This is a genomic window from Spirillospora sp. NPDC000708 (genome assembly GCF_040299565.1).
Taxonomy (GTDB): domain Bacteria; phylum Actinomycetota; class Actinomycetes; order Streptosporangiales; family Streptosporangiaceae; genus Spirillospora.
The window spans coordinates 1-57,330 of record NZ_JBEPCJ010000031.1 but is presented as its reverse complement, the minus strand read 5'-3'; the positions used below and the strand labels follow the sequence as shown (position 1 = coordinate 57,330).

General features: G+C 68.8%; 54 protein-coding genes and 3 pseudogenes. 22 read left to right on the top strand and 35 right to left on the bottom strand.

What is annotated here, in order from left to right:
• Window positions 1-557: 557 nt before the first annotated feature.
• Complete coding sequence (locus ABT299_RS22645) at window positions 558-1,031, bottom strand: MarR family winged helix-turn-helix transcriptional regulator (RefSeq protein ID WP_387032552.1); 474 nt, start codon at window positions 1,029-1,031, stop codon at window positions 558-560.
• Window positions 1,032-1,239: 208 nt separating this feature from the next.
• Between ABT299_RS22645 and ABT299_RS22640 the strand changes: the two genes are divergently transcribed.
• From ABT299_RS22640 to ABT299_RS22615, 6 genes and pseudogenes are all read left to right on the top strand, one after another.
• Window positions 1,240-2,400 (top strand): MFS transporter, encoded by a 1,161-nt coding sequence (locus ABT299_RS22640; RefSeq protein WP_500251903.1) that lies wholly within the window; start codon window positions 1,240-1,242, stop codon window positions 2,398-2,400.
• A gap of 132 nt (window positions 2,401-2,532) precedes the next feature.
• Window positions 2,533-3,429: a TIGR03571 family LLM class oxidoreductase gene (locus tag ABT299_RS22635; RefSeq protein ID WP_500251902.1), complete on the top strand. Its 897-nt coding sequence runs from the start codon at window positions 2,533-2,535 to the stop codon at window positions 3,427-3,429.
• A gap of 57 nt (window positions 3,430-3,486) precedes the next feature.
• A complete protein-coding gene (locus tag ABT299_RS22630) occupies window positions 3,487-3,882 on the top strand; it encodes a recombinase family protein (RefSeq protein WP_500251901.1) in 396 nt (131 codons plus the stop codon).
• Window positions 3,816-4,487 (top strand): sensor histidine kinase, encoded by a 672-nt coding sequence (locus ABT299_RS22625; protein WP_500251934.1) that lies wholly within the window; start codon window positions 3,816-3,818, stop codon window positions 4,485-4,487. The genes ABT299_RS22630 and ABT299_RS22625 overlap by 67 nt, the downstream gene beginning before the upstream one ends.
• Before the next feature lie 428 nt (window positions 4,488-4,915).
• A pseudogene (locus ABT299_RS22620) lies at window positions 4,916-5,443 on the top strand (transposase); the annotation flags it as partial.
• 300 nt (window positions 5,444-5,743) lie between these two features.
• Window positions 5,744-6,076, top strand: a complete 333-nt coding sequence (locus ABT299_RS22615; RefSeq protein WP_500251900.1) for an ArsR/SmtB family transcription factor — start codon at window positions 5,744-5,746, stop codon at window positions 6,074-6,076.
• A 1,135-nt stretch (window positions 6,077-7,211) separates the two neighbouring features.
• Here the strand turns inward: ABT299_RS22615 and ABT299_RS22610 are convergent.
• Window positions 7,212-7,829, bottom strand: a complete 618-nt coding sequence (locus ABT299_RS22610) for a TetR/AcrR family transcriptional regulator (RefSeq protein ID WP_387032542.1) — start codon at window positions 7,827-7,829, stop codon at window positions 7,212-7,214.
• 25 nt (window positions 7,830-7,854) lie between these two features.
• Here ABT299_RS22610 and ABT299_RS22605 point away from each other — a divergent pair, with 25 nt between their 5' ends.
• The gene (locus tag ABT299_RS22605; RefSeq protein ID WP_500251899.1) at window positions 7,855-8,718 is read left to right on the top strand and encodes an alpha/beta fold hydrolase; all 864 of its coding nucleotides are present in this window, start codon (window positions 7,855-7,857) and stop codon (window positions 8,716-8,718) included.
• Window positions 8,715-9,167 (top strand): nuclear transport factor 2 family protein, encoded by a 453-nt coding sequence (locus ABT299_RS22600; RefSeq protein WP_500251898.1) that lies wholly within the window; start codon window positions 8,715-8,717, stop codon window positions 9,165-9,167. Before ABT299_RS22605 ends, ABT299_RS22600 begins: the two co-directional genes overlap by 4 nt.
• Before the next feature lie 527 nt (window positions 9,168-9,694).
• On the opposite strand, the gene ABT299_RS22595 is transcribed toward ABT299_RS22600, so the two are convergent.
• From ABT299_RS22595 to ABT299_RS22520, 16 genes are all read right to left on the bottom strand, one after another.
• Complete coding sequence (locus ABT299_RS22595; protein ID WP_500251897.1) at window positions 9,695-10,825, bottom strand: pyridoxal phosphate-dependent aminotransferase; 1,131 nt, start codon at window positions 10,823-10,825, stop codon at window positions 9,695-9,697.
• Between the two features lie 347 nt (window positions 10,826-11,172).
• A complete protein-coding gene (locus ABT299_RS22590) occupies window positions 11,173-12,687 on the bottom strand; it encodes a CoA-acylating methylmalonate-semialdehyde dehydrogenase (RefSeq protein ID WP_500251896.1) in 1,515 nt (504 codons plus the stop codon).
• Window positions 12,688-12,774: 87 nt separating this feature from the next.
• Window positions 12,775-13,569 (bottom strand): SDR family NAD(P)-dependent oxidoreductase, encoded by a 795-nt coding sequence (locus tag ABT299_RS22585; RefSeq protein ID WP_387032536.1) that lies wholly within the window; start codon window positions 13,567-13,569, stop codon window positions 12,775-12,777.
• Complete coding sequence (locus tag ABT299_RS22580; protein ID WP_500251895.1) at window positions 13,566-14,747, bottom strand: aminotransferase class I/II-fold pyridoxal phosphate-dependent enzyme; 1,182 nt, start codon at window positions 14,745-14,747, stop codon at window positions 13,566-13,568. The genes ABT299_RS22585 and ABT299_RS22580 overlap by 4 nt, the downstream gene beginning before the upstream one ends.
• Window positions 14,744-15,301 (bottom strand): cysteine hydrolase family protein, encoded by a 558-nt coding sequence (locus ABT299_RS22575; RefSeq protein WP_500251894.1) that lies wholly within the window; start codon window positions 15,299-15,301, stop codon window positions 14,744-14,746. The genes ABT299_RS22580 and ABT299_RS22575 overlap by 4 nt, the downstream gene beginning before the upstream one ends.
• Entirely contained in the window at window positions 15,298-17,049 is a 1,752-nt protein-coding gene (locus ABT299_RS22570; protein ID WP_500251893.1) for a hydantoinase B/oxoprolinase family protein, read from the bottom strand. The genes ABT299_RS22575 and ABT299_RS22570 overlap by 4 nt, the downstream gene beginning before the upstream one ends.
• Window positions 17,046-19,124 carry a hydantoinase/oxoprolinase family protein gene (locus tag ABT299_RS22565; RefSeq protein WP_500251892.1) on the bottom strand — a complete coding sequence of 693 codons (2,079 nt, stop codon included), beginning with the start codon at window positions 19,122-19,124 and terminating at the stop codon, window positions 17,046-17,048. Before ABT299_RS22565 ends, ABT299_RS22570 begins: the two co-directional genes overlap by 4 nt.
• 143 nt (window positions 19,125-19,267) lie before the next feature.
• Window positions 19,268-20,416 carry a branched-chain amino acid ABC transporter permease gene (locus ABT299_RS22560; protein WP_387032526.1) on the bottom strand — a complete coding sequence of 383 codons (1,149 nt, stop codon included), beginning with the start codon at window positions 20,414-20,416 and terminating at the stop codon, window positions 19,268-19,270.
• Window positions 20,413-21,285: a branched-chain amino acid ABC transporter permease gene (locus ABT299_RS22555; protein WP_387032524.1), complete on the bottom strand. Its 873-nt coding sequence runs from the start codon at window positions 21,283-21,285 to the stop codon at window positions 20,413-20,415. The genes ABT299_RS22560 and ABT299_RS22555 overlap by 4 nt, the downstream gene beginning before the upstream one ends.
• A gap of 5 nt (window positions 21,286-21,290) precedes the next feature.
• Complete coding sequence (locus tag ABT299_RS22550) at window positions 21,291-22,004, bottom strand: ABC transporter ATP-binding protein (RefSeq protein WP_387032522.1); 714 nt, start codon at window positions 22,002-22,004, stop codon at window positions 21,291-21,293.
• The gene (locus tag ABT299_RS22545; protein ID WP_387032519.1) at window positions 22,001-22,729 is read right to left on the bottom strand and encodes an ABC transporter ATP-binding protein; all 729 of its coding nucleotides are present in this window, start codon (window positions 22,727-22,729) and stop codon (window positions 22,001-22,003) included. The genes ABT299_RS22550 and ABT299_RS22545 overlap by 4 nt, the downstream gene beginning before the upstream one ends.
• Window positions 22,730-22,734: 5 nt before the next feature.
• Window positions 22,735-23,937 (bottom strand): ABC transporter substrate-binding protein, encoded by a 1,203-nt coding sequence (locus tag ABT299_RS22540; protein WP_500251891.1) that lies wholly within the window; start codon window positions 23,935-23,937, stop codon window positions 22,735-22,737.
• Window positions 23,938-24,912: 975 nt separating this feature from the next.
• Window positions 24,913-25,686 (bottom strand): GntR family transcriptional regulator, encoded by a 774-nt coding sequence (locus ABT299_RS22535; protein ID WP_500251890.1) that lies wholly within the window; start codon window positions 25,684-25,686, stop codon window positions 24,913-24,915.
• 37 nt (window positions 25,687-25,723) lie between these two features.
• Window positions 25,724-26,047: a hypothetical protein gene (locus ABT299_RS22530; RefSeq protein WP_500251889.1), complete on the bottom strand. Its 324-nt coding sequence runs from the start codon at window positions 26,045-26,047 to the stop codon at window positions 25,724-25,726.
• 96 nt (window positions 26,048-26,143) lie between these two features.
• Window positions 26,144-26,611 (bottom strand): alpha/beta fold hydrolase, encoded by a 468-nt coding sequence (locus ABT299_RS22525; RefSeq protein ID WP_500251888.1) that lies wholly within the window; start codon window positions 26,609-26,611, stop codon window positions 26,144-26,146.
• Window positions 26,612-26,618: 7 nt separating this feature from the next.
• Window positions 26,619-26,759, bottom strand: coding sequence for a hypothetical protein (locus tag ABT299_RS22520; protein WP_500251887.1), 141 nt, complete (start codon window positions 26,757-26,759; stop codon window positions 26,619-26,621).
• Between the two features lie 117 nt (window positions 26,760-26,876).
• On the opposite strand from ABT299_RS22520, the gene ABT299_RS22515 reads away from it, so the two are divergent.
• Window positions 26,877-27,488 (top strand): TetR/AcrR family transcriptional regulator, encoded by a 612-nt coding sequence (locus tag ABT299_RS22515; protein WP_387032510.1) that lies wholly within the window; start codon window positions 26,877-26,879, stop codon window positions 27,486-27,488.
• Window positions 27,489-27,936: 448 nt separating this feature from the next.
• Here ABT299_RS22515 and ABT299_RS22510 read toward each other — a convergent pair whose 3' ends face one another.
• Both ABT299_RS22510 and ABT299_RS22505 read right to left on the bottom strand, forming a co-directional pair.
• Window positions 27,937-28,752: a GDSL-type esterase/lipase family protein gene (locus ABT299_RS22510; RefSeq protein WP_500251886.1), complete on the bottom strand. Its 816-nt coding sequence runs from the start codon at window positions 28,750-28,752 to the stop codon at window positions 27,937-27,939.
• Window positions 28,753-29,133: 381 nt separating this feature from the next.
• Entirely contained in the window at window positions 29,134-30,180 is a 1,047-nt protein-coding gene (locus ABT299_RS22505) for a hypothetical protein (RefSeq protein ID WP_500251885.1), read from the bottom strand.
• A 485-nt stretch (window positions 30,181-30,665) separates the two neighbouring features.
• On the opposite strand from ABT299_RS22505, the gene ABT299_RS22500 reads away from it, so the two are divergent.
• Window positions 30,666-31,277 carry a transposase gene (locus ABT299_RS22500; RefSeq protein WP_500251884.1) on the top strand — a complete coding sequence of 204 codons (612 nt, stop codon included), beginning with the start codon at window positions 30,666-30,668 and terminating at the stop codon, window positions 31,275-31,277.
• Window positions 31,278-31,782: 505 nt separating this feature from the next.
• The gene (locus tag ABT299_RS22495; protein ID WP_387032503.1) at window positions 31,783-32,529 is read left to right on the top strand and encodes a GNAT family N-acetyltransferase; all 747 of its coding nucleotides are present in this window, start codon (window positions 31,783-31,785) and stop codon (window positions 32,527-32,529) included.
• Between the two features lie 1,464 nt (window positions 32,530-33,993).
• Here the strand turns inward: ABT299_RS22495 and ABT299_RS22490 are convergent.
• The 3 genes from ABT299_RS22490 to ABT299_RS22480 form a co-directional block, all read right to left on the bottom strand.
• On the bottom strand, window positions 33,994-34,368 hold the full coding sequence (locus ABT299_RS22490; RefSeq protein ID WP_387032616.1) for an MFS transporter: 375 nt from the start codon (window positions 34,366-34,368) through the stop codon (window positions 33,994-33,996).
• A gap of 111 nt (window positions 34,369-34,479) precedes the next feature.
• Window positions 34,480-34,872 carry an MFS transporter gene (locus ABT299_RS22485; protein ID WP_500251933.1) on the bottom strand — a complete coding sequence of 131 codons (393 nt, stop codon included), beginning with the start codon at window positions 34,870-34,872 and terminating at the stop codon, window positions 34,480-34,482.
• A gap of 42 nt (window positions 34,873-34,914) precedes the next feature.
• On the bottom strand, window positions 34,915-35,295 hold the full coding sequence (locus ABT299_RS22480; protein ID WP_387032501.1) for a hypothetical protein: 381 nt from the start codon (window positions 35,293-35,295) through the stop codon (window positions 34,915-34,917).
• A 249-nt stretch (window positions 35,296-35,544) separates the two neighbouring features.
• Here ABT299_RS22480 and ABT299_RS22475 point away from each other — a divergent pair, with 249 nt between their 5' ends.
• The 8 genes and pseudogenes from ABT299_RS22475 to ABT299_RS22440 all read left to right on the top strand — a co-directional run bounded on the left by ABT299_RS22475 (window position 35,545) and on the right by ABT299_RS22440 (window position 41,341).
• The gene (locus tag ABT299_RS22475) at window positions 35,545-35,709 is read left to right on the top strand and encodes a hypothetical protein (RefSeq protein WP_387032498.1); all 165 of its coding nucleotides are present in this window, start codon (window positions 35,545-35,547) and stop codon (window positions 35,707-35,709) included.
• Between the two features lie 575 nt (window positions 35,710-36,284).
• Window positions 36,285-36,890: an SDR family oxidoreductase gene (locus tag ABT299_RS22470; RefSeq protein ID WP_500251883.1), complete on the top strand. Its 606-nt coding sequence runs from the start codon at window positions 36,285-36,287 to the stop codon at window positions 36,888-36,890.
• Between the two features lie 154 nt (window positions 36,891-37,044).
• Window positions 37,045-37,119, top strand: a complete 75-nt coding sequence (locus ABT299_RS22465; protein ID WP_500251932.1) for a hypothetical protein — start codon at window positions 37,045-37,047, stop codon at window positions 37,117-37,119.
• Between the two features lie 33 nt (window positions 37,120-37,152).
• A complete protein-coding gene (locus ABT299_RS22460) occupies window positions 37,153-37,467 on the top strand; it encodes a hypothetical protein (protein ID WP_500251882.1) in 315 nt (104 codons plus the stop codon).
• Between the two features lie 266 nt (window positions 37,468-37,733).
• Window positions 37,734-37,961, top strand: a complete 228-nt coding sequence (locus ABT299_RS22455) for a transposase (RefSeq protein WP_500251881.1) — start codon at window positions 37,734-37,736, stop codon at window positions 37,959-37,961.
• Between the two features lie 38 nt (window positions 37,962-37,999).
• On the top strand, window positions 38,000-38,893 hold the full coding sequence (locus ABT299_RS22450; protein ID WP_500251880.1) for an IS3 family transposase: 894 nt from the start codon (window positions 38,000-38,002) through the stop codon (window positions 38,891-38,893).
• 318 nt (window positions 38,894-39,211) lie between these two features.
• Window positions 39,212-39,670 (top strand): annotated as a pseudogene (locus ABT299_RS22445) (transposase); the annotation flags it as partial.
• A 393-nt stretch (window positions 39,671-40,063) separates the two neighbouring features.
• On the top strand, window positions 40,064-41,341 hold the full coding sequence (locus ABT299_RS22440) for a hypothetical protein (protein ID WP_500251879.1): 1,278 nt from the start codon (window positions 40,064-40,066) through the stop codon (window positions 41,339-41,341).
• 399 nt (window positions 41,342-41,740) lie between these two features.
• On the opposite strand, the gene ABT299_RS22435 is transcribed toward ABT299_RS22440, so the two are convergent.
• Window positions 41,741-43,897, bottom strand: coding sequence for a WD40 repeat domain-containing serine/threonine protein kinase (locus ABT299_RS22435; RefSeq protein ID WP_500251878.1), 2,157 nt, complete (start codon window positions 43,895-43,897; stop codon window positions 41,741-41,743).
• Between the two features lie 730 nt (window positions 43,898-44,627).
• On the opposite strand from ABT299_RS22435, the gene ABT299_RS22430 reads away from it, so the two are divergent.
• Window positions 44,628-45,143, top strand: a complete 516-nt coding sequence (locus ABT299_RS22430; protein ID WP_500251877.1) for a hypothetical protein — start codon at window positions 44,628-44,630, stop codon at window positions 45,141-45,143.
• A gap of 304 nt (window positions 45,144-45,447) precedes the next feature.
• On the opposite strand, the gene ABT299_RS22425 is transcribed toward ABT299_RS22430, so the two are convergent.
• The 9 genes and pseudogenes from ABT299_RS22425 to ABT299_RS22385 form a co-directional block, all read right to left on the bottom strand.
• Window positions 45,448-45,834 carry a hypothetical protein gene (locus ABT299_RS22425; protein WP_500251876.1) on the bottom strand — a complete coding sequence of 129 codons (387 nt, stop codon included), beginning with the start codon at window positions 45,832-45,834 and terminating at the stop codon, window positions 45,448-45,450.
• A gap of 103 nt (window positions 45,835-45,937) precedes the next feature.
• Complete coding sequence (locus ABT299_RS22420; protein ID WP_500251875.1) at window positions 45,938-46,081, bottom strand: hypothetical protein; 144 nt, start codon at window positions 46,079-46,081, stop codon at window positions 45,938-45,940.
• Window positions 46,082-46,704: 623 nt separating this feature from the next.
• Window positions 46,705-47,103, bottom strand: a complete 399-nt coding sequence (locus tag ABT299_RS22415) for an alpha/beta fold hydrolase (protein ID WP_500251874.1) — start codon at window positions 47,101-47,103, stop codon at window positions 46,705-46,707.
• A gap of 374 nt (window positions 47,104-47,477) precedes the next feature.
• The gene (locus ABT299_RS22410; RefSeq protein WP_500251873.1) at window positions 47,478-48,224 is read right to left on the bottom strand and encodes an integrase core domain-containing protein; all 747 of its coding nucleotides are present in this window, start codon (window positions 48,222-48,224) and stop codon (window positions 47,478-47,480) included.
• A gap of 441 nt (window positions 48,225-48,665) precedes the next feature.
• Window positions 48,666-48,908: a hypothetical protein gene (locus ABT299_RS22405; protein ID WP_500251872.1), complete on the bottom strand. Its 243-nt coding sequence runs from the start codon at window positions 48,906-48,908 to the stop codon at window positions 48,666-48,668.
• 213 nt (window positions 48,909-49,121) lie between these two features.
• Window positions 49,122-49,559 carry a hypothetical protein gene (locus ABT299_RS22400; RefSeq protein WP_500251871.1) on the bottom strand — a complete coding sequence of 146 codons (438 nt, stop codon included), beginning with the start codon at window positions 49,557-49,559 and terminating at the stop codon, window positions 49,122-49,124.
• A 460-nt stretch (window positions 49,560-50,019) separates the two neighbouring features.
• Window positions 50,020-50,187 (bottom strand): hypothetical protein, encoded by a 168-nt coding sequence (locus tag ABT299_RS22395; protein WP_500251937.1) that lies wholly within the window; start codon window positions 50,185-50,187, stop codon window positions 50,020-50,022.
• 41 nt (window positions 50,188-50,228) lie between these two features.
• Window positions 50,229-50,465: pseudogene (locus ABT299_RS22390) on the bottom strand (epoxide hydrolase N-terminal domain-containing protein); the annotation flags it as partial.
• A 989-nt stretch (window positions 50,466-51,454) separates the two neighbouring features.
• Window positions 51,455-51,904, bottom strand: coding sequence for a hypothetical protein (locus ABT299_RS22385; protein WP_500251870.1), 450 nt, complete (start codon window positions 51,902-51,904; stop codon window positions 51,455-51,457).
• A gap of 458 nt (window positions 51,905-52,362) precedes the next feature.
• On the opposite strand from ABT299_RS22385, the gene ABT299_RS22380 reads away from it, so the two are divergent.
• Window positions 52,363-53,724: a serine/threonine-protein kinase gene (locus tag ABT299_RS22380; protein WP_387032469.1), complete on the top strand. Its 1,362-nt coding sequence runs from the start codon at window positions 52,363-52,365 to the stop codon at window positions 53,722-53,724.
• A 454-nt stretch (window positions 53,725-54,178) separates the two neighbouring features.
• On the opposite strand, the gene ABT299_RS22375 is transcribed toward ABT299_RS22380, so the two are convergent.
• Window positions 54,179-54,817 (bottom strand): MBL fold metallo-hydrolase, encoded by a 639-nt coding sequence (locus tag ABT299_RS22375; RefSeq protein WP_500251869.1) that lies wholly within the window; start codon window positions 54,815-54,817, stop codon window positions 54,179-54,181.
• Window positions 54,818-55,914: 1,097 nt separating this feature from the next.
• On the opposite strand from ABT299_RS22375, the gene ABT299_RS22370 reads away from it, so the two are divergent.
• Window positions 55,915-56,535, top strand: a complete 621-nt coding sequence (locus ABT299_RS22370; RefSeq protein WP_500251868.1) for an integrase core domain-containing protein — start codon at window positions 55,915-55,917, stop codon at window positions 56,533-56,535.
• Here the strand turns inward: ABT299_RS22370 and ABT299_RS22365 are convergent.
• Window positions 56,510-56,782 (bottom strand): DUF4158 domain-containing protein, encoded by a 273-nt coding sequence (locus ABT299_RS22365; RefSeq protein ID WP_500251867.1) that lies wholly within the window; start codon window positions 56,780-56,782, stop codon window positions 56,510-56,512. The two genes, ABT299_RS22370 and ABT299_RS22365, sit on opposite strands and share 26 nt — an antisense overlap.
• Window positions 56,783-57,330: the final 548 nt, after the last annotated feature.

Sequence of the window (57,330 nt, the reverse complement as noted above, 5' to 3'; positions counted from 1 at the left end):
AACAGCACCCTGCACCCGCCGTTGGCGGTCAGATGGATCTTAGTGGACAGCCCGCCGCGCGAGCGTCCTAGTGCTTCACCTGCCGGGCCAACCTCCTCCAGCAGGAAAGCCAGCTCGCGCCACGACGGCTTGTCGTGGTTCGTTCTAACGTCGTCCCCTTTTCCGGTGGGGCGGGCGGCGGGCGGTACGGGGCGTCAGCCGTGCGCTGGCGCGCCCGCTCGATCGTGGAACCGACCGACACCCGCCAGTCGATGTCACGGTGGCGTCGGCTTGGGTGTGCACCATCTCCAGCACCCGCTCCCAGGTCCCGTCCGCCGACCAGCGCCGAAACCGCTTTCGAGCGCCGCAGGCCCGCCGGCTGCTCCGCGGGCGGGAGGAAGTGGGTGACGACGTCCTAGCTGCGCCGTCCGTGCGACATGGCGAGGATGTCCCCCGGGTCAACGCCGAAGCGCTCGCCCCGTGCGCGTCAGACGCGCTCGACGGCTGCGGTCGAGTCGACGAGGGTCCCATCGACGTCGAACAGGACGGCGTCCACCTGAAAAAGGCGGTCGGACCGGTCAGGCAAGAGCAGACGCCTCGTCCCGCAGCAGCGAGGCCACCGCCCCACGCGCGTCGTCCGACGCCTCGGCGATCGCCTCGGCGAGCGCAGCGAGGTAGCTCCTGCGTGCCTCCTCGACCTTGGCGCGGCCGGCGTCGGTGATGCTGGTGTACACGCCGCGCAGGTCGTCGGCGCAGTGGTAGCGCTCGGTCAGGCCCTGCTTCTGGAGCCGTCCGACGAGCCGGCTCAGCGAACTCTGGGAGATCGGGATCTCCTTCGCCAGCACCTGCTGGCGAAGGTGCCCGCCGTCGTCGGAGTAGTGCAGGGCGACCAGCGCCGAGTACTCCGAGCACGAGAGCCCGTGCGGCTCCAGGGCGAGCTCGAGCCGCTCGCGCACGCGCGCCTCGAAGAGGCGGAACCTGCGCCAGTCGCGCTCGAGCTGGGTGGGCTCGCTCACGGTCGGCGCGGGCTTGGCGGGCGTGGTCGGGCTCATCTGCGGCCTCCCGGTCATTGCGAGCGCTCGACTCAGTCTACCTGGCTCTGCAACTACCGCAGAAGCAAAAGTTGTACATGCATGGACTTGCCCGAGATGATTGCATGAGCAATGATTGCACAGGCGCATACTTTGCCGCCCGGACGGTGCCCGCCTCGCTCCGAGGCGCTCCGCCGGGTGTTCTCGACAGATAGGAAACGAATCCGCCATGCCCCTCGCCGTCATCGCGCTGATGGCCGCCGCCTTCGGCATCGGCACCGCCGAGTTCATCATCCTGGGCCTGCTGCCCGAGGTCTCCGCAGGCATGGACGTGAGCATTACCACCGCGGGCATGCTCGTCACCGGCTACGCGCTCGGCGTCGTTTTCGGCGGGCCGGTGTTCACCGCCGCCGCGCTGCGCATCTCGCGCAAGAACATGCTGCTCACACTGCTCGTCATGTTCATCGTCGGCAACGTGCTCTCGGCCGTGGCCCCGGCCTACTGGGTGCTCATGCTCGGCCGCATCCTCGCCGCCGTCTGCCACGGCGCGTTCCTCGGCATCGCCTCGGTCGTCGCCGCCGACATGGTCCCGCAGGACAAGCGCTCCCGCGCCATCTCGCTGGTGTTCACCGGCCTCACCCTCGCCAACATCTTCGGCACGCCCCTGGGCACCTGGATGGGCCAGTCGCTCGGCTGGCGCGCCCCGTTCTGGGTCATCGGCCTCATCGGCGTCATCAGCTTCGTCGGCGTCGCCGCCCTCGTGCCCAGCACCCCCAACGAGGCGCAAGGCCGCACCCTGAACACTGAGATCTCCGCGTTCCGCAGCGGCCAGTTCTGGCTGGCCTTCGCCATCGCAGGCCTGAGCATGGGCTCGCTGTTCGCCGCCTTCAGCTACATCACCCCGCTGCTGACCGACGTCGCCGGGTTCGACTCCGGATGGATGACCGGGCTGCTGATGATCTTCGGTGTCGGCCTGGTCATCGGCAACCTGCTCGGCGGGCGTTTCGCCGACAAATACCAGGTCGGGACCCTGCTCGTCGCCCAGGCCCTCATGGTCGTGGTCCTGCTGGTCTTCGCCCTCACCGCCCAGTTGCCGGTGATCGCCGTGATCCTCCTGCCGCTCATGGGCGGGGCCGGCTTCGGCACCGTGCCGAGCTTCATGTCCCGCGTCATCGACAGCGCCGGGGAGGCTCCCACGCTCGCGGCGGCGATGGCCTCCTCCGCGGCCAACGGCGGCATCGCGGTCGGCTCCTTCCTCTCCGGCCTCACCGTCGAAGCGGGCTGGGGCTACACCTCGGCCCTCATCGTCGGAGCCGGGATGGCCGCACTGGCCATCGTCGTCACCGTCGTCTCCGCCAAGACCGAGCACCGACCGCTCGTCGCCGCCTGACCGGAAGGAGGAGGGAACCGCCATGACCGGTCCCGCGCAGACACCGCGCCTCGGCGCGGACATCGGCACCGAGACCGTCGTCGACGCCTCGGCCCAGGCTGCTCGCAAGCCCGAGCTCCTGAGCGGAGCGGGATGACCCTGGGGATCGAGCTGCCGCTGGACAACGACTTCGCGCATCGCCGTGAGACGCCCGGCGTGCCCGACCTGGCCGAGCACCGCAGCCGAGCAGCCCTCGCCGCTGCGCTCGGGTTCCGGACGATCTGGCTGCGCGACGTACCACTGTGGCCGCCCCGCACGTTCGGCGACGCCGGGCTGGTCTTCGACCCGATCGCCTACCTCGGCTACCTCGCCGCGGCGACCGAGAACGCCCTGCTCGGCACCGCCGCCATCGCCTTGCCGTTGCGCAACCCGATCCTGCTGGCCAAGGAGGCGGCGACCATCGACGCTCTCTCCGGCGGACGGCTCCTGCTCGGAGTCGCCTCCGGAGACCGACCGATCGAGTACCCGCTCTTCGGCGTCGACTTCGACACGCGCGCAGAGGCGTACCGGCGGGCCGTGCAGGCGATGCGCGGCATCTGGGAACACGCGGCCATGGCTCCCGACTCGCAGGACAAGGTGCTCCCCGCGCCCGTCGATGGAACTATCCCCTTGATCGCCGTCGGCCGCGGTGGGCAGAGCACCGAGTGGGCCGCCGAGCACATGGACGCCTACATGACTTATCCCCGACCCTGCGACGCCATGCGCGGCGTGGTCTTCGAATGGGACTGCGCCACGCCCGGAACAAGGAAGCCCGTCATCACCACGACCTTGGTCGACCTCGCCGAGAACCCGGACGCACCCGCCGAGCCCATCCGGTTCGGCCTGCGCGGCGGGCGGAACCGGCTCAGCGACCACCTTCGCGGACTTCGGGACACCGGCGTCGCACACGTGGCGCTCAACCTCCGTCCCAGCCGCCGACCGATTGACGACGTGCCCCACGAGATCGCCGAGCACGTCCTGCCCGAGTTCGACGAGCGATCACGAGGGTGAGCCATTTGCGGGACAAGGCGTGTTTCGTGCTGGTGGTGCAGGAAGACGTTCAACGTCGTGCCCTCGTCGGCCTCCAGAGGCGGCTCGGTCCGCTCGTCCTTGTCGACCCGCACCTCACGCCCAAGGGATCTGAACGATGATCGAGACTCTGCGTGGGGCGTCCGGGGGCAGTGCCTCGACCGGCAGTTCGCCGCGCTGAAGCAGGCCGGGTGCGCGCGGGTTCACGGCGACAAGAGGTCCGGCAAGAACGTCGAGCGGGCCGAGTTGTGGAAGGCGGTGGAGTACGCCCGGCCCGGCGGCACCCTAGTGGTGCCGTCGCTGGACTGTCTGAGCCGCTCCCTGAAGGACCTCGACACGATCGTGGCGATCCTACGCACGCACGGGATCTGCATGACGTGCTCGGCTTCAGCCTGTCGGCGGTCGCATTGCGAAGTGAGCTGGTCCTTCGGCTGAAGGACCGTGCCTCGAGCAGGGCTCGGACGGAGCAAGCCGCCCTCCTTGAGCTTGTCGACCGAGCACCGGGAGAACTCGGCTCCATCGCCAGCGGTCGGATCAGGCTGCGGCTACGCCGCGGACTCGACTCGGTGGTCCAGGCACTGTCGGTGGCCAATTCCACCACTGACGCCCACGTCGAGACGGGTCAGCCTCCGGCGGAGGTCGACTCCGCGCTTGCCGTGATGCTCCGCGAGAGCGTCACCAACGTGTTGCGGCACAGCCGCGCGCGTAGATGCGAGATCAGCATCGTCCAGACCGGAGAGGTAGTCCGACTGGACATCGCCAACGATGGCGTCAGGGGCGCTGGGGCCGAGCCGGGAACCGCTCTGGCGAACGTGGCCGAGCGCACGGGCGGTTCCGTGCGGGCCGGACGGCGTCCCGGCGGGAGGTTCGAGCCGACGGTCGAGTTCCCGTCAGCCCCAAGGCTTCGGTGGGGATGCGGATCGCGTCGACCCCGTTACGGGCGCCTAGCTTGGCGGCCGCTGAGCCGGGGTGTTCCGCACTGGCCCAGTGGTGAGGAAGAGTCGCTCGGCGATCTCCATCGGGTGCGCGCTGGTCGCTGACATTCGCAGCATCTCGGTCTCGCGCTGGGCGAGCGGGCTCGGCACGGCGCGCAACGCCGCCACGCCGAGTCCACCTGGCCGCCGGCCGCGACGACGCGGACAGCGGTGACGGAGTTCGGCCGGTCGAACCTCCTCCGGCAGGAAGTCCGCGACGTCCGCCTCCGGCTCTCCTCGCAACTGGCCGGCTGGCTCAATGCCGCGGGGATCAGCACCCGGCAATCAGGGAGAACCGCTCGCGCGGCGCGGCGGCGGCCGTAGCGCCGTCGAGCCAGGGCGGGTCGATGTCGATGACGGCCATGTCAGGCCGGTGCCGCTCTGTCGGGACGATCTGCGTCCCGTCGGCGGCTGAGAGGTCATCACAAAATTCGCATGTAGCGCGACATGTAATGACGCTCGGGTGTGGTGTAAATGGGTGCATAAGGGCGAGCATCCCCCGGTGGATCGTGCCTGACAGCCTGTGGGAGCGGAACGAGCCGCTGCTGTCGAAGGTGGAGCGCCGTAAGCGCCACGCCGGACGGAAGCGGTTGGACGACCGCAGGGTGTTGTGCGGGATCTTGTTCGTCCTGCATACGAGGATCCGGTGGGAGTTCCTTCCCCAGGAGTTGGAGTGCGGGGGCATGACGTGCTGGCGGCGGCTGGCCGAAGCCCGGGCATTGAAAGGTTGCCCATAACCGGGCCGAGCCCGGTCGACCGTGGCCGACCGGCCTCGGCGAAGACCCGGGCGGCTGCCAGCCGACCGCGGCTACGACCACGACAAATACCGGCGCCTAGTCTGGACCAACGACATCAGACCGGTCATCGCCCGCCGCGGCACGCCACACGGAACGGGACCGGGCGTCCACCGCTACGTCGTCGAACGCACCATCGGCCTGCTGCACTGGCTCCGCCGCTTACGCATCCGCCGAGAGATCCGCGACGACATCCACGAAACCTTCATGACCCTCGCCGCCGCCATCACCCTCACCGGACTCGCAGTCCTGACCACCACAACCCACCGAAGCCGACAGCAAGCCCCTACCGCACCCCGACACGCACCGTCCGACAAGCCGGCACAACCCGCCACCATCACCAACTGACCCCCACACCGACCGACCCGCCGCCAGCCCACCAGCCAGCGGCGGGTCGCATCTCGTCTTATGACGATCATGGAGCACCCGCCGGGCGCCACGTGATCGTGCGTCGCCAGCGCATCGGTTGGACGACCAGTTCCTATCGAGATACCGTAGTATGTCGACATGATTTAGGGGGTCTTGCTCGTGAGCGACAAGCCGGTCTGGCAATCCGAGGAGATGCTGGAGGCGTTCAAGGCGCTGGCGAATCCCGTCCGCCTCCAGATCATGCAGTGGCTCAGGGACCCAGACCAAGAGTTCGCGGACTATGAGCCCATCGCTGATCGGCAAACCGTCGGCGTGTGCGTCAGCCATATCCAGGCCAAGGCCGGGCTGGCTCAGTCGACCGTCTCTTCATATATGTCGGCCCTTGAGCGTGCACGGCTCGTCCGCTCCACACGCGTGGGAAAGTGGACGCATTATCGACGAGATGAGGACCATCTCCGACAACTGTCCGCCGCGATCAACGCACTTCTTTGACCATTCTGTTCAACGTACGACTCCGTCACCCGGGACGCGCCGATGACGAGCGAGCGCGGCACAGGCGGATTGTGGCCTCCGCGGGGGGGTGGACGATCCATCGGTACCAGCAGTCGTCGAGGGTGAGGCCGGTCATCCTGCGGTAGCCGCACTACATGGACGCCGTCCCCCGCCCCTGCCTCCCGGTTGGTTCCCTCCGCGAGGGGCAGGGCAGCGGCGCAGGTGCACCAGAACCATCAACGCTTGGCGGCTGGGCGGCAGCCGCCGCCACCGTGACCCGACCCGGCGTCGATGCCTGCGGATCAGATCGGCCACGAACGTGTGGACCGGGCGAGAGAAATCAAGGTCAGCGCGATAGAACAACATCGGAGCTCCTAGTGGTCAAGATCGTCGCCAATCTCGATCTACCAGGAGATCTCTCGTTGTCACTCACGCCGCGCGGGCCGCAAGCAGCCCGTGACCTGCGGGCTCACGTTGGAATTGCCTCAGCATTCCGTGCTCGGTCCGGCCCCCGGAGTCGATCAGTAGGTACATGGCGCCGCCGGTGCGGGCGGGGCTTGCGCCGGGCGGGCCGCAGATCAGCGAGGCCGAGTGGGCCGAGCGGATCCCGGAGTGGTGCCCGCAGCTGCCGGATACACGGCAGCGGCAGGTGACTTGGCCCGGCCAACGAGGTGCACCGCGATTACACCGCCAGCCAGCTCGAGCGGAACGTGACGTGTCGACAATCCATCAGCGGCTGGCCGATGAATAGGGGTTGGTGTGCTCGATGGCGTCGCTGCGCCGCCCGGTGGGCGCCAACCTGCCGAAGACCTGCGGCGCGAGCAGGTCACGGTGCTGCGACTGACGCAGCCGAGGCCGCGTGAGGAGGCTCACCACGGACGCCCAGGTCGGCGGCGTGGGCGTTGAAGAGCGCGGGCAGCCGGTCCGACGATACGAAGCGCATCTTTTCCAGCAGCAGGAGCAGCGTCCTCTCCTGCCTGTGGCCGCCAGCCGCCGCCATGCATGCCACCGGGGTCGTGGTGCGCCACTCCGCGATGAGTCGTCGTGTGACACGGGCACCCTGCCCTCTCCTCGCATGCCCGATCCACGAACGCGTTCTCCCAACCCCAAGCAGTCCCCCACCGCCCCTTTGCCGTCACCCGTGCTGGGGGGCGGGCTGCTTGCGGCGCAGTCCGTTCATGATCGCGCGGAGCGCTTCGGCCGCAGCGCGGCGGGCGTCGGCCGGGTCGGGGGCCGCGCCGGCGGTCATGGCCGCCTCGCACAGGGCGCTGAAGAGCAGGCGCGTCAGCATCGGGGTGGGCTCCACCGACAACTCTCCGGCGGCGGCCAGGTCGTCCATGAGCGCCTGGATCGCGGGCAGCCCTAGATGCTCGTCCAGTTCGCGGCAGCGCTCGGCGCCGAGGGCGGCGGGGGCCTGCTGGAGCAGCGCGCGGTGCGCGGCGTCGGTGACGGTCCCGTCGAGGTAGGTCTCCAGCGCGGCGGTCAGGCGGGGCCAGGGCCGGTCATGCCGCAGGGCCGCGGCGGCGACGGCCTCGGCGAGGTGCTGCTGCCGGTTGCGGAACACAGTCTCGAACAGATGGGCCTTGTCGGTGAAGTGGTAGTAGACCGCTCCCTTGCTCACGCGGGCGGCGCCGGCGACGTCGTCGATGGTGGTCGCGGTGAACCCCTGCTCGGTGAAGAGCGCCGCGGCGGCGTCGAGCACCGCGTTCCGGGTCAGTTCCCTGTATTCGGCCCTCCGGCCCTTGACGGTCATGCCGACCAGGATACAGTTACCAACTATGAGTCAGTTTTCGACTGATAGTCAGATCGTTCTGGAGACGTCACGGGGCCCGCTGCGCTACCGGCGGACGGGCAGCGGTAGCGACCCCGCCGTCATCTTCTTGCAGGGCTTCCTCGCCGGGCCGGACGTCTGGTCGCCTGTAGTCGCCGAACTCGCCGGCCAGCACCGGTGCATCACCGTCGACTGGCCCTTCGGCGCACACCGTGCGCCGATGCGGGCCGACGCCGATCTGTCCCCGCCCGGCGTGGCCGAACTGGTCGTCGAGGTCATGGACCTGCTGGGCGAGAGCAAGGCTGTGCTGGTCGGCAATGACAGCGGCGGCGTCATCGCGCAACTGGTCACGGCCGCGCACCCGGACCGCGTCGCCGCGCTGGCGCTGGTCGCCTGCGACGCCTTCGAGGTCTTCCCGCCCGGGCTCTACCGGTGGCTGTTCCGCCTGGCCGCGGTCCCCGGCGTGGTGCGGGCGATGGCCGCCGCGATGAGCATGCCGGCCATCGCCCGGTCGCGGTTCGGGTTCGGCGCCGTCATGGAGCACCGCCCCGGCTCGGTCTCGCACTGGACCGCGCCGCTCGCCGCCTCCCCCGGCGTCCGCCGCGACATCACCAAGCTGATGACGGGATCGTCCAACGCGCAGACCCTCGCCGCTGCCCGCACCTTCAGCCGCTACGACCGGCCGGTCCTGGTCGTCTCGGCCGCCCGCGACCGGCTGTTCCCCCTGGAACTCGGCCAGCGGCTGGCCGACGCCTTCCCCCGCGGACGCCACGAAGTGATCGCCGGCTCGGGGACCTTCGTGCCGCACGACCAGCCCGCACGGCTCGCCGGACTCCTCGGCGGCTTCCTGGCCGGGCAGGGCGTCCGATGACCCCCGGCGAGCTCCCCGCGGTGTTCGCGGCCGGCTGGGCTCTGCCCAAGCCCGACGCGTTCCTCGACCATTTCCGTCCGGTCATCGCCTCGGACGCCACGTTTGTCCAGCCAATGTTCCCGGACGCGCACGGTATCGCCGCCATCGAGGACATGTTCCGCCGACTGTTCGTCCTACTCCCCGATGTGGCGCTCACGGTCGTGCGCACCGCCGTCCAGGAAGACGCCGTCTATATCGAGTCCATCTGCACCGCGACGCTCGGCCGCAAGCCCGTCGAGTTCGCCGTCTGCGACCGCTTCACGGTCACCGGCGGCGCCATCCGGACGCGCAGGTCCTTCTCCGACCCGCTGCCCGTCCTGCTCACCGGGCTGCGCCGCCCCTCCTCCTGGCCCCGTCTCATCCGCAGCCGCACCTCCCAGGGGCAGTTGTCACCTGCTGGTGGGGCATGAACATCGGCTTGCCGGCGGCGCACCCGGTGCGGGTGAGGCCGCCGAACAAGGCGCCTCCATCCGGCGACTCCCGTCCCCCCGGACCGGGCTCTCAAGTGTCGGTGAGAGAAGGTCTGCCGACACTTACGTCCGTGGCCACGAACCTGCAGGTGGTAAGTGTCGACAACGCACGTCGACAATCAACGTCCATGCTCATCGGCTACGCGCGGGTCTCGACCACCGACCAGAATCCCGATCATTAGATCGACGCCCTGCTGCGGGCTCGCGTCGACCGCGGCCACATCCACGTCGACACCGCCAGCGGCGCGAGGGCGTCCCGGCCAAAGCTCGACCTCGTCATGCAACCGGACTCGCCGCCGCACGGGCCCGCGGGCGGGTCGGCCGCCGCCGGCCCAGGCTCACCCCCGACCAGGCCGCACTCGCTCAGGAGTTGTACGACGTCCTAGCTCAGACACCAGCCGCAAGGTAGCGGTCAGGGCTTCGTGACCACGGTCTTCTTCGGCTCGCGGGCGGCGCCTCCGAGGCCGTCAGGACCTGCCCGCCTCAGACTCCTGGCAGGTCCTGGCGAGGCGGCGGAGCAGTTCGCGGAGCAGTTGCTCGTCCGAGCCGAACGTGAGGCGGACGTGCGTATCCGGTGCGTGCATGTCGGCGCCCCGGACCGCGGCGATGCCGTTGCGCAGGAGGGCGCGGTCGATGTCGGCCGGCGTGTTCCCGAGGCGGGAGCAGTCGAGCAGCAGGAAGGCGCCGGCGTCAGGTCTCACGGGCGCGGGGAGGCCGGCGGCGGCGATGCCGTCGCACACGAGGTCGCGCTTCGCTTGGTAGGTGGAAAGCGCATCGTCAAGCCAGTCGCGCGGGCCGGTCAGTGTGGCGGCCGCAGCGCTCTGCGGGACCGCACCGCAGCAGACCGCCTCCCACTGAAGGCGGTGTTCGAGGGCGTCGATGACCGGCGGCGGCGCCAGGACGTAGCCCATCCGCCAGCTCGCGAGCGCGTAGTACTTGCTGAGGCTCATGACCGTGACGATGTGAGGCCAGCGATCGGTGAAGGCCTCCACCGGCTGGTACCGGCGACCGTCGAAGGTGAAGTGCTGCCACGAGTCGTCGGAGATCACGAGGAGGCCGTGGCGTGCCGCGATGTCCACCACCGCCGCGATCGTCGCGGCGTCCGGCAGTTGGCCCGTCGGGTTGTTCGGATTGCAAAGGAGCACGGCGCGGCTGCGGGGGGTGACGGCGGCTTCCATGCCGACGAGGTCGAGTGCCCATCCGTCGCGTTCGCGGGACGGGACGTACGCGGGCGTCGCGCCGGCCTCGCGGATGGCGCCGTCGAAGAAGAAGGTCGGAGTCGGCACGATCACCTCGTCGCCCGCTGCGAGCACGGTGCGAAGCACGAGCGAGAGGCCGTGCAACGCTCCGTGAGTGATCAGAAGACGGCGGTCTGGATCGACGCGCAGACCGTGCTCGCGCCCGAGTTCGTCGGCGATAGCCGCTCGCAGTTCCGGGAGCCCGCGGCTGTCACGCGGGTCGGGCCGCACCATCGCGTGTGCGACCGCCCGCCGCACGTGCTCGGGCAGGGGAAGGATCGGGGCGCCCACGAGCGGAAGGACTCGTACGCCGTCGCGTGCGCTCTGCGCCGCGCGATCGCGCGTACCCATCGCGCCCATGATCGGAAGTTTCTTCGCGTCGGGGAGTACCCAGACGCCTGAAGTCGATTGCATATGATCAGCCCCTCATTTTGAGATCTCAATTTTCGCCAGACGTATCTTTTTCTGCTGGTCGGTCTGGAATGGGGTGCCCTCGGCTCAACCGGCCGGGCACATCAGGCGATCAGGCGCCAGATCACCGATCGGGTGCTACTACCTGCCAGCGGCTCCCCCGAATCGCCGCTCGCTCAGCAATGGCATCTCGGTGAGATCGGGGCCACGGGACGGTCACCCCGTCGCGGCGCGCCACTAGGGCGAGGCGTCGGCGCTCAGTGCAGGCAATCGAGCCGACGGCGCCGTGCGCCTCTTCAGTCCGCCACCGGGAAGTGAAGGTTGCCTTGCTCGTGCGAGCCGCCCTCCCATTCCTGGTGCCAGCGGGTGGTGACAGCCTTAGCGCGTGTGTAGAACGCGACGCCCTCGGGGCCGTGAATGTGATGGGCACCGAAGAGCGAGTGCTTCCAGCCGCCGAACGAGTAGAACGCCATAGGCACCGGGATCGGGACGTTGACGCCGACCATTCCTACCTTCACGCGACGCTGGAAGGCACGCGCCGCATGCCCGCTGGACGTGAAGATCGCCGTGCCGTTGGCAAACGCGTTGGCGTTGACGAGGTCGATCGCCTCCTCGAGCGAGCCGACGCGCACGACGAGGAGGACGGGGCCGAAGATCTCGTCCCGGTAGACCTCCATGTCAGGCGTAACCCGATCGAACAACGTCGGGCCGACGAAGAAGCCGCCGCCCTGGACCTCGAGTTCACGCCCATCGACCACGAGCCGGGCGCCCGCGTCGACACCCGAGCCGATGTAGCCCCTGATCCGGTCGAGCGCCTGGGGCGTCACGACCGGGCCCATCTCCGAGCCGGCCTCCCAGCCCGGCCCGACCTTGATCGCCGTTGCCCTCTTCCGCATGCGCTCGACGAGGGGCTCGGCCACGTCGCCGACCGCGACGGCCACGGAGATCGCCATGCAGCGCTGGCCCGCCGAGCCGTAGGCGGCCGCGATCAGCTGGTCGGCGGCGCGGTCGAGGTCGGCGTCGGGGAGGACGACGGCGTGGTTCTTGGCGCCGCCGAGCGCCTGCACGCGCTTGCCGCCCGCGGTCGCGCGCTCGTGCACATATCGCGCGATCGGCGTCGAGCCGACGAACGACACCGCCGCGATGTCCGGATGGTCGAGGATCGCGTCGACCGCGGTCTTGTCGCCGTGCACGACGTTGAAGACGCCGTCGGGCAGGCCGGCCTCCGCGTAGAGCTCGGCGACCAGGTTGCACACCGACGGGTCACGCTCGGAGGGCTTGAGGACGAACGTGTTTCCGGTCGCGATCGCGATCGGGTGCATCCACATCGGGACCATCGCGGGGAAGTTGAACGGCGTGATGCCGGCACAGACGCCGAGCGGCTGGCGGAACGAGAAGAGGTCGACGCCGGTGGAGACCTGGTCGGAGTACTCGCCCTTGAGCAGTTGCGGGATCCCGCAGGCAAAGTCGATCACTTCGATGCCGCGGGCGACCTCCGCCTTGGCATCATCGAGCACCTTGCCGTGTTCGGCCGTCACGATCCGCGCCAGTTCGTCGAGGTGCTTCTCGACGAGGTCGCGGAAGGCGAACATCAGCCGCGACCGGCGCATGACGGAGGTGTCCGCCCAGTCCGGGAAGGCGGCCCGTGCCGCCTGCACGGCCGCGTCGACCTCGACCGCCCCGGCCAGGAGCACCTCGGCCTGGCGCTCACCGGTCGCGGGGTTCCACACCGGGGCGGTGCGGCCCGGCTCGCCGGCGGCCTCGCTGCCGCCGATTCGGTGACGGATTGTAGGGACTGCCGCAGTGCTCACTGACTACTCGCCTTCTCTTAGAGGAGCAGACAGGTCTTCCCGCTGCTCCACGTCTCGGGTCTCTCATCTCCGCTGCTTGCCGGCGCGTCAGACGATCAGGTCGCCGCCGTTGATGTCGACGGCCGCGCCCGTGATGTACGCGGCACGGTCGGACGCGAGAAAGGCGACGAGCTCCGCGACTTCCCAGGGCTGCCCGACACGGGGCACCGGGAACGAGCGGGTGACCTGGTCGAGCGATCCCTCGGGCAGCAGCCCCCTGGCCATCGGCGTGTCGATGAGGCCGGGGCAGACGGCGTTCACCGTGATCCCGTCGGGGCCGAAGGCCTTCGCCAGATGCCGGGTGAGCCCGAGGACGCCGTGCTTTGCCGTCGTGTAGTGGGCGCCACCCGCCGTGCTGATGGTCTTCCCCGCCGTCGAGGAGAAGTTGACGATCCGCCCCCATCCGCCGCTTCGCATCGCAGGGATCGCCCGGCGACAGCAGAGGAACGTTCCGTCGACGTTGACCGCGAGCACGCGGCGCCACTCGTCATCGGTGATGTCCTCGACCGCGGTCGGCGGCGCGATGCCCGCGGCGTTGACCAGGATGTCCAGCCGCGACCGCTCCCCCACCAGTGCGGCGAACGCCTGGCCGACCTCTTCGCCGTTGGTGATGTCCACCGCGACCGACCGGACGCGATCGGTCGGCACCTCCAGCGTCGCCGCCAGATCGGTGCAGCCGGGAGCCGCAGGGTCGAACACGGCGACGGTCGCTCCGCGGCGGGCCAGCGCGTGCGCGGTCGCCAGGCCCATGCCGCTCGCGCCGCCGGTCACGATCGCGACCCGCCCCTCGAGCTCGCCGCCGTCGGCGGAGGTGGGCGCCCGGAGCCCCTGACCGCTGCTCATGAGCCGGCCAGAACGACGCGCGCGCGAGCGAAGGCGGCTGCCGCGAGTTCGAGCTGTTCAGTGGTGTGAGCCGCCGATACCTGCACCCGGATCCGCTCCTCCCCTGCCGGGACGACCGGATGCGAAAGGGCGAAGGCGAGGACACCGTCGCGGCGCACAGCGGCCGCCACGTCGCGGGCCGCAGTCCCGCCGGGCAGCATCACGGGGATGATCGGATGCTCGCCCGGCAGCACCTCGTAGCCGAGATCGCGCAACGCCGCGCGCAACCAGGCGGTGTTGGCGGCCAGGCGCTCCCGCACCTCCGGGCGCTCCCGGACGATGCGGATCGCGGTCAGCGCCGCGGCGGCCAGCGGCGGAGCCATCGCGTTGGTGAAGACGTACGGCCGCGAGACCTGGCGCAAGGTCTCCACGACCGCGCGGTCGCCGGCGACGAAGCCCCCGGCCGCGCCCAGCGCCTTGCCGAGCGTCCCGGTCAGCACGTCAACGCCGCCCTGCAGTCCGAAGCGCTCAGCCGTGCCGGCACCGGTCGCGCCCAGCACGCCCGTGGCGTGCGAGTCGTCGACCACCAGCGCCGCGTCGTAGCGCAGCGCCAGTTCGCGGAGCCGGGGCAGCGCGGCGATCTCGCCGTCCATGCTGAACACGCCGTCGGTGACGATGACCCGGTTGCGGGCGCCCGCGCTGTCGGCGAGGAGGCGCTCGAGATCCTCAAGGTCGGCGTGCGCGAAGACGTGCCGTCGAGCCGGAGCCAGGCGCATGCCGTCGATAAGGCTCGCGTGGTTGAGCGCGTCGCTGAGGACCACATCCTCCGGGCCGAGCAGGGCGTCGAAGACGCCGAGGTTCGCATCGAAGCACGAGGTGTAGATCAGGGCGTCCTCGGCCCCGACCAGCTCCGCGATGCCTGCCTCGAGTTCGCCGTGGATCTCCCGGGACCCGCAGAGGACGCGTCCCGCACTGACCCCGAGCCCCATGTCGCGCAACGCCCGCCGGGCCGATTCGAGCACCTCCGGGTCACCGGCGAGCCCGAGATAGTCGTTGGCCGCGAGGTTCACCAGGGTCGCGCCGTCCATGCCGATCGTCGGCCCCTGAGGGCCCGACACCACTAGGTCGCGGCGCAGCCCGCCGGTCGCCCCGCGCGCGTCGAGCCCCGACCTGAGCCGGTCCAGCAGGGAGGCGTTCACGCTTCCCGTCCCTCGCGCCAATCGGCGCAGGTCACGACCTCGAACCCGCGGCTGGGGAAGACGGCGTCCATGAAGAAGTCGTGCATCGCCTGATCGTCGTCGGCGCACCCGTCGCGCAGGACCGTCACCCGGTAGCCGCGGTCCGCCGCGTCGTAGCACGTCGCGGCGACCATCGCGCTGGTCGCGACTCCGGCGACCGCGAGCGTGTCGACCCCGCGCGCGCGGAGGACGAGGTCGAGGTCCGTGCCGGCGAACGCACTGGCGCGGCGCTTCAGCACGACGACGTCCTCTTCGGCGACCGGCAGATCGATCTCCGTTCCGGCCGATCCCTCATGGAAGGCGTCCCCGGCCTCGTAGAACGATCTGAGCATCGCGCTGCCCGGCGGCACGTCCGCCCCGTTGGAGCGGAAGGCGAAGTGCACGAACACGACGAGCGCGCTGGCCGCGCGAGCGCGCGGGAGCAGGTCGGTGAGCGGCGGCACGACCCGCCGGGCGAACGGGTAGTCGCCCGTGATGCCCCGCTGGACGTCTCCAATGATCAGTGCGGTGGTCAAGACAGACTCCCGTCCAGTCGATGTGAGGTTGCGGAACGCGCCTTGTCGCGCAGCGCGGCGGTGGCGCTCGCGTCGACCGCACCGGCCTCCGTGATCACGACGCCGTAGTCCCGTTCGGCGCCCACGCGGGTCACCTTGCCGTCGAGGACGTCTTCGCGGACGCGTTCCGGGGTGCGCTCGAAGGGGCTGCCGTGCCCTCCCCCGCCCGCGGTCACGTGCCGGTGGCGGGCTCCCGCGGTCATGACGAAATGCGGTTTGGACTCCAGCACACGTTCATCGGGCCCGCCGCGGTCGAGCACGTTGAGAGAGGGCGTCCCCTGCGCGCCGCCGGCCAGCCCGTACGGCAGGAACTTGCGCCGGTCGGACCTGATCTGCACGCTGGCCTCAGGGGCCAGCATCGTCATGTCCCGGAAGGTCGCGAGGCCACCGCGCCAGCGGCCCGCTCCACCGGAATCCGGCAGGTAGCCGTAACCGTCGATGCGCAGGTGACCGGAGCGTTCCAGCTCCTCGACCGGGGTGTTGGTCAGGTTGGCGCCCAGCGAGCTGATCCCGTCCACGCCGTCGCGGTCCGGGCGGGCGCCCCAGGCTCCGGAAAGAGCGTCCCACAGTACGACCGATTCTCCATCCGCGCCGACGAGTCCGATCGCGATCCCGTCCGGCCCGCCGTCCCCCGCGGCGGGCACCCGGTCGGGGAACACCGGTGCGAGAGCCCCGAGCACCGCGTCCATGATCCGGAAACCAACGAGGCCGCGGGCCCCGCGCGCGGAGGGCCGCTGCCCGTTGAGGATCGAGGCCTCGGGGATGACGAAGGAGAACGGCCGGTAGAAGCCGCTGTTGGCCGGGATGTCCGAGGCGAGCACTCCCTGCAGGGCGGCGTAGGCGGCGGAGCGGGTGAACGAGTCCGTCGCGTTCAAGGCCGAGCCGACCTGCGGTGCCGACCCGGTGAAGTCCAGCTCGATACCGGCCTCCGACAGGGTGACCTTCACCCGGATCGGGATCGGCCCGGAACCGAGACCGTCGTCGTCGATGTGGTCGGTGAACTCGTAGGTTCCCGGGACCGCTTCGGCGAGCGCGGCGCGGAACAGGGTCTCGGAGTAGTCGAGCAGCTCGTCGACGAGGCCGGCGAGCCCTTCCACGCCGTGCCGCGCCGCGAGGGCGCGCAGACCTTCGGACCCGGTGTGACAGGCCGCCAGCTGGGATTCGAGGTCGCCGCGCAGCAGCTCGGGTTCGCGGACGTTGCGCAGGATCAACTGCAGGAACGTCTGGTTCACGGCGCCGGCCTCGATCAGCCGTGAAGGGGGGATCTGCACCCCTTCGGCGAAGATGCTCGTCGACTGCACGGCCATGGAACCGGCCGCCCAGCCTCCGACATCGGTGTGGTTGACGACCGTGACCGAGAACCCCAGAAGGGCTTCTCCGGCGAACACCGGGGCGACCACGAAGATGTCCGGGAGATGCATGCCGCCCAAGGACGGGTCGTTGAGCATGTAGACGTCCCCCGGGCGGATTCCCTCGCCGAACTCGTCGAAGATCGCCTCCATCGCGGCCGGGATGGAGCCCAGGTGCACCGGGAGGGTGTTGGCCTGGGCGATCACCCGGCCCTGGGCGTCGCACAGGGCGGCGGAGAAGTCCATGCTGGACGCGACGAGCTGCGAGTGCGCCGTGCGCAGGATCGTGATGGCCATCTCGTCGGCGAGGCCGGTGACGGCATTGCGGAAGACCTCGAAGGTCACGGCATCGCGGATCATGCGGCACTCCAGGTGATGACGATGTTGCCGAACCGGTCGCGGTGTGCCCGCGCACCGGGTGGGACGAGGGTGGTGGCGTCCATGTCCTCAATGACCATGGGTCCGTCAACGGGTTCGGCTCCGAGGTCGGACCGTCCCACGACGGGCGTGGACACGGTCTCGGCGAATCGGCATTCACGGATCGCGGGCTCTCGGTCGGTGACACCGGGGAGGTTCAGGACGTCCGCGATGGACACCGAGGTGGGCAGCCGGCCGCGCACTCGGAGGTTGACCAGCTCTACCAGCTCGTCCGTACCGGCGCGACCATAGGTGCGCTTGTGCTCGGCGTGGAACCGCGCCCGCGTCTCAGCCAGCAGGTCGTCGGTAAGGTCTCCGTCGGGCACCCGGATGCGTAGTTCGAATCGCTGACCGCGGTAGCGAATGTCCAGCAGCCGATCCACGACGGCGTTCGCCCCTAGCTCCGCGCTCACCTTCGCGGCGAGCCGCTCGAACTCCCCGGCGAGGGCGCCCACCTCTGCGAACTCCTGCCGAAACGGGGTGAGCTCGTGGCGTTCGGTGTCGGCGACGAGAAGGCCCAGGCTGCTGAACAGCCCTGGGTACACCGGCACGATCACGGTCGAGATGCCCAGCTCACGGGCCAGGGCGGCGGCGTACAAGGGGCCGGCGCCACCGAACGCGACCATGGTGGCCTCACGCGGATCGCGGCCGCGTTCGCTGGTCACGGCCTTGACCGCGGTCGTCATGCTCGACACGGCCACCTGGTACGCGCCGCGCGCGGTACCCGCCACATCGCCGCCGAGCTGCTCGGCGACCGACGACAGCGCCTTCGCCGCCAGGTCGGGGTGGATCGCCACGCGACCGCCGGCAAGGGCCTGCGGGCTGAGGTATCCCAGTGTCACGTTGGCGTCGGTCAACGTCGGCAGCTCACCACCCTGGCCATAGCAGGCGGGACCAGGGCGCGATCCCGCGCTGGCGGGCCCCACGTGGAGCGCGCCCGCCGTGTCGACGGAGATGATGCTGCCGCCTCCCGAGCCGACCTCGGCGATGTCGATCGACGGTGCCCGCACCGGATACCCGGCGCCGGAGCCGAGGCCACGGGCGATGTTCATACCGCCACCGACTTCGTATTCGGCCGCGACGAACGGCTCGCCGCCCTCGATCAGCGACGCCTTCGCCGTGGTACCGCCCATGTCGAACGCGACCACGGTGGACAGGCCCATCAGCTGCGCGAGCTTCTGCACGGCGGTGACGCCGGCCGCGGGACCGGACTCGATGATCTGAACGGGCCGTTGAGCGACCGAAGCCGCGTCGAGCAGCCCGCCGCTGGACTGCATGACCAGCAACGGGGCGCTCACCTTCGCCGCCCGCAACCCCGCGTCGAGACGGGTGAGGTAACCGTAGACCGCCGGACCGATGTAGGCGTTGACCGTCGCGGTGCTCGTGCGCTCGAACTCGTGCGCCTGAGGAGAGACATCGACCGAGGCCGTGACATAGACACCGGGCAGTTCCGCACGCAGCAACTCGGCGACCCGCCGCTCCTCATCGGGCCGGACATAGGAGTTGATCAGACACACGGCCACCGCTCGGATCCCGTCCCTGCGGAGCCGCACCGCCAACGCGCGGACCTCCTCTTCACCGGCCGGTGGCTCGAGACGTCCGTCGGCCGTGATCCGCTGACCGACTTCGTACCGGTTCCGGCGCCGGGCGAGGGGCTCGGGCTTGGACCAGGACAGGTCGTACAGCACCGGCCGTCGTAGGCGTCCGAGCTCCAGCACGTCACGGAAACCGCGGGTGGTGACCACGGCCGTCCGGACGCCGCTCATCGACAGGATCGTGTTGGTGGCCACGGTCGTGCCGTGCAGCATCGCGGTCACGGCCGCGGGCTCGGCGGCGGCGGAGGAGAGCACGGCTCTCGTCGCCGAGACAACGCCCGCGCCGTAGTCCAGTGGGGTGGACAGAACCTTCATCGGGACGACCTCACCGGCCGGGCCCAGCGCGATGACGTCGGTGAAGGTGCCGCCGATATCGGCGCCGACCCGCCAGCCGGCCGGCCGAGGATCGTGGTTGGGAGGCACGGAGATCTCCTTCACTGAACGATGACTGGCATCAGAGTATGAGGGCTCTGAGATATCAGCAAGCTCCATTGATGTTCTCCATGGGACGCTTTTGTGGACAGACCCGGCACTGAGCATCAGGTCATTGCGGGTACTACGAAGGCCTAGGCCAGATCGCGCCAAGTCTGCGCCGGGTAAGGCCGATCACCGTCGTCCAGGCCGTTCTCACCCTCTGCCACCAGGCCGGATGAGTCCGGACCCGGCTCGGTGAAGCCCCTTCGGCGACTGCGTATCCAGCCGGGGAGGGCGAAGCCGAGTTCGCGACCGGCGGTGATACCGCCGGGCCGGAGGAGCAAGGTCAGCAGTAGCGTCAGGGCGAGGATCAGCTGCTGGACACCAGGGTGCGGCTGGAGGCCGATCGGGCCGAGATCGCCCCCCGCCTCGATCCTTCGCAGCAACTCGGCCAGCACCGAGATGAAGAGCGTCCCGATGACGGCCCCGCTCAGGCTTCGGATTCCCCCGACTATCAACATGAGCAGCGTGAGCAGCGTGAGTTGGAGGTAGACGTCACCCGGAGTCAGTGCTCCGAGGAAGCGGGCGTACAGGCCGCCGCCGACGCCGCACACGAACGCGCTGATGACGAATGCGATCGACCGGTCGCGACGGATGCGGATCCCCAGCGCGGCGGCGGCGACAGGATCCTCACTGGAGGCGCGCAGCCGGAAGCCGGACCGGCTCAGCTGGTATGCCAGAGCGACGGCGATCGCACCGATCACCCAGGGGACCGTGGTGCCGATGGTGAGGTCGGCCGGGATCCCCACGATTCCCTGCGAGCCTCGCGTGACCCCGTCCCAGTTGCTGATCACCACGTTGACGCTGATGAGCAGTGCCAGGCTCGCGATGCCGGCCGCCATCCCGTCCAGGCGCAGGACCAGGAGCGAGAAGACCGCCCCGACCAGGAGGGAGAGCAGGCCGGAGACGAGCAGCGCCTCGGGCAGGCCGAGTTCGATCTCCGCGAGCCAGTCTGGAAGCGCGGGCAGCAACGCCTGCTTCAGGTTGTGAGGCATGGTCAACAGCGCGGTGGTGTAGGCGCCGACGGCGACGAACACGACGTGGCCGAAGGACAGCATGCCCGAGTTGCCGACGAAGATGTACGTGCCGACGGTGATGATGCCCATGACGAGCATCTGCGTGGCCGTCCGCTGCGTCGTCAGCGAGCCGGCCATGGCCAGGCCGCTGACCGCGAGGACCAGCAGTGCGCAGATGATGGCGGGGGCGCAGCGCGCGAGCACGGAAGGGCGCGAGCTCTTCATACGCGCACCGCCCCGGGACGGCCCGCGATGCCGTGCGGCCGGAACATGAGGATCACGACGATCCCGAAGTACACGAGGGCGTCCCGGTACGGGGCCACGCCATCAGGCAGATACGCCTGAAGCATCACGGAGAGCAGGGCGAGCACGTATGCGCCGAGAGCCGCGGCCCACAGGCGGCCGAGCCCACCGAGCACGATCGCGACGAAGCCGACGAGCACCGGCTTCAGGCCCATGGCCGGCGTGAGGGCACCCGTACTCGCGACCAGGAAGATCGCCGCGATCGCCGCGAACGCGCCGCTCATTCCGAACGCGGCGGCGACGACGAGGTTGGCGCGCACTCCCAGCGCGCGGGCCATCCCGAAGTCCTCGGCCGCGGCGCGCATCTGGACGCCGAGCGACGTCGCGCGCAGGAACCATGCGAGGCCCAGCAGCAGCGCCGCGGTGACACCGATGATCGCGATGTCGAGCTTGCCGACGGACACTCCGGCCACTTCCACGCTCGCGCCAAGGGTTCCGAGTACATCGACGCTCTTCGGGTCGGCGCCCTCGAACAGCAGCGCGCCACCCTGGACGAACAGGCTGAGTGCGAAGGAGGTCATCAGCAGCGTCTCCCCGGTCGCCCCTCGCACGGAGCGGAAGGCGACCCGTTCCATCGCGAGCGCGCACCCGATGACGACGGCCACGACGAGCACGGCCGTCACGGGGAACGGCAGCCCGGCGAACCAGAGCAGCGCGTACCCTCCGATCATGATGAGCTCGCCGTGCGCGAAGTTGATCAGTCCCATGATGCTGAACAGCAGGGCGACGCCGAGTGCGATCAACGCGTAGAGGCTGCCGAGGCTGAGCGCGTTGATGAGATTCTGAGCCACCGTGCTCACCCCAAACCCAGATGCTTGGCCCGGAACGAAGGGTTCCGTAGCAGCTCGTCGGGTTCGCTCACGCGCTCCATCACGCCTCCTCGCAGCGAGAACAGCCGGTCGGCCAGCTTCACCGCACGCGCGACGTTCTGCTCGACGAGGAGGATCGTCCAGCCCTCGTCGCGCAGCCTGGCGAGACTGGCGAACAGCTCGTCGAGCACCACGGGGGCGAGCCCCAGCGAAGGCTCGTCGAGAATCAGCAACTCGGGCGCGGCCACCAGGGCACGGCCGATCGCGAGTTGCTGGCGCTCGCCACCGGACAGCACCGCGGCCCGCTCGGAGAGGCGATCGGTCAGCGCGGGAAAGTGCCGCAGGGCCAGCTGCACCCGCTCGGAGACGTCGACGTTCGCTGCGAGCGCGCAGCCGGCAAGACGGAGGTTCTCCCCGATCGACAGCGTGCGGAACACGCCGCGCGATTCCGGGACGAACGACATGCCCGCCCTCGCCCTGCGCTCGGGCGCCCAACTGGTGATATCCCTACCGCGCCAGCGGACCGATCCGGCCCGTACTCGCACCAGCCCTTGAATCGCCTGGAGGATGCTGGACTTGCCGGCCCCGTTCGGACCGACGATCGCGACCACGTCGCCCTGTTCGACGCTGAGGGACACACCCTTCACGGCATCGATCGGCCCGTATGAGATGTGCAGGTCGGAAACCTGGAGGAGGGTCATCCCATCGCCTCCGCGCCCAGATACGCGGACACGACCTCGGGATCGGTCCGGATCTCGTCGGGGGTGCCGACCCGGAGCGTGACGCCGTGGTCGAGGACGTGCACGCGATCGCAGAGGCCGAGGATCACGGGCACGTCGTGCTCGATCACGATGATCCCGCAGCCGATCTCCTCGTGAATCCGCCGCACGGTCCGTGCCATCGCGGCGCTCTCATCGTCGTTCAAGCCCGCCGCCGGTTCGTCGAGCAGGAGCACTTTCGGCCGAGCGCTCAGGCCCCGCGCCATGCCGACCCTCCGCTGTATCCCGTACGGCAGGTCGCGGGCGAGAATGTCGGCGTACTGAACCAGGTCGAGCCACTCAAGCGCCTGACTCGCGCGCGCGTACGCGGTCGCCCACTTCCCGCCGCAGCCGATCACCGCCGCCGCGCAGTTCTCGAGCACGGTCATGTGCGGGAACAGCCCGACGTCCTGGAATGTCCGGCTGATGCCCGCCCTCGCCCGACGAGGAGGGTCCCAGCCGGTGATGAGGCGGTCGTCGAACTCGACCTCGCCTGTGGTGGGGCGCTGGAAGCCCGACAGAACGTTGAGCAGCGTCGTCTTCCCTGCCCCGTTCGGCCCGATGAGCCCGAGGATCTCGCCGTGGTGGAGTTCGAGGTCGACGTCGTCCAGCGCGCATAGTCCCGCGAAGCGCACGGTGACGTGGCTCGTGCCGAGCAGCGGAGGCATCCGACTCAGCCTTCCGCGGTCTTGCGGCCGCCGGCGTATGTGGCGACCGGCTTGCCCCGGCCCCCCTCGACGCCCATGATCACCGCGGGACGGTCGGTCACGATGTGCTGCTTCACACTGAACCCCGTGGGGCCGGCGATCGTCTGGTACGAGCCCAAGCCGTCGATCGCCTTTGCCAGCGCGGCGCCGTCGGTGGTCTGGGCCGTCTCGATCGCCTTGGCGATGACCTGGACCGTCGCATAGCCGGTGAGCGCGAAGGACGTGACCGCAGGCTCGCCGAACTTCGCCTTGTAGCGCGCGAAGAAGTCGTTCACGGACGCCCGCGGATCATCGCCGTACAGCGACCCGAAGGCGTCGTAGTAGAAGTTCTTCAAGTTCGGGACGCCCTTCAGCCAGTAGCTGCCGTCCATGCCGACGTGCGACGTGACCGGGATGTCGAGGCCGGCGGCTCGAAGCTGTCGCAACGCCGTGGCCGCTCCCGGGTTGTAGCTGCACAACTCGAGCACGTCGGCGCCGGACTTGCGCAGCCGCGCGATCTGACCGGCGAACGATGTGTCCTTCTGCTGGATCGTGTCGCTCCCGACCACCTTCGCCTGCGGTTGGGAGCCGAACCTCGACTCGAATGCGGCGCAGGTCTCCTTCGTGTGCGTGACGCTTGGGTCACGCCAGAGATACGCCTTCCTATAACCCTGGTCGTAGGCGAACTGGGCGACATTCGTCGCACCTGCCGCGCTCTCGGTGCCCAAGGAGTACGCGAGCGGTCCCAGCGTGGGAACGCCGAACTGCGAGGAGCCTGCACAGGGCGACACCGCCACGACGTTCTTACCGGTCGCCGCGATGGCCGCAGGGCTTCCCAGGTCGAAGTCGCACGTGACGAGCATGACCTTCGCCCCGTGTGACAGCAGATCGATGCCGACGGTGGTGCCCAGCGCCCGGTCGGACTTCGTATCGCCGTACCTGAGCTCGAGGCGGTGTCCCAGGACGCCGCCGTGGGCATTGATGTCCGCCACGGCGAGTTCGGCGCCGCGAGACGGCCCGAGGTCGTAGGAGGCGGCGAACCCGGAGCGCGCCACCGCCATCCCGATGACGATCGGCCCGTCCAGCGGCTTCGCCTTCGCGGACGACGCCCCTATGTCTTGTCCGCCGCAGCCGGCGGCCAGGGCCATCCCCAGGATCCCCATGGCCGGCAGGACGATGGTTGGGCGCATCTCGCTACCTCCTTGATCTCGATGGCGTAGCTTGTCGTGGCAATCTAAGCCAGTGAAATCTCATTGTCCAGGCTCAAATATCTCAGGACCAGCAAGGCTGAGGGACGGCGGATGAGCAAGAAGGCTGACGCCAGGTGCGGGCGACTGGGCTCCACCGCTACCTCAGACGTCGCGACGTGTCGGGCGGCGCAGGCCGCCCGGATCGCCCACGAGAGGGCCAGGCCTCGTAGCTCGCACTCGATCCGGACGGTCCGGGGACGCCCCTGCCCGGATCGGGCGACGCGGCGCCGGCCATCAGGACTGGGAACTGCGAGGCGTCCCCGCGCCGCCCAGCTGTCACCACCAGCGGCAACGGCATCTGCCTCTGCTCACAGGCCAGATGCGCCTGGTCGACAACCCGCCCCGCTGGCGCCCTAACGAGCGAGCGCCCGGCTTGGCGACCGTCCCGGCAGCCGCCTCCCGCTGAGCATCGCCGCGCTCCGGCGGCGCACTGGCGGGCACGCATGGTCGTGGAGCCGACGTTCACGCCCCAGGCGATGAGCCCGGCTACCGGAGACCTCACTGCGTCCGGCTCACAACACGCCGACGCTCATCCGGCTTCGAAGCATGCCCCAGTGGAGCCAGGTCAACCACGACCCGATCCGCAGCACTCCTCGCCGAGTTCAGCTGCGGCGGCGGCGTGGCCCCGAGCTGCAATGAGCGGTCATCTCTTCTCAGCCGAACGGCGCCGGTATCGCATCTATAGCCGGCAGAAGCGACATTGTGAGCTCGGCGCCGACGACCTCAACGCGGGCCTGGCCGTTGTCGAGGCATCACAACAATGCCCGCGCCTCCTGGATCAAGGGGCCTCTGACCGGATGGCGGACGGGGCACGGCGGACAGGTGTCCACGGATATGCGCCAGCGTGTCGCTGGGAGACGTCCTCGGCTCCGGACGGCGACCGGAGCCGAGCGGGCAGCGTTGTCCAGCGTCTCATCAGCCCTGCGGAGGTGAAGATGCCGGTATCTCGATGTGCGCCCTGCTGACAGAGGTGCTTTTGGCCAGGACTTGGAGCACGTCGCGACGCACACGCTCGCAGCGTTGGCGCATGCTCTTGGTGGCACCGTCCGCATCCCGCGCGCGCAGTGCCTCGAAGATCGCCACCATTTCCCCAGGCGGGCTCGCGATCTCGGGTTCTATCAAGGCGGCCATCCGCAGGACCCGCTCCAACTCATCGAGCACATCGACGATCGCTTTGCCGAAGCGGTTGTTGCTGCTGGAGTTGGCGATGATGGCCTCGAACTCGATCCCCGCGCGGAGCGAATCCTCGAGCCCCACTTCGCCCGCCGCCAAGGCGGAGGGCACCTTCGATAGCGCCTCAAGCCGCGCGAGCGCCGACGCCTGGACACCCTTGCGTGCAGCGGCGGCGGCGGCCTCCCCGGAGAGCAGTGTCCGCAGGGCACAGAGATCGTCGGTGTCCTGGAGGGTGATCGGGCTGACGACGTAGCCTGCTCGTGGAAGTGCTTGCACGAGACCGTCACGCCTCAACCGCGCGAGCGCCTCACGCACCGGCGTCTTGCTGGTCTGCCATTTCTGTGCAAGTGAGGCCTCAGTGAAGCTGCTGCCGGGCGGCAGCGTCAGGTCGATGATCTGACGTCTGATCGCCCGGTAGGCCTGGCTGGTGCGGTCAAGACCGGCCTCCCCTGTACCGACCAGCAGCAGTGCCGGGACGTGAGGCGCCCCTGTGACCGAATCCTGAAAATCGTACACCGCTTCAGCATAGCAGACATCCGGATTGATGTATCAACTAATCGTATTGATATAGCACCCTGTCCTCTCGACTCCCGGCGGCCTCTGCGGCGAACAGGCCTTGATAGTGGCCGAGGCCATAAATGATGCGTTGGATCCAGAGTTGTTCACATGGCAGATGACCTGGACGACCAGTGGATGTGTCAGGGGCGGTTTCATCGGGGTCGACGGCGCCCGCCGACAAGTCGCCGATCCGAAAGTCCTGGATCGCTTCAGGAGTTATCTGCATCGGACGGTGTTCGGTGAGCCAGCCGACGTAGACCTCCCCGAGCGGCCCCTGCGCCCAGGAGCGCGGGCACTTCTCGATGCCGCGGGGGTCCATGGTGATCGCCGAGGCGAACTTGTCCAGGGTCCAGGCGAAAAGCCCGACCGATGAGTCGACGAGCGAGTAGCCGATGGTCTGCGGCCGGGTCGCCTGCTACTTCGCATGCGCCGCGCGGCGGTGCCAGAAATCGCGGGTTTCCTCGGTCCACCTGCGCTCGACCGCCGTCAGCCCGTCCGTCGCCAGCCCGGGCGGCGCCTCCGCGAACGTCGAGTGGATGCCGAGAACCTGCGGCGGGAACCTGTCGCCGAGAACCGTGGCGATGTTGCCACCGCAGTCGCCTCTGTGGGCAACGAACTCGCCGCAGCCGAGCCTTCCCATCAGTTCGCCCCATGCGGTCGCGATCTTTTCGCTTTCCCACCTGGTGGCGGTCGGCTTGTCGCTGTGGCCGGAGCCCGGCAGCGCGGGGGCCACGACGCGGAACGCCGGCGCGTCCGCGTCTTCCGGATCCGCCAGCTCGTCCACCACATCGACGAACTCGGCAATGCTGCCCGGCCAGCCGTGCGTCAAGATCAGCGGGGTGGCATCCGCGCGCGCTGATCGACGGTGCAGGAAGTGAACCACCAGATCATCAACGCGCGGCGCAGACCGTCTCGGCCTCCGGTAGCCGCCGCGCGGCAGACTTCAGCCGGGCATCCATCCCCGACCGCGTCTCCAGCAGCATCGGGCGGGCATCAGCCAGCCCTGGAGCACCCTGGTCGTGATCGCTCATGTCCTCTTCGCCGTTGTGACCACGACCGAAGCGCCCGCCGACCCGGCCGACCGCGTTGAGGGAGAATAAAACGAGCGAGGTGAGGCTCCCCGTCGTTACCGACGATCGTGAGGTTAGATGTCCACAGAGCGGCTGCGCCGAGACACCGCCCGTACCCGGGACCGGCTTCTGGACGCGGCGGGCGAACTGCTCGCCGACCGCGGCACCGAGTTCAGCCTGCCCGACCTGGCGCGCGCGAGCGGCGTCGCGACCGCCACCGTCTATCGGCACTTCACCTCGGTGCACGATGTCCACCGCGAGTTCTACCACCGCATGGTCGACGAGCTGGTCGAAGAGCTGGAGAGCATCTCGTCCCGTCGTCATGGCGTGGAGCGGCTGCGGCTCATTAACGAGTCCTGGGTGAGACTCGCCGTGCGGTGGGGCCGCGCTTCCACTCACATCCGTCGGCCGGAAGGCTTCTTGGAGCGGGTCAGAGCAGGTGACCCGCTGACCTCGTCGCTCTACGACGGTCTAGCCCCAACGGTACGTGAGCTCATCGCCGGGGGCACCGTGCCCGACCAGGACATCGACTACGCGATCCTGTTGTGGATCACTCTGTTCGACGAACGCGTCGTAGCCGACCTGACAACGGCTGCAGGCTGGACGTCCCGACACGTCGCCCGCTCCCTGACCGCCTCCCTCCTCAGCGCCTGGCGGGCACCATCCGGCAACGCGTCTCCCGCTCCCTGACCAGACTCATCGGCTCGCCTCCCCCGGCCGCCACGTCCTTCCCGCGGCTCAGGTCGTTCGGCTGGGTGACCGGTCGACGAGCACCTTCGCCTCTGTTCCGGTGCACAGCCTCAACGCCGTGACGGCAGCGGCCGGCGCGCCTGCTGGCACACCTCATCGGTCAGAACCTGCGCCCCCGCTCCTCGTCGGCCTCGATCGCCGGGCGCGTCCCTTACGTCCTGAGGATCTGCGCCCGGTGACACTCGATCGTCCTACCGCGCCACGAGTGCTCGGCGAACAGTCGGCGACGGCGCGACCCGAGCCGCCCGCCGCGGGCCCAATGGTCCTATCGATCGACCACCGTCGGACTGGTGCAGTCGATCGCGGCGCTTACTTCTGGCCATCCTGCTCACAGTGCAGCGCCATCGTCCGGGACACGCCAGCGAGGAGCGAGCACAGACGGGGTGGACTACATCTGCCCGCAGGGGTGAGCGATCCATCGATGCCAGCAGTCGGAGAGGATGAGGTCGGCCATCCTGCGGTAGCCGCCACTGCCAGGATGGGCGCCGTCGCCCGCCCTCACCTCCTCGATCCAGACCCGGTCACGCGCCAACTTCAAGGTGGTGCCGATGAACGGAACGCCGCGCGAGAAACACAGGGTTCCCATCTCGCCGGCAAGACTCGACGTCCGCAGCAGGTGGTCATCGCCCGCATCAATGACAGGAGGAGGGCCCACGACCAGGGGCGCGATCCCCGAATGGCGACACTGGTCCAGGATGGCTGCCAGATTGTGAAGGCTGTCGGACGGGTCGACCCGGATCTTGCCGTCCTCCTCCAAGGTGTCGTTGCTACCGCAGGAGATCACCAGCCGGTTGTCGGCGCCGGGAACCGAGCGAGCAAGGATCTCCTGCCGGCATCGACGGAGGACATCTTCGGAGGTGTTGCGCCTGATTCCCAGGTTGAAGGCAGTTATCCCACCGCCCGTCGCCTCGAGAACCCGGCCGACCCAGCCCCGATATTCCGGGTCACCGATCCCCTGAACAAAAGAGTCACCGATGAAGCAGATCCGCAACTGTGCGCCCTCAGGCACGACATGCGAGTCTTGTCGATTGATCAACAACTTCCCTTCCAAATGGTGGTACGGCGTCTCCAGCGGCGAGGACCATGCGCGCGTGCTCGCGGTACTCGGCACGACCAGGTATTGCCTGAACGACCCGACGGCAGAATCAGCACCTTTCCGATGGATTTCCTCTTGCGAAGCGACCCCGAAGTGACCCACATCCACTTCGTCAGAAATCTTCCTGACTCTGAGCGAAGAACTGCACTTCGGCCGCACCGCCGAGCACGTAGGGATCTCAGAGCCGCGTCAGCTGGACAATATGGGCGGGGGCGTATCCGGCCATGTCAGCAGCGCGGTTCCTGCAAGGTCCTCCACACGGCCGTAGGGCACCGGGCGAACGTATGCGAGGACACGGCGTCAGCAGTACCCTGGCCGGTGCAGCAGCTTAAACTCAGGCAAACCGCCGTATCCGGTGCTGCATTGCTTCCAGCGTTCAAGGTCGAAGCCGGTGGTCGTCCAACACGGTGTCCGCAGTCGCGGCGGGAGCTGCCGTCGAGCCGGCCTTCCCGGATAAACAACCCGATCCGCTGGTGGTGTGCGGCCATGTCACCGAGGCAGCCGCAGGTCCGTGCAGCTGTGTCGTTGTACGGCGTGTTCGGCGAAGGCGCGCAGTGAGGCCGTCAGGAACCGCACCGTCGGAGCCGCAAATTCGGTGGCGCTGACGGAGAATATCGCCCTCGGGGCGTGGCCCGGACAGCGCGCGGTGGCCCAGGCGTGACCGCGAGAGCGGCCGGCATCAACGCCAGTGCGATAAATGCCGCTTCCACCAGTACCGTCCGCAGCCGTCCGCAGCCCTAGCGCGTACGGTCCATAGTCGGCCTGGAAGTGGTAGGCGGCCGAGGAAAAGGCCACGGTCCTGCCAAGAATGCAGCCCTCGACCGGCGAGGTTCCGCTGCCTGCGGTTTCCTTGATCCAGTTGACCTCACCGGTATCCACGACCATCTTGACCGGGATGCCGGCGCATGTGCCCCCGATGGTCTTGGGCGGCATCTCCTTAGCCGGTTGCGGCACGGGCGGTATCGGGCCGCCGTAGGTGGCGTCACAGTCGTATCGGCGGGCCGCTCGTACTGCGGTAGCGGTGACGAGCCGCGCGGCCTGGCGCGCTTGGGCTTCCGTGAGCGACCTGGAGACTGCGGAAACCACCACGGAGGCTTGCCGGTTGGTGCAACCCAGCACCACTCCCGTATTGCTCAGGTCGGTATACCCCTCCCATCCGCCGCCGATTGCCATCGGGAGTTCATCCGTGCCGCCGTCCAGTCCGTCACGCAACAGAGCGAAGAACCCGTTGGGATTGCCTGTATTGATGAGCGTGTCGCTGACGTCACCAATGGTGAGCCGGAGGTCGCCGACGTCACAAGTCTCCCAGCGCTGTGCGAGGCTATGGTGTTCGTCGTACCACAGGGCCTTTTCGTTGCGGTCGGTGAAGACCGCGGACTCGGCCTCGGGTACGAGCCCCTGACAGTAGTCGGCGAGCTTGTGTTGGTATCGCCCACCCCTGCCCGCATCACTGAGTCGGTACCAGCCGAACGCCGCCGCTGTGATCACCACCAGCGGCAGCACCACGAACAAGGCTGCCCGCCGCAACGTCCGCATGCGATCCGCTCCCCACTCCCGACTCGGCCACAACACCCAGGGTGGCCGGTACGACGCACTTTGTATCGGATATCGCATCTCACGGCAAGACATCCCAGAGTGGCAAATAGGTATATCAAGCCTGGACTTCGTCCGGAGGTGCATGCGTATGCCAGGATTGTGCCTGCTGGACAGCGAGCCCGTCGGCCGGCTGGCCTCGAACGGAACGTGCCCTGCCATGGGGAGTCCGAGCCCCAGGAGCCGGTAATGCGGCCGCGGTGTGCGAATCAATCCTCCACATCACCGCACGGTGGCCAGTTGCTCGTGTTCGCTTCCGCTGTAGCGTCGCCGGGAACGACGCCGCAGAAGGGGTGCAAGCGACATGGCTGGTCTCCGACCAGTGGGTGTGCGTGGTGGCACTGCCCGCCGAGTTCGGTGTCGATGCGCCGACCGCGCATCGTCGTTCACCGCCTGGACGCAGGCGAGGCTGTGGCCGCTGCTGAACCGTGCGGTGCTGGACGAGTCGGGTGCGCGGCGGCAAGCGGGCTGGGCGTCGGCGATCGTGGACGCCGCAGCCGTCCGTGCGAGAAAGGGGGCGCGCTGACGCCCCCGATCCGGTCGATCGGGGCAAGAAGGGCGGCAAGATCCACGTGCGGTCCGATGCCGCCGGGCTGCCGCTGGTGGTCGCGGTGTCGGCGGCCAACGACCACGGCAGCCATGCGCTCAAGCCACTGCTGGCGGCGTTGCCGGCGATCCGATCGCACCGTGGGCCGAGTCGGCGACGGCCAGTGAAGATGCGCGCCGACAAGGGGTACCCCTCCGCCGAGCATCGAGCCTGGCTGCGGCGACGCGGAACCATGCCGCGCATCGCCCGGCCCGGCATCGAGTCCGGCGAGCGCCTCGACCGACACCGCTGGGTGATCGACGGACACCGGCCTGGCCGCTCGGCTACCGGCGCCTACCACCCGCTACGAACGCCGCGGCCGCCTGTTCAACGCCTTCCTCGTCCTCGCCGCCGCCATCACCTGCTGGAAGAAGCTCACCACATGAGACACGCTCGCAGTCTCGGCTCTGGCAGGTTCCTACGCCGACGGGCTGCTCACCGAAATGCTCGTTGACAAGTCGACTGAGCGGCAACTGAACCACATAGCGCAGAGGCGGCTGTGTCCTTTGATCAGTCGCGTCGACCGGCGCCAACGGCATCTGAGTCCGGCGCACCGCAAGGGCTGTCGCGCCTACCGCGGGATCGTGCCAGCGGCACAAGCGGGACATACCAAGTTCGCCGGCGGGGGCGTCGACGTGAGGTCGGAGTCACAGCAAAGAGGCACTTCGCAGCACCCCGCGGAGACGACCTCGGGCGACTCCGGCTCACCGGGGAGGCGTCGAACTCAAGCCACCGTTCGCGGGTGCCGACCAAGGTCAGGCGACATGCACCATCATCGGATCATCCAGCTCTCCTAACAAGTCCGCGAAGAAACGCATGGTGGACCTTAGCGTCTCTCTACGCCATTCTGTCAGCGTCCCTCGGTGCGGAGACCGCATGGCGGACTCCTCCGCCCGGCTCGCAGCGTTCGGGCGCTGAACACCCAGACCGCTGGAACAAGGGGACACACATTGGCCGACATGCGATTGATCGAGCGACACGCGGCGGCGGCGTGGCCGGCTGTCGAGAGCCGGGAAGAGGAAGGCTGGCTGCTGCGCCACACGCCCGGTGTGCCGCGCCGCCGGTCGAACTCCGCCTTGCCACTGGCACAGGGAGAAGCTCTGCTGGCGACCCTATCTCGCGTGGAGGACTTTTATACCGACCGTGGAATGCTCATCGCCGTTCAGGTGACCCCGGCGGAGGAACACGCCGCTCTGGACGAGTCGCTTGCCGAGCGGGGATATCGGCGGGCGGCGGCGACCAGAGTCTGCGTCGCACCAACCAGCACCGTAATCGACCAGTCCCGTACCTCAGCGTCGTTGGCTGTGACCCTCACCGAGCGTCCAACCCGCCACTGGCTGGACGCATACGTTGCCCTGGACGGCCACGAGAACAGCCAGGAGACAGCGGACAAGGTCCTCTCCCGTGTTCCCGGCCCCGCCGCCTACCTCAGCGTCGAACACGGCGAAGGCACAGCTGGCATGGGGCTCATCGTGGCCGCCCCCGGCTACGGCGGAGTCTTCTGCATGACCACCCACCCCGGCCACCGGCGCCAAGGCATCGCCACCTCGATCTTGCACGTCGGTGCCCGCTGGGCCGCAGCGCGCGGTGCAGGCGAGATGTACCTGCAGGTTATGGACGACCATGAGCACTACGCGGCGCGCCAAATGTACGACCGCGTCGGATTCCGCGTCTCACATACCTACCACTACCGGCTCAGGCCATGACCCAGCGCCGATGAGCAGCTGTATGCGCCGGCGGCCTGGCGGTCCGCTCGCGCAGATTCAGGCCCGGTCGTTCGCTGGCGGGGCTGTTGAAAGGCTCCGGAAGGGGAGCGGTGAGCCGGGGTCTACCGTGCCTTTCTGACATCGACCTTGATGACGTTCTCGGTCGTCGACTCTGGATGCGTCCAGATTCTGACCTGGATCTGCATAGGCAGTTCGTGATGAACATCATCGGACGCCGTGCCTCATGTTCGTGCCGACGCTCGCGCTGGCCGCAGGGCCACCGGCGCCGTCGCGGACGCCGACCCGGCGCCCACCGCCCCGTCCGAGGCCGCTTCCGCCTCGAACGGATGGACGACGGGTCGAGCGGCGGACATGCAGCGGCCCAGCCAGGGCTTCGAAACGAACTGGCCGGAGGCCGGTTTCTCCCGCCAGGCGGTGCGGCGGTCGTGCGCGCCATCGAGCAGGACGCGGGTGCGAATCCGGTTGTCCACCAGTACGGCGGCTCGCCCTGAAAGTGGCGGGCGACGATCGCGTACGCCGAGCAGGGCACGGCGGTGAGCCCGGGATTGTTGCGGCATCTCACCTCTGGACGCGGCGCGCGCTCGCTGGTCATCCTGTACGGCGGCCGGACCGTGAGCGAGGCGGCCGACCTGCCGGTGAAGCCGCTGGAGTCGCTGACGGTCACGCTGTGCCTGGCCGAGACGACCGGCCCGGCACCAGACACCTGCAGAGATGCGCAACCACCTACCGCACGTCGGCGACCACCGCGCTGACACCGACGGATCCGCCTTCCGCAAGAGCGACACCACGCACACCTGGTACTCACTGTCCGGCGTGGACCTGGTCAGCGAGCCGGCCCGCCGCGCTGACCGCGCTCGGTCAGCGCGCCCGCCGTCCAGGGCACCGCATCCTCGACCTCAGCGGCTTGCACTTGGCCGTACCCGTCTGGACGAACTGGACCTGAGCAGGGCAAACCTCCTCCGCCTCGCAGACCTGCGGTTCGACGGGCGCAGACCTGCAGGGGCGAATCTGCGGGGGAGCGACCCTGGCCGCGCCGACCTGCGGTGGGGCGCCGCCTTGCAGGGCCCGGACCTGCGGGGCACGCAGCTAGGGGGCCCGGCAGCACTGGCGAAGTTCCGGTCGGATCTAGCCGCGACCTGCGATTGAAGTGTGTCCAGGTGTGGATCGTTCCCCGTGGGTCGAATCCGGCTCTCTCACGCTCGCCTTGCTTCCTCGGCGGTGTTTTCTCCGCTTCCGCCCGATTGCGTGGCGTGGGCTCGCCTGAGGTGGGTTGGCTGGGGCGGGTGTTGATGAATGCGGCGACAATGATCGCCATCGTCAGCAGGATTCCGGCTGCCCAGGCGCAGGCGACGGCGTTGCCGTGGACCATGGCTTGGGCGAGGGCCGACGGCGTGTCCGGATGGGCGGTGAGGTAGACCGAAGCGGCGCCGGCGGCGATGGTGTTCAGCAGTGCCGTGCCGATCGAGCCGCCGATCTGTTGCGCGTGTTGACGACGGCGGAGACGATGCCGGCGTCGCGGGGGTCGCCGGTGCTGGTCGCGGTGCTCATGCTGGGTGCGAAGAGGCTTCCCATTCCCAGCCCGCAGAGGAGTATGGCGGGCAGGACGGACGCGGCGTACGGGCTGTGCGGGGACAGTTGTGTGAGGACGGTCAGGCCGGCGGAGGCCAGGACGAGTCCCGGCGCGACGATGGCCCGGGGTCGCACCCGCGAAAGGAGCCGGCGGGAGACCTGGGTCGCGGTGATGGCCGTGGCCGCGGCCACGTACGGCAGGAACGCCAGCCCGGCACGGAGCGAGGAGTAGTGCAGGACCGTCTGCAGGTGGAAGGTCCTGAACAGAACATGCCGAGCATGCCGAAGGTAGCGGTGGCCACGGCCAGGAACGCCCCCACCCGGTTACGGTCGGCGAGCACACGCAGCGGCAGCAACGGATCAGACACTTTCGACTGCACCACCACGAAGGCTGCCAACAAGACCACCGCAGCGGCCAAGAGCCCGATGATCGGGGTGGATTCCCAACCGTATGAACCAGCCTCGCCGAGGGCGTAGATCAATGCGGTCATTCCACCGCAGCCCAAGATCGCCCAGGGAAGGTCCAGCCTGACCCCGGCATGCCTTGGGGGCGTCGGGGAGCACGGTGAAGGCTCCGACCACCACGGCGGCGGCGATCGGAAGGTTCACGTACAGGCACCAGCGCCAGCCGAGGTACTCGGTGAGGGCGCCACCCAGCATCTGCCCGCAGGCACCGCCGGCCATCAGGGTGACGCTTAATATGGCGAAGGCCCTGGCTCGTTCGCGTGGGTCGTTGAAGATGGTCGTGAGCAGGGCCAGCGCCGATCGCGCGGGCTTTCTGATGGTCTAAGGCGCTTAATCGCTTTCCCTGAAGACCGCGGAGACCACACAGCTGCCACCGCCGTTCCAGCAAAGGACCATGTCATGAGGCGTATGGCCGTAGATGTCGACCACTTTCGTGTCGCAGCCGGCGTCGCCACCATCGTCGATGGTCGCCTCGACCACGATGTCTCCGTCTGCCGTGAGTTCTCGGACGTATCCGGTGACCCCGTGGTCGTCGACCCTGGTGTCGCAGACCTTGAACTTGTCCCCGTCGTCGATGAACGTCATGGAGCCACGGCCGCTCGGCAGGTAAATGCCGACGTCGGTGGCCATGGCCGGAGACGCAGCGAGCCCGGACAGCACGGCGGCAGCCGCGCCGACCAAGGCCCCGCGCTTGAGGATGATGCTCACCATCGAATACCCCCTGTTTCTCGGTTTGCGAACGACCCGGTTGGCTGACGGAAAGCCTCGGTGCGGCGGCGATCCGCAGTGGTCGCTTTGACGCCCTAATGATGACGGGGAGTGACGACTCGTGTCCTTAGCACCGGGTCCACGGTCTCTTGACAATGCGTCCGCTGAACGCCGCGACCTATCCGCGACACCGCTCTCGACACCGCCCTGGAGCAGCACGCCGACGACGAGGCGGAACTCGGCTCGCCGGCCGTGGTCATCGCGATCCCGCTCCCCGAGATCCGCCCGAACCACAGGGTCCGCTGCCAGGAGCACATCGGCGTGCACAACGAGAGGGTCGAGTGCCGGTGGCCGTACAGCGTCACCGCCGACGGGAACGAGCCGGAGGTCGGCCGCCCCTACCGCGTTACCGACTGACCGCCGCGCGCCGGCGTCGCCGAGATCCTTCCGGGCGCCCGGGAATCTCATCCCTACGCCCAGTGCCCATGCATCGTAAGGGCCCGCGCCCGCCCGTGGAGAGCACACCGTACAGAACATTGCGTGTACTTCTGCGTTCGATGACACACAACCGATCGCGTCCCGCTTGCGGAAGCGGGGTCCTCGGCACGGCGTGGAAGCCCAGGGCGACGATCGGTAGCCGTCGTTGTCGTCAGCGGCGCCGTTGTTGTGGTCGCGGCGCCCCGCGCGCTGATCGGCTACTGAGCGCACGCCCTGGCGGAGACCGCTCGCGCCCGGGCGCCCCTGCAGCGGCCCTCATACTGGTGAGCGTGACTGGTGGTGGCCTGGCCGAGCATCCCGATCCCCGGTTTCGTCCCGATCCGTTGCCGCTACGCGGCCGGGCGCGGTGGTGACCGGCGTCAGTCGGCGCGCGGGGATCGGATACGCCATCGCCCGTCGCCTGGCCTCGATGGGCGCCGGCCTCTTCCTGCATCATCACGTTCCCCATGACCGGGCCCAGCCCTGGGGCCGACCCCGCAGGGTTGCAGGCCGTCATGGACGGCGTCGCTCAAGCCATGGCCGACCCACAGGCCGCCCTCGCCCACCGTGGCCTCGACCTGACCGACCCCGACGCACCTGAGCAGCTGATCGCGGTCGCGCGTGCCGAACTCGGGCACCTGGACATCCTGATCTGCAACCACGCCCGCAGCGGCGGCGACGGGGCACTGGGCGACCTGGACGCCGCCATGCTCGATGCCCACTGGGCAGTCAACACCCGCTCCACCATCCTGCTCACCCAAGCCTTCGCCGCACAGCACGACGGACGCACCGGCGGACGCGTCGTCTTCCTCACCTCCGGCCAGGACCTGGGCCCCATGCGCGACGAAGTCGCTTACGCCGCAGCCAAGGGCGCCCTGTCTTCGGTCACCCGCACCCTGGCCGACCAGGCCATCACCCTCAACACCGTCAACCCCGGCCCTCTCGACACCGGCTACGCCACCCCGGGGGGCCTGGAAGCCATCCAGAACCGCTTCCCCGCCCACCGCTGGGGACGTCCAGACGATCCCGCCCGCCTGATCGCCTGGCTCACCACCGACGACGCGATCTGGATCACCGGACAGATCACCAACACAGAAGGTGGCTTCCGCCGCCACAACTGACGAACACGCGCCCCTCACGCCCACCGGGTCGACGCTCGCTCACCAGTACACCCTCAAGCGGTGGCTCCGTCCCCCGACCGGCCGCACCGGCCGAAACCTCGGCCGGTGGGGCGGGAACGAAGCCGCCGGCTGATCCGCCGCCGCGACACCGGGGCTGTGGGCGATCCCCGGCGGGATGGTCGAGCCCAGCAAGACCGTAGAGGCGGCGATGCGCCGACGAGCTGCGTGAGGGGGCGGACTCGAGATCGGCGACGTCATCCCGGTGATCCTGGCCCACACGCACGTCGACGACCTGCGCGAGACCGACCACGCCTGGATCGCCACCACCGCAGGCCTGTTCCGCGAGCCTCGCCTGGTGAACGTGGGCGCCGGCGACGACGCCGACGACACGACCTGGTGCCCCCTTCACCGACCTGGCCGCCGTCGACAAGGCGCTCGCCACCCCAGCACGGTGGCGAACTGTACGCCGCGCACCACTCGCTGCGTGCCTGCGCGCTGGATTACCTCGCCCATACTGAGGTCGCCCGAGCCGGGCCCGGACGCGCCGGTCTCGGCCATCGTTATCTGGCTCTATTGAGCAAACACGCTGGTCACAGGCTCAGCACGGTGTAAGGCATGTCAGTCACGTAGTAGTTCTTCGAGCTGCGCCCCGAGGTCTGCCTGGGTTCGTTGGACGGCCTGGCGGGGGTGCCACCGGAATACGGCGGAAAGGGGTCGCGAGGTGGCGCTGACCAGACTGAAGTGCGGCTCTGTCTCGTCCTTCCATCGCGGTTTGCACAGCTCAGGGCGTTTGCGGTGTGCGGTCATGGCCTTCCGGCCCACGCTCGGCACGGCTGTCCACGGATGAAGGCCGTCGCGACCAAACTGGGCGTCAAGCATGCCGAGACGGTGCGCAGTTGGGTGCGTCAGGCCGAGGTCGACGCCGGCGCCCGGCCGGGGACCACGACCGAGGAGGCTGCGGAGCTCAAGCGCCTCAAGCGCGAGAACGCCGAGCTGCGTCGGGCGAACGAGATCCTGAAAGCGGCGGCGGGTTTCTTCGCGGTCGAGCTCGGCCGGCCACACAGGTACTGACCGCGTTCATCGACGCATTCAAGGACGCATTCAAGAAGGTGTTCGGGGTCGAGCCGATCTGCCGGGTGCTGTCTGCGCACGGCACCAAGATCGCACCGTCCACCTACTACGCCGCCAGGTCCCGCCCGGCCTCTGCCCGAGCCGAGCGTGACGCATGGCTCAAGAGCGAGATCACCCGCATCTACACCGACAACTACCGGGTGTATGGCGCTCGCAAGGTCTGGCGGCAGCTTCAGCGCGAGGGCCATGCCGTGGCGCGCTGCACGGTCGAGCGGTTGATGCGCGAGCTGTGCCTGCACGGTGCCCGCCGCGGCCGCAAGGTCCGCACCACCGTCCGCGACGACGGGCATGAGCGTGCCGCCGATCTGCTGCGGCGCGACTTCACCGCCCCCAGCCCGAACCGTCGTTGGGTAGCCGATTTCACCCACGTGACCACGTGGGCCGGCGTCGTCTATATCGCGTTCGTGGTCGACATCTTCTCCCGCGCCGTCGTTGGCTGGGCCGCGGTGACCAGCAAGCGGACCCGGCTGGTGCTGGACGCCCTCGACATGGCGCTGTGGCGACGCGATCGAGCCGGACGACCCGTTGGGCCCGGCCTGGTCCATCACAGCGACGCCGGGTCGCAATACACCTCTTTCCAGTTCACCACGCATCTGGTCGACGCTGGGATCGACGCCTCCATCGGCACCGTCGGCGACGCGCTGGACAACGCGTTGATGGAGTCGGCGATCGGGCTCTACAAAACCGAGCTGATCAAATCTGGTGGGCCGTGGAAGAACCTGACCGGCGTCGAGCTGGCCACCGCCGAGTGGGTCGACTGGTACAACACCACCCGACTGCACGGTGAGATCGGCCATATCCCACCCGACGAATACGAGGCGCTCCACTACTCCCAAAACCACACAGAGCTGCAGGTCACAGCCACAACCTAGAGCCTCCATCGAAACCGGAGCGCTTCAACCGCCTGAATGATGGCGGACGTTCAAAGGTCGACTCTTCAATGGGGCGAGTTTCGAGGCTGGGGCTGATATGACATCGGCCGCCGTGACGGATGTCGCCAGGGGGCACGTGCCACCGCCGGGCTGGCGTGTCGAGCCGTCTGAAGGGAGCGAGGGCCGCTTCGTTCGCGACTCCGGTCTGGCGAACGGTGCCTCAGGGCCTACCGCGCGTCGAGGAAGCGTCGAAAACGATCTTGGATTCAAGGGGTCAATGCATCACCGAGAATGATCTTGATCATTACGGAGGTGCGGGTGCGGGACTACGGGTTCTCCACAGCTCAACAAGAGGAGCTGTGGGGGCGCTGGCGTAGCGGTGAGCCACTGGGCGGCATCGCCAGGAGCATGGGAGCGCAACTGCAGCACGTGCGGCGATTCCTGCTGCAGACCGGTGGGCTGAGGAGCCCGCCGCGCTGCCGGTCGCTGCGGCACCTGGCGGGTGAGGAGCGCGAGGAGATATCCAGAGGCATCGCTGCGGGCAAGTCCGCCAGAGCCATCGCCCGCGGGCTGGGCCGTCCGGCCTCGACGGTGTCGCGAGAGATCGCCCGCAACGGCGGCCGGGAAGGCTACCGCGCCGGCGCAGCCGGCGCTGCCGCCGAAGTCCGCGCTCGTCGTCCCAAGCAGGCCAAGCTCGCAGGACGCCCGGATCTGCGGGTGATGGTTGAGGAACTACTCGGGCAACGGTGGTCGCCGCAGCAGATCAGCGGCCGGCTGTCGACGGCCACCCACAGCCCGATCATCAGTCCGAGCCCGATGGTGGTGCCGACCTGCCCTGCCTGGCAACGACCACCGCTCCTACACCCACCCTCGTTGAAGAAGATCAGCGGTCAAGAGGATCGCCGCAATGATCGCCACGCCGCTCACCGTAGCGGCGGGTCCATCGCGGTCGAGGTGGCCATGAACGTTCTAGTTTCGACGCCGACGGCGTTGCCACTTCGCCAGGACGCACCTGGGGCTGGAGGTGGGTGCCGGGCGGAGGGCCGACACGATCTGGTCTCGTCCCTGTGCCGGCGGGGTCGCGGTTTGTACGGTCGAGGTGGTGTGGGCCCGTTGGGGGCGGGTTCGTTCTAGGTGCCTGTCCCCTGTGACCGTAGGGGTGTGGTCTCGATGTCCGGCGAAGCCGGGATGGGCGTGAGCGAGGGGGTCGTGCCCGCGACCGGAGGAGAGCGAGCGGCCCGGCGTGCCGGGCCGGACCTCGAACGCATGGCGGCGATGTTCGCCAAGGCCAAGCGCCTGGACAGCACCTGGCCGCTGTTCGCGCGGGGGCTGGACCCGGCGGTGGAGACCGAGTGGTTGCGGAGCCGGTACCGGCTGATGGCGGTCCAGGCCGCGAAGCGTTCGGTGCGTCGGGACAACATCGATGGCAATGTGGCATTCGTGTGGTTCCCGGCAACGCTCGTCGGGGCCCTCGCCGTCTTGATCGGGATATTCCAGATCGGCTGGTGGGGCTTCGCCGAGGCGGTCGCCGCGATCGGGCTGTTCATCCCGGTCGCGGTGTGGAGCGAGCGGCGACGCGACAACGGCCGGTTCCTCGGCGGCCTGATCGACGCTCTGCTCACCGCGGTCACCGTCGGATTCATCCTGCTGGCGCTGTATGTCCGGTACGCCGACGGCCCGGCGCGGGTGGTGGACCTGAAGCACGCATGGTGGATGCCCGCCATCCAGGGCATCGGCACGGCCACCGTGGCGCTCGTGGTGGCGGTGATGCCGTTCATGGTGAACGGCTGGCTGGCCGATCGCGCCGGACCCGCTCCCCCCACCGAGGCGCTGTTCGAGCAGCTGACCACCATCCTCACCCGCCTGAAACCCGACCGGCGGGGACAACTGCACCCCCAGGCGCAGCGGGAGATCCTGACCGCGCTGGGCAAGACGGCCTCCGTTCTCCGCAGCGGGATGCCCGCAGCCGCGCTCGGCGGCACCCAGCTGACCAGGGCGGTCGTCCGCAGCCGCGCAGTCGAGGCCTCCCAGGCGGTCACCGACCTCCAGCTGTGGATCGCCCTGCCGTCCGCGACCAGCCATGAAGACTTCCGGGCCCGGATCTGTGACCTGCTGCGCGCCGTCCTGACCGGCGAATACGACCGGCTCCCCGTCCGGGAGAACACTCCCGAGACCGTACGCAGAGCCTGGCACGCCCGCCTCCTGGACGGCACCCGGACCCTCATCATCGCCGCCCTGCCGATCACCGTCCTGCTCCTCGCCCAACGGCTGGGCCTGACCCTGCCCTCCCCCTACGGCGCCGGAGCCACGATCGCCGCCTCGGCGTGGGCCGTCATCGTGGTCCTGGGCTGGCTGGACCCCAACTTCTCCACCCACCTGAACGCCACCCGAGACCTGACCGCCCTCAACCCCTTCTCCCGCGGCCCTGGCAACAATCAGAACAGATGAACCGCTGACCACCTGACTCCGCTGCCCGCGCGCCCAGACAGGGGTACAGACGAAAGCCCTCGCCCCACAGTGACGAAAGAGCTTCGGGTGCCGCATAACGAGCGCGTCGCCAGTCCCAAGCTGGCGGTTCTACTCGGGTGCTCTCAGGGGCGTGGGCTTCACGGCTCGCTCGCCGGGGACCTCGCTCATGTCGGTCGCGCGGCGCAGCAGCGGGTACCGCTCGGCAACCGGCACACCTCGCCGTGACGCCGCTCACGCAGGCCATGCACGCCATGGACAGCATGGACAGCATGGCGTCGTCGGTGACGGTGGCGCCGCTGATGGTTTTGTTCGCCTTGCTTTGGGTCCGGTGTGGTGTGGCGTCCCGGGCGGCCCACCCCGTTCGTCCCGATTCGCTCATCAGGCATGCCAATGTTCGACGTCCTTGCCCTTGGCCAGATTACGGACGACGATCTTGCCGCTGGACGTGCCGAACAGAACGGATCTGCCGTCCGGGCTGAGCGCCGCGGTGGTGACGAAGCCCGTATCGGACCCGGGCAACCCGGAGGCCGAGCGCTGAGGTGACGGGGTCAGCCTCCAGTCCTTGACGTCCCCTCCGCCCTGGGCGAGCAGGTGGGTGCCGTCCGGAGTGAACAGCAGCCGTTCGATGGCCTGGGAAGTGTCGAGGGTGCCGATCTGCCGCTGCAGGGCGACGTTCCAAAGGGTCACCGTCGGAGTGCCCTCCAGGGCGAGACTCCGGCCGTCGGGGCTGAAGGCCATGGTGAGGGGCGGGTCGCTGGTCATCGGTGGGGTCAGCGTGCCGATCTGGCTCCGTGCGGAGACGTCCCACAGCGTGACGCCCGGGCCTTCCATGCCGGTGCAGGCGAGCGTGGTGCCGTCGGGGCTCACCGTGGAGATCACACAACCCTCGTCTGGAACGATCTGATCTGTGCGCGGGTCCTTGCCGATGCGCCAGACGAGGTGGTCCCCGTGCTCGCCGAATGCCGTGAGCCTTCCGCCGCCGGAGTCGAAGGTCAGGCGGCTCGCGTCACTGAAATCGTTCGTCTTCGCGATCTGTTTGTGAGTCTCGAGGTTCCACACCGCCGTAGGCCCGTCCGACGGTGACATGGCGAGTTCTCGGCCGTCCGGACTGAGCGCCATGGCGACCGGATCCTCAGTGCTGTCGCCGCCGAGGTGAAGCGTCGAGATGCGCCGGTGGGTCCGCACGTCGTAGACCCGGATCTGCTTGTCGCCGAGGGCGATCGCGACCGTCCGGCCGTCCGGGCTGAAGGCCGCGCCGGTCGGGTGAGGGGGGTCCGAAGGGGCGGCGGACGGGGAATCCGTGGGGTCCGGGGTCCCCGGCGGATCCGTGATCAGGTAGCTGGGGAACGGGGCCGGAGAGCCGGTCGCGCTGCCGGCCGATGGGTCGGTGTCAACGTTGAGCAAGGCCGCGAGGCACCCCAAGCCCACCAGCACGCACACCAGGACCGGCACCAGCCGCCGAACCCGTTCCTGCCGAAGCGAGGCGGGCGGCTGCTTGATCGGCGGCGCCGGCCGCGTGGTCACGTACCTGGTCCTCGGCTGCGGCGCGGCGGACGCGGGCGCTGCGGCCGACCTGGGCGGTGGGGTGGACGCGGTGACGGCCGAGCCCGCATTGCCGGCGGGCGGGGAGGGCGCCTTTCCGGCACTGGCCGGCGACGCGGGCGCAGCCGGTGCAGCCGGTGCAGCCGGCGTCACCGGCGCGGGCGGCGGGGCGTTCTCCGGGGCGGCGTGGAGGATGCGGTCCAGGGCGGCGGCGACTTCGTCGGCGTCGGCCCGGCGCTCCGGGTCGCGGACGAGGAGCGAGGCCAGCACCGGGGTGAGCGGTCCCGCATTGCGCGGGGCGGGCGGGTCCTGGGTGAGCAGGGTCAGCAGGATCGACGCGTAGTCCGGGCCCTGGTAGGGCGGGCGGCCCTCGACCGCGTTGAAGAGTGTGGCGCCCAGCGACCACAGGTCTGCGGGCGGCCCGGCGGCCTCGTTTCGGGCCTGTTCGGGGGCGACGAACGCCGGGGTGCCGCTCATCTCGCCGGGCGCGCCGGGAGTCCGCTGCCCGCGCTGCCGGGCGATGCCGAAGTCGGTGATGACAACCCGGTCGCGGTCGGTGACGAAGACGTTGGCGGGTTTGAGGTCCCGGTGCACGATCCCGGCCGCGTGGGCCTCGCGGAGGGCGGCGAGCATCTCGGCGCCGATCTCCGCGGCCCGGCGCGGTGGCAGCCTGACCTCCTCGCGGAGGATCTCGGCGAGCGAGCGGCCCTTGAGCAGCTCCATCACGATCATCGGGGAGCCGTCGTGCTCGATGACGTCGAACACGGTGACGATGCCCGGATGGCTGAGCGCGGCCGTCGACCGCGCCTCGTTCATGGCGCGCTCCGCCAGTTCCGCGGGCTCGTCCTCGGCCGCGAGGAGGATCTCCTTCACCGCCACGTCGCGGTTCAGCAGCTCGTCCCGCGCCCACCAGACCCGGCCCATGGCCCCCTGCCCGATGACCGAGAGCAGCCGGTAGCGACCGTTGATCATTTCCCGCCCGGCGTCAGGCACGCCCCGTCACCCCGTCCACCAAGATCTACGACCCAGCGTGCCTTCGACGCCATGCCCATGGCAACAGTTCCCGGGCGGATCACGGTCGGCGGCGACATTTCCCCTGCGCCGTGGCGCCGTCATAGGGAGTTGACCGCGCGGGCCGGGACGGGCAGGCTGCGGGGGCCGCACCGCCAGCCGCGGCTATCCCCGCGCGATCAACAACCTGGCCATCCAATCCCTGTCGGCCACCTTCATCGCCGACAAGACCGTCGTCGACGAAACCGCCGCCCGCCCCGCCGTCAACGACGGTCATCGCGACAGAGCGACCACCACCGCGCCAACCTGCACACCACGGCGCCGCCACGACGCCCCTGGCGGGGCCTTCGCGCACAACCACGTCCTCACCAGCAATGACGCCGTCGCCCTCAACCTGAGTGATCGCTAACACCTCAACCAAGAGCCGGGATCCTCGAACAGGCACTAAGTGATCGTTTCCGGACGCCCTCTCTCCCCGCGCCCCATGAGGAGGCAAGCGCGGGGTCTTCGTTCGGGCGATCCTCGGGCGCAAGGCCGGTGAGGCCGGGTAGTTCGTTCGGGCGTGACAACTTCGTTGAGCGCGCCAGGGCCAGCGCCCCGTGACGCCACTGAGCTGCCCCGTGACACCACAGACCCCGCGCCCGACGGTGAAACTGCGGAGGCCGGCCCCCCGGAGAACGGCGGGGCGTTCCTCCTCCCCCAGATCGCCACCGTGAGGAGCGCCGTCGAAGACCTGAACGTGACCGCCGGAGTGTTCGACATGGCCGCCGGCGAACTACTCCGTTCCCTTGCCTGCGAAGACCGGGCCACCCCGCGAACCGAGCGCGATCAGTCGTACATGGACATCCTGCGAAAGGAGACCGGTGCATCCGACGACGCCATCCTGGCCGCACTGGCCGACATCGCCGCCGACCTGCTTGGGCTGGTAGACGACCGACTCAGGCAGCACCCCAACGACAGCGAAGTCGAACAAGAGGAACCCGCTGCCGAGCCTCCTGGACAGGACAGCGCTCTCGCCGGCCTCCCTTCGGACAGCGCCCGAATCCGCCACGCAGTGCAGGAGCTGGGGCTTGGACTGGACGCTCGTCCGGCGACCATAGCCCGCTGGCTGCAGGAACGAGGGGTGATCGTCTCCGGAGAGAACATCCGAAGCGTCATGAGACGTCTCCGGACCGCTGACGCGAAGAAGCGGGACGCGCACAGGGGACGGCGTTCCGGGGCCCGATAGGCCGCACTTGCTTCTCGGGCCTACCGGGCCCCGGAACGCCATCCCGCCGCCCACCGCGCAGGGCAGACCCTCTACCGACCCCTCTACCAGGGGCCTACCGAGGTAGGGGGTCACCTTGTGAAGCGTCGCGGCGAGCTCGCAGCGGCTGCCGCGACGAACCAGCGCGTCTATCTGTTCGTGGGCCCGACCGCCTGCAGGGCCGCTCCCCCTGCCGGTCAGTGAGTGAGGTCGTCGACGACCCTCGCAGCGAACACCTGGCGGGGCCCCACAGCGCCCTCCGCATCCCCGACACGACCTCACCCGGCTAACTCCCGGACGTCTTCGAGCTGCTCAGCGGGCGAGTGAGGTCCTGGCCGGCGGCGGGTGAGGAACCTAACCCGCCGAAGGGTCTGGGCTCACTCGGCGGCGGCTTCTCCCAAGGGCCCACCACGCCGTCAGCGCTGAGCTGCAGGCGCGGCACGTCGGCGTACGCGGCCGGCGGCTCCAACGGCAGGACCGAGCTGCCGCGCACCTCGGCCAGGACCCGGTGCGCCGCCGGCGGCTCACCGGCGACACGTGGATAGCCGACGATCCCGAGCCACTCGCGGGTCCGTTCCTGCCAGACCCACCCCAGCAGGTGGGCAGGCTGCATGTCCCGCCCGGTCCCCAGCTGGACCAGCGGCAGACACGAGACCACGTCCTCCCAGCGCACGGGTGGGAGGCTACTGCCTGCTCACATGTGGGCTGCCAAAAGGTGGCGCCTACACGTACCGCGCGTGACGGTACGTGTGGGCGCCTCCCGAAATTCCCGAACCCTAGGTGGACTCCTGGCTGGGGTCGAGCGCGGCGGCCTCGACTTCGTCCAGCAACGCGCGCAGCTCGGCGACCACGGCGCGGGCCTCGCCGGGTGTGGCCTTGGCGGCGACCTGGAATGCGGGCCGGGTGACCGCGCGCCGCACGAGGGCGCGGAGCCGCTCGGCCTCGGCGGTCCACTCCGCAGCCGGGTCGGCGGGCTCGGTGGCGAGGATGCTGGCGAAGGTGGACGAGCTAATTAACTATTACGTCGTAGGTTGTGGCTGACTGTCGATGCTCCTGGCTTGTTCGGGGCTGCTTGTGCGTGAAGCCAGTCCAGTGCTGCCGGGGCGGAGTTCAGGACGGAGATGTGTCCGTCATCTGCAGACAGTCGTAGGTGTGCTGTGGGGCAGTTGCGGGCGAGCCATCGGCCATGGGTGCAAGGGGCATTCCGGTCTTGTTCCCCGTGCAGTATCAGGACCGGTGCGGTGATGTCGGCCGGGGCGAAGCCCCAGGGCGCGACGTAGGCCAGGTCGTCATCGATGAGCCCGTCGAGGCCGTTCTCGAGGGCCCGGTCGACGATGTCGCCGAACCAGGACCACGGGCCGGTGAGTGCTGCGTGGTCTGCCGGAGTGAACATGTCCGGGTCGTACTCGGCGTTGGTCTGGTAATGCTTGTTTGGCCGCGCGGCCGGAGACGGCTGCCCGTAGGGAGGTTGCGGTGGAGGTCGTCATGCCGGAGAACCAGTCGAGTCCATCGGCGTCGAACGGGGCCAGGGCGGCGATGCTGATCACGGCGGTGACCCGGTCGGGCAGCAGTGCTCCGCAGGCCAGAGAGTGTGGACCGCGCCGGAGTGCCCCATGACCGCGAACCGCGCAATGCCGAGCGCGTCGGCGACGGCGATGACATGGACGGCAGCGGACGCTACGTCCCGGTCCGGGGCCGGCGCGGAGCCGCCGTAACCAGGCCGGTCGTAGCCGACCCAGCGGATACGGTGCCGGTCCGCGGTGGAGAACAGGGGTTGCGGAGGCGCGCCGATGTTCGGTGTGCCGTGGCGCCAGAACACTGTGAGGGGATCGGCGGCGTCTTCGGAACCGGTGTCGTAGACGCGCAGACGGCGACCATCAGCCACGTCGATGTCGAATTCGGCGACTCCCACAGACGAGACCATATCGATCACAACCGACATGCCATGGTCTCTCGTTCACGCCGTACATGGCCCCGACCTCCGCCGAGGGCGTGCGGTCTCAGACGATCGACCGCTCGACGTCGGCCCATCAACCCGTTGTCGTGGTGCACGCCGACCTCCTCAACCCGGAACCTGTGTGGTTCCGCCCACAGAGATCATCCAGATACCCGCCGAGCGCGGCGCCCGGCTCGTCTTTCTCTGCCCGAGCGCAGGGGACACGCCCTGCAGCGGCGCGAACTCCACCCACCCCGTTCGGCGTCGGCTTCACCGCTCTAGGATTCCAATCGTCCATCGCCCCCATGTACGCGATAACAAGCTATTCCCGCGTACATGCACGCTGAGCCTGTCCCTGCCGAAAACCTCGTCCGTCCAGGTCAAGCGGCATGTTCGTACTCGTTGAGGATCCCGCCCAGACGTTGCCTTCTTCGGATGTCCAGGTGGGCGATCTCGTCGGGTTCGGTGATCGGCGCAGGCAGCGGCTTCAACGGGCGGGCGTTGGCGATGCCTTGATGAGGCCGATGCTGGTTGAAGAAGGTCTCGAACTCGCGGAGGGCGTCGAGCAGGTGCCGCTGGTTCCAGATCAGCGTGCGATCCAGGAGCTCGCGGCGGCAGGTCTGCACCCACCGCTCCATCACCGCGTTCATCCTCGGTATCCGCACCCCGGTCAGCACCGTCTGGATACCGGCATCGGCCAGGACCACGTCGAACAGGTCGGGGAACTTGCCGTCCCGGTCGCGGATCAAGAACCGTGCCCGGCAGCCGGCATCCTCAAGGTCCATGACCAGGTTCCGCGCCGCCTGGGTCACCCACGCAGCGGTCGGATGAGCGGTGGCACCCAGAACCCGGATGCGGCGGGTGTGGTGCTCGATGACCGCCAACACATGCATGTGGGCGCCGGTGAGGGTCACGGTCTCCAGAAGATCGCACGCCAGCAGCGCCTCGGCCTGCGACCGCAGGAACCCGGCCCAGGTGGTGGCGGAACGCTCGGGCGCCGGATCGATACCGGCGTCCTTGAGGATCTCCCAGACCGTGGAGGCCGCGACCTGGACGCCGAGCACCAGCAACTCACCGTGCACCCGCCCATAGCCCCAGCCCGGGTTCTCCCGCACCAAACGCAGCACCAGCAGCCGGATGGAGCGAACGGTCGGTGGCCGGCCCGGCCGCTTGGGTTCGAGCGGGCAGCGTGCCTACCGGTGACCTGGTCGCGGTGCCAGCGCAGCACCGTCTCCGGCCGCATCAGTAGCCGCATCTGCCGCAGCGCGCCAGAAGGTAACCGGTGCAGCAGCGCCGCGAGCAGCGCCCGGTCCACCGCAGTGAACCGCACTCGCTTTCCGATGAGCTGGCGCTCCAGCACGGCAATCTGATGCCGCAGCACCAAGATTTCAGCATCCTTCTCCCGATCGGTCATCGGGAAAAGGTGCAGCACCGCGAACGTGTTCGCCACGGTCAGATAGGCCAGTCGCAAGAGCACAACCGTTCATCATCCCACGCCGAACGCCGTTCCGTTGTCTGCTCTGCAACTGACCGAGCCCCACGTCGGAGCCCGTCACCTCCTATGCCCCTCACCTACACGGACGCGGTTTTCGGCAGGCACACATGCGGTGCGTCACCTCGTCCAGCGTCGCGGGCGGCTCGGCGGGGATCTGTCCGGTGGCGTTGGCGATGCGGGTGAGCTGGTTGAGGTTGCGGCCGACCGCGTCCAGCGAGGCCCGCACCGTCTCGATCTCCCATCCCAGCGTGCGCCGGTCGACGGCCGGCACCTGCCGCTGACCGTCCATGACGGCCAGCGTCGTGGTGATCAGCACCTGCGGGACGGTCAGGCCCGCGGCGGCCGCCGTCCTTCCGCAACCGCTGTGTCTCGTGATCATTCCCGTGCCGGATCGATCTAGACTTGTTCGAGGACAAGCGGAACTATCGACGGTGAGCGCCACCTCAGTTGCGTCCGGCGTTACGCATTGCCAGAGGGGACCCTCACCCGGCAATAACCAGGTGGGGTCACGCTGAATTTTAAGGACGACTCAAGCGGTTACCAGGCAGTTGCCAGAAGACGCGACGAGGTCACCGTTCTTCATTTGCACATACATATCGTAGTGGTTTCCTTCGGTCAGGTCCCCGGTCGCCCACGGACTATAGTAGGGAGCATTGTGCCCCACAGTGGTGGCAGTGCGGCCGGTACTCAGATTTGCCACCACGCCCCAGCCATCGGCGAGGCCGTCGTACGCTCTGAGCGCGTCACCTGGCCAGCTACCGGACGGATCACCGTTCCACATAGCATAGCCGGCGTATTTGCCGCCGTTGTAGACTCGGATAATTTTGGCCTTGGTGGCAGAGTTGTACACTTCGCACGAGTACGTGAAAGTGGCGGCGTTCGCCGCGGTCGCGCTGGCCACAATGGTCCCGGTGGCGAATAGCGTGGTAGCCGCGAACAGCGCACCTAGACGAGGTTTGATCTCCATCTTACCCTTTCAGAAGGTCCTGCGATTGGCATAGTGTCGCCGCAACCGGATCGAGGAGGATTCCCCGAGCCTCATTGAGCCGGGGCTTCCGCAGTCAACGCCCCGGCGACCGCGACCTGGTGCTGCGCGGCGCACCAGTCCCTTCAAGGACTGTCCAGGTCGTGGTCCAAGGCGCCACCTTCGGCCAACCGCCAAAACCCCGGCCCGATCCTCCCGGCCTCCACGGTCCACCAGGACCAGACGCCAGCAACGCCACGGCAGCCGAGCCATCGTGGCCCTCGGCGGGGTGCGGGTCGAGGTTGATCAAGTCCATGGATCCTCTTCTCTGGGTGCTGTGTGGATGCTTCCCCTCCCCCGGGGTTTCGGGGGTTTCCGGTGTAGAGGGGGGAGGGGCCGGGTGGCCCGGGCGGGTGTCTTGCCTGGCGAGGTGGGCGGGCTACTCGCCCGAGCCACCCCCTTGTCAGGTGTTGATGGCGGCGTGGATGTCCTCCAGCCAGCAGCCGCGGCGCCGCTCGCCGCCCCGGACGAACTTGGCGTCGCGGGGCCGTACGCCGTGTTCGCGGAGCGCCTCGGCGAGTGCGGTGGGCCCGCCGTAGCCGAGCGCCTCGGCGAGGGTCTCGGAGTGCATCCGGGTGTCGCCGGCGTCCTCGATTCCGGCACGCCCTCGACGTCCACGCGGTAGTGCCCGTAGGCGCTGACGGCGGCCTCGGCCTTGCGCCAGTCGTACCCGTCCCGCCAATGCTCGACGAGCCCCTGGAGGTAGGAGCGCTTCACGCCGTAGTAGCCGTCGTCGTCGTTGCCGGCCTCGTCCGGCCAGCGCGTCAGCGCCAGCCGCTGCCGCAGGTCGTCGAGCACGCCGTCGGGCACGTGGATCGGTTCCGGTTCCAGCGGGAACGGGCTGGTCATCGTCGCGCCCTCGATGGGCCCGATGCCGCGTGCACAAGAGGCCTCAGCAGGCGAAAGAATGACTGGCTTCTCCCCATAGTGTGCATATTAGCCTCGCCACTGGCGCCCCTCTTGCCAAAGAATGCACCGACCTTGTCGATGCATCGCCAAATCGCACCGGCCGAGCCCTAAAAAGCAGTCGATCACTACCTGAAGCACACCTCACCGGCCTGTGTCCTCAAAGCACGAGAAGGAGACGGATCGTCAAGAAGAGAGCACTCATCAACAAGGACATCCCAAATAGGACGAGCTATCATAACCGCCTTCCCTCAACTGTTCCGGTGCAGAGGAGAACATTTCGGTGGCGTCTCGGACTCATCGCGGGCCGCCCCTGTCCCTGCCGAAAACCTCATCCATGCAGGTCAAGCGGCATGTTCGTACTCGTTGAGGATCCCGCCCAGCCGTTGTCTTCTTCGGATGTTCAGGTGGGCGGTCTGGTCTGGTTCGGTGATCGGTGGAGGCAGCGGCTTCAATGGGCGTGCGTTGGCGATGCCCTGGTGAGGCCGATGCTGGTTGTAGAAGGCCTCGAACTCGCGGAGGGCGTGGAGCAAGTGCCGCTGGTTCCAGATCAGCGTTGCGGTCGAGGAACCCTCGGCGGGAGGTCTGCACCCACCGTTCCATCACCGCGTTCATCCTGGGCATCCGAGCCCCGGTCAGCACCGTCTGGATGCCGGCATCGGCCAGGATCGCGTCGAACAGATCGGGGAACTTGCCGTCCCGGTCGCGGATCAAGAACCGTGCCCGGCAACCGGCGTCCTCCAAGTCCATGACCAGGTTCCGCGCTGCTTGCGTCACCCACGCTGCGGTCGGATGAGCGGTGGCTCCCAGGATTCGGACGCGGCGGGTGTGGTGCTGGATGACCGCCAGCACGTACATGCGGGCGCCGGTGAGGGTCACGGTCTCCAGGAAGTCACACGCCAGCATTCGGCTTGGGAGCGCAGGAAGCCGGCCTAGGTCGTGGCGGAACGCTTAGGTGCCGGATCAACGCCGGCATCCTTGAGAATCTCCCAGACGGTAGAGGCGGCTACCTTGACGCCGAGCACCAGCAACTCGCCTGCACCCGCCGGTAGCCCCAAACCGGGTTCTCCCGCACCAGGCGAAGTACCAGCAACCGGATGGAACGGACGGTCGGTGGACGGCCCGGACGCTTGAGTTTCGAGCGGGCGGCATGCCGGCCCGCAATCAGGTCGCGGTGCCAGCGCAAGACCTTGTCCGGCAGCACCGACAACCGCATCCGCCGCAGTGAACCGCGCCCTCTTCCCGGCCAGCTGGCGCTCCAGCACGGCGATCTGATGCCGCAACACCAAGATCTCTGCGTCCTTGTCCCGATCGGTCATCGGGAGAAGGCGGAGGGCCGCGAAGGTATTAGCCACGGTCAAGTAGGCCAGTCGCAACAGCACAGCCGCACATCATCTCGCGACGACCGCCTCGCCACACTCCGTCGCTGCGAACCGATCAAGCCCCGCACCAGAACCCACGCCCTGCAGGCCTCACCTGCACGGACGTAATTTTCGGCAGGCACAGCCTTGGCGGCGTCCGCCAGCAGGAAGACCGAGTCGATGACGGCGCGCAGCCCTCCCGCCTCCGCCAGTACGGCGACCTGCTTCATGGACGCTCGGTCGGCCTCGACGAGCATCCCCGCCGCACGTACTCCGTACCGCTCGACGTCCAGGTCTCTGACGCCGCCCGGCGGCCCTCGCTATCCGGACCACCGCCAGCGAACACCATCACCATGGCCTCCACCGGAACCCCGCGCGAGCGTCCAGAACGCCACGATGCATACACTTTCGGCCACTGGGCGGTCGACACCGCCAGACGCAGTTGTCTGTGTGAGCGAGGCGCGGCTAAGGTCGGCCCCGTGAACGATCTCGGCCGGCTCCTCGCCTACCGGTACCGGTTGACGGGTCTGCTGGGACGGGGCGGCATGGGAGCCGTCTGGCGCGCCCATGACGGGCAGCTGGGCCGAGACGTCGCCGTCAAGGAACTCCGGCTCCCCGAGCATCTCAGCGCCGACCAGCGGCGGACCTGGATCGCGCGGCTGGACCGGGAGGCGCGCGCGGCCGCGCGGTTGAAGCACCCGGGCATCGTCACCGTCCATGATCTGGTGACCGGTGACGACGGACGCCCCTGGATCGTCCTGGAACTGGTGCACGGCGGGTCCTTGGACGACCTCCTCAAAGCCCGGGGGCCGCTCCCGCCCCAACAGGCCGCGAGGATCGGCCTGCAGATGCTCAACGCCCTTCAGGCGGCGCACCGGGCGGGCATCGCCCACCGCGACATCAAGCCGGCCAACGTCCTCCTGGAAGGCGACCGGGTCGTCCTGACCGACTTCGGCATCGCCGCCATCGACGGCGACGCCGCCCTGACCCGCTCCGGCGAGGTCATCGGGACCCCTGCCTTCATGTCGCCCGAGCAGGTACGCGGGCGTCCGGCCGGCGCCGAGACCGATCTCTGGTCGCTGGGCGCGACCCTTTACACCGCCGTGGAGGGCCGTCCCCCGTTCACAGGCACGAGCACCGGCGCGGTCTTCGTCGCCGTCGCGACCGAAGATCCCGCACCCGCCGCTCACGCGGGCCCCCTTGAGCCGGTCATCAGCGGTCTTCTCCGCAAGGACCCGGCCCAGCGGCTGACCGTCGACCGGCTCCAGGTGATGCTGGCCCAGCTCGCTTCCGGTCAGCCCGCACCCGCCGAACCGCCCCAGCGAACACCTGTCCAAGGGCCACCACAGGGGGTCCCTCAGGCCCCGATGCCCGGGGCGCCGGCGAGGCGGCGCGCGAAACTCCTGTGGCCCGTGCTGATCGGCGCGGCACTGACGGCCGTCGCGGCCGCGGCGGTGCTCGCGTTCGTCATCCGTGGCGGCGCGGACTCCACCTACGAGAACAACTTGAGCATCGCCGAGAAGCTCGGGGCACCCAGCGGCTACACCCGTACATCGGAGGAGAACGTCGGCGGTGGCAGGGCACAGGTCACCCTCACCGCCGCCCGCGCGTGCGGCGCAGCGTGCTCCGGCCCCGCCACGCCCACCGATCGAGCGACGTTCCAAGCCGTCCAGCAGTGGCTGCAGACCAAGCCCGGCGTCGCGGCCGTGAGCCCGTGCACGCTGGCCCCGGACGGCAGGAGCTGCACCATCGGGGTCCGCCCCGTCCACGTGCCGGGTGTCATCGAGGCAGAGGTCGTCCTCGACGACGGCAAGACGCTCCTGCGAATCGAGGTCGCCTGAGCCGCCTAGCCCGGACGGGCGCCAAGGCTCAGGCGGCGCGGCTGAAGCGAGAAAACAGGGTGGCGTTCGCCGCCGCGCTGGGCCGTCTATACTCCCGGACAACCTACTGGCGAACGCTTTACCGCTGCTCTGGCTCCGCAGTTGCGGAATCGGCCGACGCGCGCCGGCGGAGCCGGTCACGGCGCCGACGGGGCAGCAGGACCGGCTGTACCTGCAGGCCGCGCCGCTGGGAGTTTGTCTCCGGGGCATCGAGCCGCAAGGGCGGCCGGCCCGGGCAGGAGGCGGGGAGCGGGGTAGAAGTCGCGTGCCGGGAACGAGCAGGTGATGGCGTATCAGATCACGGACTTCAGGTTCATTCAGCACGCGGACGTGGCCGGACGGCTTCACTGACTACACCGTGCAGGCAGGCACTCGACCCGGCTGACGAGCGGACTCAGCCACTCCCCGCGACGCGTTAGGCGATCCGCAGAAACTCGGCGACGACCGCGCCGGCGTCATTGACGACGTCGACAAGGTGGTGTCGTACCTTGCCGTCGGCGAGCGCGAGGCGCACGCCCCCGCCGAGGGCAGCACGCGGGTGGTCAGGCCGCGCCGGTCCAGTTCGCGCTGGAGCTGGACGGCCTGAGCGATGCGGTACCGGGTGCGGCGTGGGCGGCGTCGTAGTGGTGGATGAGGACGTGCCCGGGCGCAGCGCGGCGGCGATCGCCGGGACGTCGCGGGTCTCCAGGTGGCACGCCGCGGCCCGCTCGGGCGAGGGGCGCAGGTTAGTGGCGTCCGCGTGCGCGATCATTAGCGCCGGCTCGGGCGCGAGCACGGTGACGTCGTCGAGTAGGCCGGAGCCAAGATGGGTGTCGGAGGTGTACCAGATCGTGCCGCCCGGGGTCTGGTAAGCCAGGCCGATCGCCGAGCGAGTGCGGCCTGTCTCCTCGGTGTGCAGCGCCGGGGTGGCGTGGATCGTCAGGTCGCCGACCTTGACCGAGGGTTCGCCGTCCCCTTCGGTCCGGGTATGGGCGAGCGTGACCATGCCGGCCATGCCGCCGGCATGGTAGGGCGAGAATGCGCGGAACCGGTCGGCCGCGGTCGGGTTGGCCACCAGCAGCTTGCGCCCGTGGCGTCACCGGCCATGCCCTCCAGGTAGGGGATCAGGTCGCTGTAGTGGTCGGGGGGTGAGTGACGCAGATGGCGGTCCCCGGGTCGGGGCTGCGCGCCGACGGGGGGCGGCTGCGCGGGCCACACGCTGCGGCGTGCATGGCTAGATCGGCGGCGTCCGCCGCGGCCCTCCTCGACCAGGCACGGCACACATGCTGGTGTTTCACCAGCGCCGCCGTCATCACCGGAAAGAACTGAACAATAATTGCCGTACTCACCAGGAAGACTGCAGCTATCGGAATTGACTTCAGCCACGCCGACACCCATTGGAGCTACAGTGGGTCCAGCCGGTTCCGCGAAGCACTTGCCGACATCAGGGCATCAACCTCCACGACATGGCGGCATTTCGAAGCGAAAAGGATCGGAGGCCAGATCAGGTTCCAGGGCCTCCACGGCGAGCCCGACTTTCGCTACGGTGCTTCCTGGAGTGGCTCGTCTGCCGTCAAGGTGCCCTCCCGCGGGCGAAGGCATGCACGCCCACTGCGGGGAGGCACTGTCGGTGGTGTTCATGGCCCCGGTGGGCCCTGTCATGGATGGCCCTCAACGCATGGTCAGTGCATCACTAGCTGCTCGGGAGCAAGCCTTGCGCAGATCGAATCTACCGCCGGATGAGCGAGCCGCCATCGGCAATCGACTCACGCGACTTTGCTGGCGCCTGATCATCGGAGCGCTCGCCCTCATTCCCCCATTGATAGGGTTGATCTACCTCAGCGACAGGACGCACTCAGCATTCCTGCTTTGGCTTGGCCGAGGCGTCTGCCTTTGCGTCTTACTGCTTCTGGCACTGAGTTTCGTCGCGGTCTGGGTCGGAGCATACGTTACGTATGACCCCGATGAATAACCCGGGTGATCCGCCTCATGGTTCCTGGGCGATGCCGCTACTGGTCGCGTTGGCGCTGGCAGAACGCCGCCACGGCAACCCGGACCGGCGAACCCGGGCGCTGGTGTGGGCTGCGGGCGTACTACCGGCGGGCGACATGCCGCTGTGGACACAGGCCAATTCCGAAACCCGCGCCGGGGATCTCGACGGTCGTGGTGAACATGCAGGTGCTGCTGGTACCGCTGCTGGCGCTGGTGGTCGACCGTGAGTCGCCGGGACGCCGGTTCGCCCTGGCGCTGCCGCTTCTGCTCGCCGGCCTCGTCCTGACCGCCGGGACGGTTCGGCGGGGAGATGGGCATCGATCCGCTCACCTGTGTACTGCACGCGGCCTTGGCCGCGGGCTGCTACTCGGGGTTCCTCTTCCTACTCCGGCGAACCGGCGAAGGCGGGCTGACCCGGCAGACCTACCTGCGCGTGATCGTCGCGGCCGCCGTCACGTCCCTGAGTTGTTCGACGCCGTCCTGGCCGACGCGGGCATCAAGATGGTGCTCACCGGGGCGCTAATGCCACGGATGAACTCGATCATGGAACATTGGGTGCAGACCTGCCGCCGCGAACTGCTGGACCGGACCCTGATCTGGAACCAGCGCCACCTGCTCCACACGCTGCGCGAGTTCGAAACCTTCTACAACGAGCACCGGCCGCACCGGAGCATTGCCAACGCCCGCCCGTGCACTCCGCTGCCCTCACCGATCACCGACCCCCACCAGATCGCCGATCTGAACGTACAAAGGCACCAACGTCTCGGTGGAATCCTCAACCAGTACCGGCATGCCGCATGACCTGCATGGATGGGTTTTCGGCATGAGCAACGTCCGACAGATCCTCGATCACGAAGGTGCCCAGCATCCGCACCGCGCCCCACTGCGCCGCCCACCCCAACCGATTCGCCAGCGCCCGCTTCGATCGAGCGTGCGTCAACGCACGCTCATCCAGCCGGAAGGACATCTCCAGCTCACCCGTCGGCGGCTCCACTGCACACCGCCCGTACCTGGCCACCTGCTGATCAAATAGGGAATCCGCTGGCATACCCGGCGACGTAGAAACCGCGACCAGCCCAAACGAGCCAAGTGATCAAACCGAAGCGAAGATTCAGTCGTTGTCGCTCCTGGCCGGACGAGCTGCACGCCAGCACGACCGATCGACATGGCCGACACGTTGTAGGGTGAACCAACACACAACGGAAGACGGCGGTACACCTTGCCCTTGGATAAGGCGTCAGCCTCGCCGGATCTGGCCAGGGCGTAGCCGATCAACGTGTTGGTCCGTCGCCCGGTACTTGCGGTTCGGGTGAACGCGCTGACTCTTTGCTGGTGGTGGGCGCCAAGCCCGCTACTGGACCTCACCCGGGGATGAATGGAATCCCCTGGCTCGCCACGGAGGCTGGACCAGCGATGACCGAGGGCAGCGAACCACGTACCCACCCGCCCGCCACATCGCAGGTGGAGACCGTCGGGTCGCGGACGGTCGGCAAACCGGCGGCTAGGCCGTGTTTCGAAGTGGGGTGAGTGTCGGCGTGTTGTGAGCCGGACGCAGTGAGGTCTCCGGTAGATGGTTCATCGACCAAGAAGAACCTG

Coding starts and splice junctions, on each gene's coding strand:
- ABT299_RS22645 (WP_387032552.1), bottom strand. CDS start 1,031: ATGAGCCCGACCACGCCCGCCAAGCCCGCGCCGACCGTGAGCGAGCCC.
- ABT299_RS22640 (WP_500251903.1), top strand. CDS start 1,240: ATGCCCCTCGCCGTCATCGCGCTGATGGCCGCCGCCTTCGGCATCGGC.
- ABT299_RS22635 (WP_500251902.1), top strand. CDS start 2,533: ATGACCCTGGGGATCGAGCTGCCGCTGGACAACGACTTCGCGCATCGC.
- ABT299_RS22610 (WP_387032542.1), bottom strand. CDS start 7,829: ATGACCGTCAAGGGCCGGAGGGCCGAATACAGGGAACTGACCCGGAAC.
- ABT299_RS22605 (WP_500251899.1), top strand. CDS start 7,855: ATGAGTCAGTTTTCGACTGATAGTCAGATCGTTCTGGAGACGTCACGG.
- ABT299_RS22600 (WP_500251898.1), top strand. CDS start 8,715: ATGACCCCCGGCGAGCTCCCCGCGGTGTTCGCGGCCGGCTGGGCTCTG.
- ABT299_RS22595 (WP_500251897.1), bottom strand. CDS start 10,825: ATGGGCGCGATGGGTACGCGCGATCGCGCGGCGCAGAGCGCACGCGAC.
- ABT299_RS22585 (WP_387032536.1), bottom strand. CDS start 13,569: ATGAGCAGCGGTCAGGGGCTCCGGGCGCCCACCTCCGCCGACGGCGGC.
- ABT299_RS22570 (WP_500251893.1), bottom strand. CDS start 17,049: ATGATCCGCGATGCCGTGACCTTCGAGGTCTTCCGCAATGCCGTCACC.
- ABT299_RS22560 (WP_387032526.1), bottom strand. CDS start 20,416: ATGAAGAGCTCGCGCCCTTCCGTGCTCGCGCGCTGCGCCCCCGCCATC.
- ABT299_RS22550 (WP_387032522.1), bottom strand. CDS start 22,004: ATGACCCTCCTCCAGGTTTCCGACCTGCACATCTCATACGGGCCGATC.
- ABT299_RS22545 (WP_387032519.1), bottom strand. CDS start 22,729: ATGCCTCCGCTGCTCGGCACGAGCCACGTCACCGTGCGCTTCGCGGGA.
- ABT299_RS22540 (WP_500251891.1), bottom strand. CDS start 23,937: ATGCGCCCAACCATCGTCCTGCCGGCCATGGGGATCCTGGGGATGGCC.
- ABT299_RS22530 (WP_500251889.1), bottom strand. CDS start 26,047: ATGGACCCCCGCGGCATCGAGAAGTGCCCGCGCTCCTGGGCGCAGGGG.
- ABT299_RS22520 (WP_500251887.1), bottom strand. CDS start 26,759: ATGAGCGATCACGACCAGGGTGCTCCAGGGCTGGCTGATGCCCGCCCG.
- ABT299_RS22515 (WP_387032510.1), top strand. CDS start 26,877: ATGTCCACAGAGCGGCTGCGCCGAGACACCGCCCGTACCCGGGACCGG.
- ABT299_RS22505 (WP_500251885.1), bottom strand. CDS start 30,180: ATGCGGACGTTGCGGCGGGCAGCCTTGTTCGTGGTGCTGCCGCTGGTG.
- ABT299_RS22495 (WP_387032503.1), top strand. CDS start 31,783: ATGCGATTGATCGAGCGACACGCGGCGGCGGCGTGGCCGGCTGTCGAG.
- ABT299_RS22480 (WP_387032501.1), bottom strand. CDS start 35,295: ATGGTGAGCATCATCCTCAAGCGCGGGGCCTTGGTCGGCGCGGCTGCC.
- ABT299_RS22470 (WP_500251883.1), top strand. CDS start 36,285: ATGGACGGCGTCGCTCAAGCCATGGCCGACCCACAGGCCGCCCTCGCC.
- ABT299_RS22455 (WP_500251881.1), top strand. CDS start 37,734: ATGAAGGCCGTCGCGACCAAACTGGGCGTCAAGCATGCCGAGACGGTG.
- ABT299_RS22440 (WP_500251879.1), top strand. CDS start 40,064: ATGTCCGGCGAAGCCGGGATGGGCGTGAGCGAGGGGGTCGTGCCCGCG.
- ABT299_RS22415 (WP_500251874.1), bottom strand. CDS start 47,103: ATGTCGGTTGTGATCGATATGGTCTCGTCTGTGGGAGTCGCCGAATTC.
- ABT299_RS22400 (WP_500251871.1), bottom strand. CDS start 49,559: ATGGAGATCAAACCTCGTCTAGGTGCGCTGTTCGCGGCTACCACGCTA.
- ABT299_RS22395 (WP_500251937.1), bottom strand. CDS start 50,187: ATGCACTCCGAGACCCTCGCCGAGGCGCTCGGCTACGGCGGGCCCACC.
- ABT299_RS22370 (WP_500251868.1), top strand. CDS start 55,915: ATGCAGGTGCTGCTGGTACCGCTGCTGGCGCTGGTGGTCGACCGTGAG.
- ABT299_RS22365 (WP_500251867.1), bottom strand. CDS start 56,782: ATGCCAGCGGATTCCCTATTTGATCAGCAGGTGGCCAGGTACGGGCGG.